Raw genomic sequence first — 52348 nt, forward strand, 5'->3', positions numbered from 1 at the left:
GCACCTGAGGCTGGCGCTGGAGGCGTCGCTGCGGCGGTTGCAGACCGACTGGATCGACCTGTACCAGGTGCACGCCCACGATCCGCTGACACCGATCGAGGAGACGCTGCGGTTCCTGGACGACGCGGTGCGGGCAGGCAAGATCAACTACATCGGGCTGTCGAACTTCACCGGCTGGCAGTTGCAGCACGCCGTGGACACCGCCGAACACCTGGGCCTCAGCGCACCGGTCACCCTGCAGCCGCAGTACAACCTGCTGGTACGCGAGATCGAGTGGGAGATCGTGCCGGCCAGCGAGGCGAACGGGCTCGGCCTGCTGCCCTGGTCGCCGTTGGGCGGCGGATGGCTGACCGGCAAGTACAGCAAGGAGGAGCGGCCCTCGGGCGCCACCCGGCTCGGTGAGAACCCGGACCGCGGGGTGGAGGGCTATGACCGCCGGTCCAGCCGGCAGCGCACCTGGGATGTCATCGACGTCGTCCGGGCGGTGGCCGACGAACTGGGGGTGACGATGGCCCAGGTCGCGCTGGCCTGGCTGTCGGACCGTCCGGCGGTGACCTCGGTGATCCTGGGCGCCCGGACGATCACCCAGCTCGAGGACAACCTGCAGGCCGCGGACCTGCACCTGAGCGCCGAGCAGACCGAGCGGCTGGACAAGGCCAGTGATCCGGAGCCCGCCGACTACCCGTACGGCGAGCCCGGTGTCCAGCAGCGGGCCCGGAAGATAGCCGGCGGCCGCTGACTGACAGTCCCCTGGTCGGACCTGCCCGATCTCGGACCGCCGGACCTCGCCCGGCCCGGCTCTGTCAGAATTGGGCCAGAGCGCCGGTCCCGGGGGCCGTCGCGTTCTGGAGGGTTCGCATAGTGGCCGAGTGCAAGCGCCTTGAAAGCGCTCGACAGGAGACTGTCCGTGGGTTCAAATCCCACACCCTCCGCAGCGATCCCGCGTACCTGCCGCTACGGCTGTGGGTTCGCGCCGCCCAGTAGCCGATTGAACAAGTCGATCGTCTCTGCCGTCAGCGGCTCGCCAGCAGCGATGCGCCGCGACAGATTCAGCCGTATCTCAAGATCTGGCGAGCCGGCACCGTCAGCCGAGTGCTGATCGAGTACCGCCCGGTGTGACGTCGGCCGGCACCGTCGAGCCAGCTCAGTCGAGTGCGGGGACCTCGCGCGGACCGTTAGGTACGCCCTCGTCCAAGACTCGGGTCAAGTGCTCGTGCAAGTCCTGGGGCTGAACGTCACGATGCCGGTGGCGACGTCGGACGGGGAGAACCAGCGAATGCCGTCGACGTTCTCGGCGAGGAGATCCACAGGCCCAGAACCCGTCGGGAAGGTCGAGCCCCTCCCACCGGAAGTGGACGAGCAGAACATGGTCATCCTCGTCCAGGAGGAGGTCCGGCCGGGGGACGCGGGCAGCGACTCAGCGGCCGGTCACGCCGTCGATCTGCTCCCGCAGGATGTCGGCATGGCCGGCATGCCGCGCGGTCTCGCTGGTGGCGTGTGCGAGCAGCCAGCGCAGGCTGAGCCGCTTGCCGTCCACCGGCCGGGCCATCAGCGCCGCCGGATCGCCTACAGACCGGATAGCGGCATCGCTTGCCTGGATCGCCTCGTGGTAGCCGGCCAGCACCTGCTCGGTGCTGCGCCCGGCCGGGACCGCCATCCCCAAGTCCGCTTCCGGGTCCGGCTCGGAGCCGAGCAGGTCATAGCCGAACCAGAGCCGCTCCGCCTCGCTCAGGTGCTGGACCAGCCCCAGGATGGTGGTGCCCGAAGCCACCAGTACCCGGCGCAACTGCTCGTCGCTCAGGCCATCGGCCTTCTTGAGCACGCAGCTGCGGGCGAAGCTGAGAAAGGCGGTGGCGGTGTCCAGCTCACCCCCGTCATTGCGGGGCACCGGTTGCCGCTGAGTCTCGGTCATGCCCTGAAGATAACCCCGGCCTGACCGCACTCGACTCGATCGGGCGTTCACCACGGCTACGTTCGGCTGCATAAACGATGCGAACGACCGTGGTTACCGGAGCGGATCAATCGGCGAGGAGACCGGCGCGGCAGCTTCTGCTACTACTGAATGGTGTATAGGCCATTGCTGCCTACACGTCTCTCGTCTGCACAAACAGGGGACTGGCTGCGGTCTATGTGCACGATGAACGTGCCGGACACGCGATTACACGTCGCCCCCACAGCTGGTTTCCGTCTACAGGAGAGCACCGCTCTCCACACGGTTGAGACGTGGGTTTGTTCTGGATGCTGAGCAGCCCGCGGAGTGGTCACGCGGCTTGGTAACCATGGGTCGTTCAGATCGAGGGCCGGGACTCCCGGGTGCGAAAGCCCCGTCCCCCAGTCGCCTTGGTTCAACCCGCGTGTTCAGGGCATCTACCAAAGCAAAGACTAGACGCGCATCAGACCCATTCGTAGTTCTGCATCATTGTCACCTCCCTGGGCGAAACATTCACAAGCGAAACCGACGGGTCTGTCCATAGCCAGATGCCAGCGCCGAGGTTAGCCGCCAATGCGACTCTTCGCGCGCTGACCTCGTGCCACAAACCGTCTATATAAGCTCCACGGACTGCGGAGTTTTATAGGCGGTTTGGATATGCACGTTAGGCGCTACGCCTGAGTGGTCGGTTTCTACTGCCGGAAGGCAGCGATACCCGCACCATCGGCCGGAGTATTTGCGGTTGGAGGGTTTATGCCGTTCACTTTCCTCACCGCAGCGTGCCTTGTGAGAACTAGCGAGCTGGTGGACACGAACCAAACTTCCGACGTGACAGCGAGAAGTTCGTTATGTACTGTCTGTCACCACGGCGCGTCAGGGATTGACCCATCTTCATGGTCCTCACCCCGGTGTTCGCACGTTAGCGGGGGTCGGGTTCGCAGTGGGAGAGGGTGATCGTGACAGCAATATCCGGATGGGCGCTGTGGCGGGCGTCGTTGTTCGCGATGATCGTGATCCTGGCTGTCGACCTGGCGGCGGCAGGCACGGCGCTAGCCTCGATCGGGGCCTTCCACCAGTCGGACCTCTGGACCGCAGCCCTCCTGGCGTCCCTCAGCATCGTGTACTCGCGCTTCACCGTCAGCTGGGAGCGGGCCCGGCGTGCGTTGCGGCAGGAGAAGTTGCCGGCGCTCTGCCCGAACCTGCTCGCCACCTGGGCATTCGCAGCCGCAGCCGTGCTGCCTCTGACACTGGCGGCAATTGTGATCGCGGCCGCCGCGATAGCCGAATGGCCGGCCCGCAACATCGCGGGGCAGGCGACGCCGTACCGATACGTCTACAGCACTGCCGGCGCGATCCTGGCCGCCACCGCTGCCAACAGCTGCATGGCGCTGGCCTTGCCCGATCCGCTTCCGCTCGCCCTGGCAGCCGCCGGTTACATGCTGGTGGGCATGGCCGCCGTCGCGCTGGCGATGGTGTCAGCCGGCCAGTACAAGGCGCTGAGCCTGCTGTTGAAAGCTGAGAGCCACAAGCTGGAAGTGCTGACCATCGGACTCGCCGCGGCGCAGGTACAGCTGATCAACCTCCACGTCCCGTTGGCCTGGCTCTCACTGCCGGCGGCGATCCTGATCCAGCGCTGGGCCGTGCAGTCGGACCTTCACCTCACCGATGACACCACCATTCGCCCGATGACCGAAGCCGCGTGGCTGACGGTGGCCCGCGAGGTGGTGGCCGCCTGCCCGGTGACGGCCATCATGCGGATCGACACCGCCGACCCGGCAGCGGTAAGCCTGGTGGCCCGGATGCAGGTGGGGTGCGACGCGATCGGCGCGATGGGCAAGTCAGGCCTGGCGATCCTGCTGGCGGACTGCCCCGGCACCAACGCCGAAGCCCTGGCGACGCGGATGCGCGCCGCACTGCACCAGCAGGCCATCCCGGCACTGGTGGCGGTCGCGGCCAAGCCCCGGGACGGCCAGTCCTCGGCCGATCTGCTCGCCGTCTGCGAGGCCGAGCTGATCACCCGGGCAGCGGCGCAGGGCCCGTCGAAGTCGCTGCGGCCCGAGGCTTAGCCGCCCTTGCCCCGTCCGGTCTGGGCCTGCAGCCGGTCGATGTGCTCGGAGGCCTGCGCCTTGGTCAGGTCAGCGGGCAACTGCTCACCGGCCTCGCGGGCCAGCGTGTCGAGATAGCTGCGCTGGGCGCCGGTCATCGGCTCGTCTCCGGTGACCCAGTCACTCGGGTCCTTCTCGGTCGTGCCGGCCGCTCCGGGACTGCTGGCGCCGATCGTGTCCCCACTCTGGTCATCGGAGTCGCTGGTGGTTCGGGGCTGCTCGCTCATGCTTTCCACCCTAGCGAAGGTGCGACCTTGAGGCTGGCTTGAGCCTTCTGCTATCAAACGCTGAGTTCCAACGTAACCTAACGCAGAACAAACATCGGCACAGTACTCCTAACAGTTTCATGCCCCGGTCAACCCCCGACCGGACCAACCAGGGAGTCCCCGATGTCAGTACAACTCAGCACGGTTCGCAGCAAGGTACTCGTCTCAGCCGCGCTGCTCGGCACCGCTGCGGCAGCGGCGGGCCTGGGCACCTTCGGCTCGTTCACCTCCGCTACCTCGGCTTCGGCCAGCGTCAGCTCTGGCACCGTCTCGATCGCGCTCGGCGCCGCCAACACCGCGGCCAACCGGTTCAGCGTTGCCGCGACCGGCCTGGTGCCCGGTGACACGGTGCAGCGGGGCGTGACCTTGACCAACGCCGCCGGCAACCAGGCGCTCTCCAGCATCGTGCTGACCACGAGCGCCACCACCAGCTCCAAGCTCGACACCGACGCGACCCTCGGGCTGCAACTCAAGATCGACTCCTGCTCCACCGCGTGGACCGAGACCGGCACCGCGCCGGCCTACGTCTACAGCTGCTCGGGCACCACCAAGTCGGTGCTGACCACCCGCGCGCTGATCGGCAGCAACGTGGCACTGAGCAACCTGAGCGCGCTGGCGGCCAACAACACCGACAACCTGGTCGTGACCATGAGTTTCCCCGCGGCGGCGGACAACACCTTCCAGAACCAGTCGTCGGTGGTCAGCTTCACCTTCACCGGCACCCAGCGCGCGGCCACCAACCAGTAGCCGCCCCCGAGCGGGCTGGTCCCGGTGTCGTCCGCCCGGGATCAGCCCTTCTCCACAGCCGCACCCCGTGCAGTCCGCAACCGCACAGCAGTATCTGGAAGGAAGTCCGCATGACCCGCATCGAGCGTCCGGCGCGCGTGCTGCTCGTCGAGGATGACGACGACATCCGGGCGCTGTTCACGGCGGCGCTGCACCGGGGCGGGTACCACCCCAGGGTTGCCAGCTCCGGGCAGCAGGCGCTGGACCAGGCCGGCGAACTGGTGCCGGACCTGGTCATCTCCGACGTCTCGATGCCGGGGCTGTCGGGCCTGGATGTCTGCCGGGCCCTGAAGGCAGAGCCGCGGACGGCCAGCACCGCAGTGCTGCTGGTCAGCGCGCTGGCCTCCCCGCAGGACCGCGAAGCCGGTCTGCAGGCCGGCGCCGACGACTATCTCACCAAGCCGATCCGGCCGTCCCTGCTGCTGGAACGGGTCCGGTCACTGCTCGGGGCGCTGGCATGACACTGCTCCGGCGGGCCGCTCGGTTGCTGAGCACGCTGCTGCTGGGGCTCGCCGTCCTCGTCCTGCTGGCGGTCACCATCGGCCCACGGCTGCTGCACTACCGCACCGCGACGATGCTCACCGCCAGCATGTCGCCGGCCATCGAGTCCGGTGACGTCATCATCGACACCCCGCTGGCACTCGGCGACGTGCGGGTCGGCCAGGTGCTGACCTACCACATTCCCGTCGATGACCACCGGGTCGTCAGCCACCGGGTGATCGAGGTCCAACGGCCCGGCCCGGGCATCGTCAACATCCGGACCCAGGGGGATGCCAACAGCGCCCCCGACCCGTGGATCGCGACCCTCAACGGCAAGATGGTCTGGCAGGTGCGGACCGTCGTGCCCAAGGCCGGCACCGCGATCCGGGCGCTACGAGTTCCGCTGGTGCACACCCTGCTCACCAGCGCGGTACCGGTCCTCCTGCTGTGTTGGTTGCTGCTGAGCATCTGGCGCCCGACCCGGGCCAAGCCTGCCGCGACAGTCCAGCAGGCCAACACCTCCGAGCCGGTCGGGCTGGCGGAACCGGCCCAGCTGCTGACACCGCCCGCACCTGCCGTGTGAGCTTGCGCCGCTAGTGATCGCCGGAATCGGCGTCCACCGTTCGGGGCAGCCGCACGCACACGGTGGTACCGCCACCAGCGGTGCCGATGATCGACAGCGTGCCACCGTGCGCGGCCACGATCCGCTCGCAGGCAGCCAGGCCCAGCCCCGTCCCGGCGGTCTCTGACTCCAGCCGTACCAACGGCCGCAGCACCGCCGGCCGCTGGTCGGCAGGAATTCCGGGACCGTTGTCGGCCACCCTGAGCTCACTGCCCCAGCTGGTCGCGGCGACCGTCACCGCCACCTCGCACGGGCTGCCCGGCTTGCGGTAGCGCAGCGAGTTGTCGAGCAGGTTGTACAGCAGCACCCGAAGCTGCACCGGATCGGCGATCACCGTGGCCTGATCGCAGCGCACCTCGGCACCGGCAGCCAGCGGTCCCAGATCGGCGAGGATCCTCTCGACGAGCTCGGGTACCCGCACCGGCGCGTGCTGGGGAGCGCCGCCCACGCTGGCATAGCTGAGCAGCTGGTCGATGGCTGACATCATCCGCTGGCTCGCCGAGAGCGACCGGTTGACGTACTCCAGGGCCGTCGGGTCCTGGCGCACCGCCGGATGATCCTGCAGCAACTCCCCGAAGCCCAGCGACGCGGTGAGCGGCGTCTTGAGGTTGTGGCTGAGCTGGGCGGCGAACGCCGCCAGCTGCCGGTGCGAGCGCGCCAGCTCCGCCACCGTCTGGCGCAGCTGATTCGAGCGGCGGCCCAGCTCCAGCACGTCCACGACGCCGGCGGCCAGCGCGGTCAGCGCGGCCCGCTGGTCCTCATCCAGGGTCCTGGGCTCACGGTCGAACACGCAGAGGGTGCCTACCAGGTGCCCACCGGGTGCCCGCAGCGGGCTGGCCGCGTAGAACCGGATCAGCCCGAGTTCGCCGGTCACCCACCGGTTCGAGGCGAACCGCTGGTCCTGCCGGGCATCGGACACGACCAGCTGCTCGCCGAGGCGCAGGGTGACCTCGCACATCGAATCGGCACGATCGGAGACCGTCGGCTCGCAGCCGACGGCCGCAAGCTGGAACTGGTGCCGATCATCGATCAGGTTCAGCACCGCACCGCGCACACCGCAGACCAGGGCAGCGAGCCGGGTGAAGCCGGCCAGCGTCGCCTCGTCCGCACCTCCGGGTGGTTGCACCGGCCGGCCGGCCAGGATGCCGTATTCGCGCAGCGCCGAGATCCGGTCCCGCTCACGGTCGGCCGCCGTGACCGGGCTCGGCGGGGTCATCCGACGCCGAGCCGGTACCCGACGCCGCGAACCGTCCGGATGTAGCGCCCGCTGCGCGGATCGTCACCGAGCTTGCGACGCAGGTTGGCCATGTGCACCTCGACCAGGTGACCGTCGCTGACCCAGTCGGTACCCCACACCGTCCGCAGCAGCGTCTCGCGCGGCCAGACCCGCCGGGGCCCTGACAGCAGGGTGGCGAGCAGGTCGAACTCGGTCCGGGTCAGGTCCAGCTCCACCCCGTTGAGCATCGCCATCCGACCCTCGATGTCGACCTCGAGCCCGCCGTGCCGTACCGACTCGGCCGGCGCTCCGGGCGCGGACAGCGAACCGGCACCCGAGCGCGGGCGGCGCAGCATCGCCGCTATCCGGGCCCGCAGCTCCCGCGGGCTGAACGGCTTGGTCAGATAGTCGTCGGCGCCGATCTCCAGCCCCATCAGCCGGTCGATCTCGTCCGGACGGGCCGTCAGCATCACCACGTAGGCATCGGTGATCTCCCGGATCCGGCGGCACACCTCGATGCCGTCGAGATCGGGCAGGTTCAGATCCAGGGTGACCACATCCGGCTCGACCTCGCGGACGGCGGCGATGCCGTCGATGCCGCTGGCCGCCTCGGTCACCTCGAAGCCGGACTGGCGCAACAGCTCGGCGATCAGGGCGCGGATGTCAGCGTCGTCATCGACGATGACTGCGGACCAGGCTCTCTCGACCACCACAGTGATTACCGTAGGTGACCGGCCGGGTCCAGGCATAGCGAATCGCGGGAACAGCCGCTGATACGCGGTCAGCCCGCGGTGGCTATGTCGCCGATCAGCAGCTGATCGCCACGGCCTGGCTCGTGCTGCTCGACCAGTTCAGGTAGTAAGTAACCATTGTCAACGTGTAGTTGGTGTTCTTGGTGATCGCAAACGCCTTGCTGGTGGCCGACTTGGGAGTGACCGTCTGCAGCAGCGTCGCGCCGTTGTACACGTGATAGCCGGTTGCCCTGGCATCGACCGTCGCCGTCCAGGTCAGCGTGATGTTGCAGGCGCTGCGGGAGACCGACAGGCCCGTCGGCGGGTGAAGCAGTGCGCTGGAAGCTGACTGGGCCGAGGCAGCCTGCTGGTTGAAGCTGGCCTCGGCCACCGTCGGCGCGGACCATAGGGTCACGGCGAGCAGCACTGCGGCAGTGATAGATGCCCGCATCGCGCCCTCGTCCCTTCCCGCCGGTACTGATCACGCTGGCGAACCGGAACAGCGTTCCGGCCATGTCTACCCTTCCTAGCTCACGTAAATTTCATATGCCCCAAACGCTCAAGATTGGCTCAAGACTCCTGCCTATGGTGGCCTCGCCATACTGGAGGGGTGATCTCGATAGAAACCGCGCGCTTGCTCAGAGACGCCGGCTTGCGCTGGACGCCTGCGTCCGGCGATCGCTTCGTGGTGGTCGATCGTGGAATGGACGACGAAGTGTTCGTGCTCAGCGACATGACCGTCGAGGTGCACCAGCTCGAGCACGGCCAGGTGATCGGGTTCAACGGCACCACCGAATGGGCACTGGACTCGGTGGAGGATCGCGATGCGGTCTGGCTGCCGCGGGAGGACCAGCTACGCGAGCTGCTGGCCGGAACGTTCCGCGGCCTGGACCGGATCGACGGCGACTGGCGGGTGCGGCTGGAGGTCAATTCGGTGCCGGTGCAGGTGCGCCATTCCGATGCCGAGCAGGCCTACGCGCTCGGGCTGCTCCAGCTGATCTCGCACTCGGCCTGAGCGGCTACGGCCGGCCCGCGCCTAGCGTGGCGCCGGTTCGCCGACCAGCGAACCCTGGATCTCCCGGCACCGGCCGCGCATCTCGGCGACCACCTCGCCGTCGGCACGCCGCACCGTCACGTCGTACAAGCCGCCGCGACCGCGCCGGTAGCGCTCCACGGCCACCGCCCGGAGCTCGTCCCCGGCCCGGACCTGGGCGAGGAAGTCGATGTCGCAGCCGGTTGCCACCGTGGTTCGGTTGTAGCTGTTGCAGGCCACCGCGAACGCGGTGTCAGCGAGGGTGAACACCATGCCGCCGTGGCCGATCAGGTGGCCGTTCAGCATTGCCGGCGTCACCGTCATCGCCATCTCGGCCCGGCCGGGGGCTGCCCAGAGCGCCCGGATGCCGAGCGAGGCCGAGGCCGCGTCGGCGCCGAGCATGGTCCGCATGCACAGCTCGGCCAGCTCACGGGCGGCGTCCTCGGCGGGCAGGCTGTCAGCAGGCAGGCTGTCGGTCATGGTTTGCACGCTAGCGGTGTCCTGGCCGGCTGACCGGACAGTGGCGGTGGTCGTAGGGTTGACCGGAGGCGAGCTTGGGGTCCGACCTCTGGAAGGGAGCCAGCGATGGCGCACGACAGTGAGCAACCAATCCTGCGGCAGATTCACGAGCTGGTCGCCGAGGAGCACCAGCTGCGTTCGACCCACACCGGCATCGGGCTGAACTCGGCCGAGCGCGGCAGGCTCGATGCCATCGAGCGGGAGCTGGACCGTTGCTGGGACCTGCTGCGGCACCGGCGAGCGGCCGAGGAGTACGGCAGTGAGACCGGCCGGGACGCCGAAGACGGCGATGCCGCCGGAACCGACGACAACCCGGACATCTAGCACCACCAGACATCTAGCACCACCAGCCGGTTATCGCCGTACGCTGGCGCCAGGCACCTCAGGGAGGTTTACATGCGACTGCGCTTCTGGCGAACCTCCGAGCCGGCCGACCGGCAGACCGCACTTCGCGCGCTCCGGTCGCTGAAGCGGAACCGGCTGCTGCGCCCTGCAGCCGACCCGACTCCCGGGTCGGCCAATGACCTGTACTACGCCATCCAGGCGGGCCTCGGCGGCGGCGCCTAGGTCACGACACCTAGGCCCAGACGAGGCCCGGACGTCGCCCGGCTGTCGGGCCAGCACCGGTGGGGTCAGGTCAGCACGGGTTAGGTCAGCACCAGCCAGGTCCGGCCGTCGATCAACTCCCGGACGGCGTCCAGGTGCCCGGCATGGCAGGCCGTCTCGGTGATCACGGCCAGGATGTTGTTGCGCAGGTTCCGGGGTGGCAGGCCGGGAAAGATCTCAGCGGGCCACCAGGCAGGAGCCGCGTCGAGCGGCGTGGTGCTGATGACGGCGTCCGCCAACGCCGTCTCCCGGCGGTAGAGCTCGAACACCGCCTGGGCAGGGACATCAGGGCCGACGCGCCAGGCGGCGTCACCGTCCCCCAGCTCGACCTGCTCGCCGGCCGCGACGGCGCGGAACCAGAACCGCTCGACGTCCAGGGCGAGATGGTTGACCAGGCCGAGGCAGGTCCACCCCGACGGCAGCACCGGACGGCGCAGGTCGTCCTCGGAAAGGCCTTCCAGGATTCCCAGCACGTGCTCGCGCTGGTAGCCGAGCCAGTCGCGCAGCGTGCCGAGTTCGGTGTTCGATGCCTGGGTGTTCGATGCCTCGGTGTTCGATGCCGGTTCCGCCACGGGTCAGCTCCACAGTCAGCTCGGACGCCGATCCTAACCAGGCCGCCGGCACATCGCGTGCGTCAGCCGGCCGGCAGCTGCCGTGGCGCTCCGAGCAGGTAGGTCAGCAGCACCACGGTGATCACTTCGGCGCACAGCAACCCGACCAGGACGACGATCTGGAACCTGGCGGCCTCGACCGCGCTGGCACCGCCGAGCAGCGCCCCGATGAACGCCCCGGGCAGCGTCACCAGCCCTACCGTCCGGGTCTGGTCCAGGGCCGGCACCAATGCCTCCGACGCCGCCCACCGGGCCACCTCGCGGACGGCCTGCCGCGGGGTGGCCCCGATGGAGAGCCAGGCCTCCACCTCGTCCCGGCGCCGGCGCAGGCCCTCGCCGAGGTGCCGACCGGCCAGGGTGGCCGCGGTCATGGTGCCACCCAGCACGATGCCGGACACCGCCACGAAGTTGCGCACGTTCCGGTCCAGGGTGGGCAGGGCGACGATGATCGCGATCACCACCGACGCGCCGGCCCCGCAGGAGAGCATCACCGCGGCCAGCGCCGCCTCGGTGGGCCGCAGCCGCCGAGCCGCGGTCCAGGTGGCCACCGTGAACATCACCGCCACGACCGCGATGGAGGTCACCGGTGCGGCGAACACCCCGCGCAGGGCCACAGCGACGAACGCCAGTTGCAGCACCGCCCGCAGCGACGCCACCAGCAGGTCACGGTGCCGGTTCAGCCGACCGGCGTAGGAGACGCCGATCGCGATCATCAGCAACGCAGCCAGGCCGACGGCCAGGTGGACCCATTCGGTCACGCCAGGACCGTACCGCCTTCACGGCCTTGAGGCTCTGGATCGTGCGTGCTGCATCGTCAGGCCCGCATCGTCAGGCCGCATCGTCCGGGCTGCTGCCCTTGCCCTGCGATCCGGCGCCCCTGAGCGGTTCGGTCGGCTACCGTCGGGGCACCAGCCCACACCTTCGGAGGGAACGCCGCCGTGGACTTCACCGAAACCGCCGAACAGCTGGCGCTGCGCTCGGCGGTCGCCGATCTGGGCCGGGAGTTCGGCATCGACTACTGGCTGGCCAAGGCCCGCAAGCACGAGGTGACCACCGAGCTGTGGGAGAAGGCTGCCAAGCTCGGCTTCATCGGGGTCAACACCCCTGAGCAGTACGGCGGTGGCGGAGCCGGCATCACCGAACTGGCGATCGTCTGCGAGGAGCTCGCGGCGGCCGGGGCGCCGCTGTTGCTGCTGGTCGTGTCACCGGCCATCTGCGCCACCATCATCGCCCAGAGCGGCACCGAGGAGCAGAAGCAGCGCTGGCTGCCGGGCATGGCGAACGGCTCGATCAAGATGGCGTTCGCGATCACCGAGCCCGACGCGGGGCTGAACTCGCACAAGATCTCCACGAGTGCGGTGCCGCGGCCGGACGGCGGTTACACCGTCAACGGCCGCAAGTACTACATCTCCGCCGTCGACCAGGCCGATTACATCCTGGTGGTCGGGCAATCCCCGGCCTCGCGCGACGGTGGCCAGATCCGTCCGGCGCTGTTCGTCGTGCCGACCGACGCACCGGGCTTGGAGTACCGGCCGATCGAGATGGAGCTGGTGTCGCCGGAGCGGCAGTTCTTCTGCTACTTCGACGACGTGCAGGTGCCCATCGAGAACGTGATCGGCGGCTCGCTCGACGCCGCGCTGCCGGCGCTGTTCGCGGGCCTGAACCCGGAGCGGATCACCGTCGCCGCGTTCTCGATCGGCACCGCCCGGTTCGCGCTGGGCAGGGCGACCCGCTACGCCAACGAGCGCACGGTCTGGAAGCAGCCGATCGGGGCGCACCAGGCGATCGCGCATCCGCTGGCCAAGGCGCACATCGAGACCGAACTCGCCAAGCTCATGGTGTACAAGGCGGCCGGTGCGCATGACGCCGGCGATGCGATGGCGGCCGGGGAAGCGTCGAACATGGCCAAGTACGCCGCCGGTGAGGCAGCGTGGAACGCCCTGGATGCGGCGATCCAGACGCACGGCGGAAACGGCTTGACCAGCGAGTACGGCCTCGGTGCGCTGCTCGGCGTGGTGCGGGCGATGCGGATTGCCCCGGTGAGCAAAGAGATGCTGCTCAACTTCGTGGCCCAGTTCTCACTCGGTCTGCCAAAGTCCTACTGAGGGGTGGCTTCTCGGCGGCCGTGCCTCTGAGTTCTGCTGACACTGATAGCAGATTAGTTTTATCCACATGGCACGACGGTCCCATCTGGATACGACTCTGCTTATCCACAAAGGTGAAACAGCGCCGCTTGTGGTCAGTAGGCCACGCTAGTCTTGCACCATGACCGCAGCCGACTTCGACCTTCGCGAGTGGGACTTCCTGCCACCGCTGGACGATGCCGCGCTGCCGGACATCCCTCCTCCTGACTTGGTGCTGGTCGAGTGGGTAGAGCCGCCCGTGCTCCCAGTGCCCACGCTGGTCTTCGCCGATCAAGCTGACGCGGCGACTGATCCTGCCCCGGCATTGCGCCATGGCACCGCGTGGCGGCGACCTGGCCTCGCCGAGATGGCTCGGTTGGCCGCCGTGACGTTCTCCGAGCTGGACGCCTCCGAGCGCATCAGTGCCTTGGCCGATCACCAGCGGCAGGCAGCTTGGTGGTCGGCACGCCAGCTCTCGCTGTTGAGCCTCATCTCCGTGCAGGATTCTTCAGACAAGCACTGGTGTGTCGAAGAGGTCGGTTGTGCGCTGGGGCTATCCGGTCCGGCCGCGCAGAACCTGCTCAAGAACGCCGAGCGGTTGTGCCGTCAGTTGCCGGTTACCTTCACAGCATTGGCCGAGGGCCGGATCGGTACTGCCCAGGCGACCGCCGTCACCGAGGCGTCCTACGAATTGCCGGACGAAGTCCTGCCCGACTACGAAGCCCGCGTGATGAGGTACGCGCACCGGCAATCCACCGTGCAGCTGAAGCGGGCCGCCAAGCGAGCCGCGCTGCAACTGGATCCGGCCTCTGCCGAGCACAAGCATCAGCGCTCGGTCGGTGACCGGCACATCCGGCTGGCACCGGCTGATTGCGGAACGTCCTGGCTGATGGCCCTGCTTCCAGCCGCCCAGGCCCAACTGCTCTACGACCGGATAGACGCTGTCGCCCGGCTGGCGCCGGCCGATGATGCCCGGACGATGGATCAGCTTCGGGCCGACGAGCTGGTGAACGCGGTCCTGCACGGCGCCCGGGGTGAACTGCCGAGACTGCAAGGACATCAGCCCGCCATCAACGTCACGGTCGCGTTGTCGACCCTGGTCGGCCAGGACGAGGAACCGGGCTGGCTCGACGGCTATGGCCCGATCACCGCCGGCTACGCCCGGCAGCTCGCCCACGATCCCAGCGGTACCTGGCGGCGGCTGGTCACCGACCCGGTAAGTGGCCAGTTGCTCGACTACGGCACCACCCGCTACCGGCCACCGAGGCATCTCAGCGATCACGTCATCGGCCGCGACGGCGAGTGCACCTTTCCGTTCTGCACTCATCGGGCACGCCGGTCCGACCTCGATCACATCGTGGCCTACCCACGGGGTAGCACGAGCGCCGGCAACCTGCACCCGTTGCACCGCAGGCACCATAACGCCAAAACTGAAGCCGGCTGGCGGGTCTGGCGAGATGGCAACACCGGCAGCACCCGATGGATCAGTCCGGCAGGCAGGCACTATCGCACCACACCACCCCAGCGTTGGCCGCTGCCCGAGCCGGCAAGCTCAGGTACCGGACCGGAGCCGCCGCCGTTCTAGCCGGGCGTGCAGGACGGGTTCGACGACGGCGCCGACGAGCTGCTGGCTGCTGTGCTGCTCTTGCTGGGGGAGACCGACGGCGTGCCAGAACCTGAACCGGACGGGCTCGAGGACGGGGTGTCCGAGGGTGAGGGCGACGGTGACGGTGACGGGCACACCGGCTTCACCGCAACCGTAAGGGTGATCGTGGTCGAGGGGTCGTAGAAGATGCCCGGCGTCGGGTCGACCGCCATCACCTGGCCGACCTGATAGCCCGGCTGCACCGGGGCCGTGCTCGACCGGGCGATGGTGGTGAACCCGAGCTGGTTCAACTTCGTCCGCGCCTGCTGCTCGGTCAGCTTGGTGACGTCAGGCAGTTTCACCTTGCCGTTGGCAACCTGCAGCTTGACGGTGGTACCCGGCTGCACCGAGGCGTTGGCCGGCGGATCCTGGCCGACCACCTGGCCGGCCGGCTTCGCACTGTCGATGTCGGACCGGCTCGCCGCCAGGCCTTCGGAGGCCAGCGCCTTCTGCGCCTCGCTGTAGGACAGCCCGACGACATGCTGCACCAGCACGTTGGCCGGCCCCGTGTAGACGGTGAAACTGACCGTGGTGCCGTCGGCCACCTCCTTGCCGGCCGCCGGGTTCTGGGTGCAGACCTGGCCCTTGGTCGGGTTCTTCAACGGCAGCGCGTCCGAGCCGGCACTGCACGGGCCGTTGCTGCCCTCCGGCTTGCCGGTCGCGGGAATCAGGTGGTTGGAGCGCAGCTGGTCGATCGCCGCCGCCGGTGACAACCCGACCAGCGCCGGAACCGGATACAGCGCCGGGGTGTCGGCGTTGTTGTCCCGCTTCAGCACGTAGAGCGCGGCACTACCGATGACCAGCAACAGCGCCAGCACGACCGCGGTCCAGATCAGCGCACCGCGGTGATTGGCCGTGTCGTCATCGTCGTCGTAGTTCGGAGTCAGCACCCCGGGCCGAGCGACGGGCCTGGCCTGGGCGATGAACTGGGTCCGCTGTGCGTCGGTCATCACCGCCTCGGCCTCGACCGCCTGGCCACTGAGGGCCCGCTGCAGGTCGGTGCGCATCTCGGCGGCGGTCTGGTACCGGTTCAGCGGGTTCTTGGCCAGCGCCTTCATCACGATCGAGTCCAGCGCCGGCGGCACCGCGTGGTTCACCGACGACGGCACCTGCGGGTTCTCCCGGACGTGCTGGTAGGCGATCGCGACCGGCGAGTCACCGGTGAACGGCGGATGTCCGGTGAGCAGCTCGTAGAGCAGGCACCCGGTGGAGTAGACGTCCGAGCGGGCGTCGACCGACTCACCCCGGGCCTGCTCCGGGGACAGGTACTGAGCCGTGCCGATCACCGCGGCGGTGGCGGTCACCGTCGCCGCATTGTCGGCAAGCGCCCGGGCGATGCCGAAGTCCATCACCTTGATCGCGCCGGCATTCGTGATCATCACGTTGCCCGGCTTGATGTCGCGGTGCACGATGCCCGAGCGGTGTGAGAAGTCCAGTGCCGAGCACACCTCGGCGGTGATCTCCATGGCCTGCTGGGGAGGCAGGTGCCCCTGGGTCTTGAGCACCTCGCGCAGCGTGTGCCCCTCGACGTACTCCATCACGATGTACGGGGTGTGACCCTCCGGACCGTCGTCCTCGCCGGTGTCATACACCGCCACGATCGAGGGGTGGTTCAGGCCCGCGGCGGCCTGCGCCTCGCGCCGGAACCGGTTCTGGAACGCCGGGTCGCGTGCCAGGTCGGCACGCAGCACCTTCACCGCGATGTCCCGGCCGAGCCGGACGTCCTTGCCCTTGTGCACCTCGGCCATGCCGCCGTAACCGAGCAGCTCCCCGATTTCGTAGCGGCCACCGATCAGCCGTGCTGCCGTCATCGGACGTCCTCACTGTGTCGCTGCCGTGCGAAGTTGCTCATCTGACCCCGATCGCGGCCAGATAAGCCTTCATCACAGCCTGTGCCACGGGTGCCGCGGCGAGACCTCCGGTGGTCTCGCTGCCGTGCACCCCACCGTTCTCCACGATCACGGCAACCGCGATCTTGGGATTGTCCGCCGGCGCGAAACCGGAGAACCACGCATGCGGCGGGTTCAGGTACGCGCCGTCGGAGTTCTGCGGGCCGTTGTCGGCGGTGCCGGTCTTGCCGGCGACCTGGATGCCCGGTATCTGGGCGGCCTTGCCGGTGCCCTTGTTCACGACGTCGACCATCATCGCGGTCAGCTGGTCGGCCTGGGTCGAGTTCATCACCTGGTTGAGCACCTGCGGGTCCGGGTGGCTCAGCACCGCGAGGTTGGGCGCCTGCTCCTCCGAGACCAGGAAGGGCGTCATCAGCCTGCCGTCGTTGGCGACCGCCGCCGAGATCATCGCGGCCTGCAGCGGTGTCACCCGGACGTCGCGCTGGCCGATGCTCGACTGGGCCAGCGACGCCTGGTCGACGATCGGCCCGACCGAGGACCCGGCCACCGGCACCGGCACGTCGAAACCGTTGTCGTCGATGCCGAACAGGGCCGCCTGCTGCTTGAGGGTGTCGGCGCCCAGGTCCATGCCGAGCTGGGCGAAGGCGGTGTTGCAGGAGATGGTCAGCGCATGGTTGAGGGTGTCGGTCCTGCCGTCCGCGCACTGCTCGCCGGCGAAGTTGCGCAACTGGGTCCGGGTCTGGGGCAGGGTGAGGGAGTTGACCGCCGGGATGCGGGTCTGCGGCGTCCGGCCGTTCTTCAGCGCGGCACTGGCCACCACCACCTTGAACACCGACCCCGGCGGGTAGGTCACGTTGAACGCCCGGTTGAGCAGCGGGTTGTCCGGGTCGGCGTTGTACCTCTTGTACGCGGCCTGGATCTTCTCCGCCGAGTGCGAGCTGAGGGTGTTCGGGTCATAGGAAGGCATGCTGACCGCGGCCAGGATCGCTCCGGTTGCCGGATCCAGCGCCACCACCGCGCCGCGCCGGTTGCCCATCGCCTGGTAGGCCGCCGCCTGGGCCTGCTTGTTGATGGTCAGCAGCACGTTGCCGCCGCGGGTGTCCCGGCCGGTCAGCAGGTTGGTCAGCCGCTGTACGAACAACCGGTCATCGGCGCCGGAGAGCACCCCGTCCTCAGCCGATTCCACCGAGACGTTGCCGTAGTACAGCGAGTTAAAGCCGGTGACCGGGGCGTACACCGGACCTCCTGCGTACTTGCGCAGGTACATCAGCGCGTCCTTGGTGGCGACCGACTCCGCCACCGGCGTCCCCGAGCCCTGCAGGACGATCGAGCCGCGCTGGCGCTTGTACTCGTTCAGCACGGTGCGCCGGTTGGCGGTGTTGTCCTGGTAGTGGTCGGCCTTGATCACCTGCACCCAGTTCAGGTTCAGCACCACGGCCAGCAGCAGCACCCCGACGAAGATGCCGACCCGCCTGATCGGCCGGTTCATGAGCTGTCCCCGGCAGTGATCGGCACCGGCCCGCTCTCGGTGGTGACCGCCGACGGCGGCGTGGTCGGTGGCCGGCGGGCCGCGTCCGAGACCCGCAGCAGCAGCGCCAGCAGCCCGAAGTTCGCCACCAGTGACGACCCGCCGTAGGACAGGAACGGGGTTGTCAGGCCGGTCTCGGGCAGCAGCCGCGAGATGCCCCCGGCCACCACGAACAGCTGCAGGCCGAGCGAGAACGACAGGCCGGTGACCAGCAGCTTGCCGAAGGAGTCCCGGACCGCCAGGGCGGTGGCGAAGCCGCGGGAGAGGAAGACCAGGTAGAGCGCCAGGATGGCGACCAGGCCGAACAGACCGGTCTCCTCGCCGAAGGAGGCCAGGATGAAGTCCGACTTGGCGACCGGCACCAGCTCGGGACGGCCGCCGCCCAGGCCCGCTCCGAACAGGCCACCGGTGCCCAGGCCGAACAGCGACTGGCTCATCTGGTAGCCCTGGTCCTGCAGGTAGTCGAAGACGTGCAACCAGACGTCGACCCGCTGCTTGACGGTTCCGAAGAGCTCGTAGGACAGGACGCAGCCGCCGGCGAACAGCAGGACACCGATGATCACCCAGCTGACCCGCTCGGTGGCGATGTAGAGCAGCACCACGAACAGCCCGAAGAACATCAGCGAGGTGCCCAGGTCGTGGTTGCGCACCAGCACCCCGATGCTGATCAGCCAGGCCACCAGCACCGGCCCGAGGTCGCGGCCGCGCGGCAGGTCGATGCCCACCAGCCGCCGGCCGGCCAGTGAGAGCACGTCACGCTTGTCGACCAGGTAGGACGCGGCGAAGATCGTCAGCGCGATCTTGGCGATCTCGCCGGGCTGGATCGAGAAGCCCGCGATCCGGATCCAGATCCGGGCACCGTTGACCTCGCTGTACTGGGCGGGCAGTACTGCCGGCAGCATCAGCAGGAAGAGCCCCACCAGGGCAAGGGTGTAGGCATAGCGGGCGAGCATCCGGTGATCCCGGATCACCAGCAGGACGGCCAGGAAGACCACCAGGCCGAGGAACGCCCAGACCACCTGGCTCGCGGCGGCGACGCCGCTGTAGGTGGTGCCGTTCTCGGCGGCCTGCTGGGCCAGGCCCAGGTCCAGCCGGTGGATCATCACCAGTCCGAGGCCGACCAGCAGGACGGCGCACGGCAGCAGCAGCGGGTCGGCGTACCGGGCGGTCCTGCGGATCGCCAGGTGGCAGGCCAGCCCGATCGCCAGCACCACCAGCGGGTAGGTCGCCACGTGGCTGGAGATCTCGCTGTTACGGGTGATCTCGACGAACGCCTCGGCACACGCCACGATCAGCGCCGCGGCGATCACGAACACCAGTTCGGTGCCGCGCCGGGTCGCGATCCGGTTGGGCCGGCTCATCGCTGGGCCTCGCTCTTCGGGCAAGCGCTCATCGCTGGATTGACTCCGCTCATCGGCAATCCACCCCCGGCACGGGGGTGTTCGACGGTGATGGGGTGGTCGCTGGCAGGGTGCCGCTCGACGTCGGGGTGGTCGGCGTCGGGGTGGTCACGGTCCGGCTCGGTGCCGGCGACTTGCCGGGCGCTCGGGTCGCGGTCCGGCTCGCGGTCGCGGTCCGGCTCGCGGTCGTGGTCCGGCTCACGGACGCGGTCGGGGTGGCCGGTGCCGAGGTGGCGACCGGGCACGGCGGCTTCAATTCGGCCGCCAGCCGCTTGAGGATCGCGTCGGCGTCGGCCCGGCTGCTGGCGGTGATGCCGTTGATCACCTGCCCGCTGGCGGACTGGGTCAGGTCCTCGACCCTCAGGTCGCTGTTCTGGATCACCGAGTACAGGCTGACCGGCCCGAAATGCGTGTTCACCCCCCGGAAGACGGCGACCTCGTTGCCGTCCCTGCCGACGAAGTACTGCTTCTGGGTCCAGAGGTACCCGCTCACCGCGGCCACCACGAGCAGCAGCGCGGCCAGGCCGCTGACCAGCCAGCGCCGCTTGCCCCGACGTGGTTGCGGGGCCGGTGGCGCGGCCCGGTCCGGGCCCGACATCCGGGCCGCCCGCGCTGCCGGGGAGGAGGAGCCGGAATCCATCGTGTCCACCCGGTCGGTCACCGCGCCGCCCACGATCGGCAGGTCGTCGCCCTCGGAGAGGTCCACCACGTCGGCGACGATGCAGGTGACGTTGTCCGGGCCGCCGCCGCGCAGGGCCAGCTCGATCAGCCGGTCGGCGCAGACCTGCGGCGTGCCGGAGGCCAGCGTCTCCAGCAGGGTGGTCGCCGTGACGACGTCGCTCAGGCCGTCACTGCAGAGCAGGTAGCGGTCGCCCTTGCGGGCCTCCCGGATGGAGATGTCCGGGTCGACCTCGGCGCCGTTGAGCGCCCGCAGGATCACCGACTTGCGCGGGTGGTGGGAGGCCTCGTCAGCCGTCAGCTTGCCCGAGTCCACCAGGGACTGGACGTAGGTGTCGTCGTGGGTGATCTGGCTGAGCTGGCCGCCGCGCATCAGGTAGGCACGGGAGTCCCCGACGTGCACCAGCGCGATCCGGCTGCCGGCGAACCGGATCGCGGTGAGGGTGGTGCCCATGCCCTCCAGCGAGGGGTTCTCGTCCACCGCGTGCGCCAGGGCCGCGGTCGCGTCGGCCACCGTGTCGCGCAGCGTGCCGATCAGGTCGGCGATCGGCCGGTCCTCGTCCAGGCTCTCCACCGTGCCGATGACGATCTTGGAGGCCACCTCGCCGGCCGCGTGGCCGCCCATCCCGTCGGCGATCGCCAGCAGCCGGGGGCCGGCATAGACCGAGTCCTCGTTGTTGCCGCGGACCAGGCCCCGGTCCGAGCGCACCGCGTACTTGAGGGTGAGCGCCATGCGCTTAGCGGAGTTCCATGGCGGTCTTGCCGATCCTGATCACCACGCCGGCCTCCAGCGGCACCGGGCCGGTGACCTTGGCGTGGCCGACGTAGGTGCCATTGGTCGAGCCCAGGTCCTCCAGGTACCAGACACCGTTGTTCTCGCTGATCCGGGCGTGCCGGGTGGAGGCGTAGTCGTCGGTCAGGACCAGGGTGGAGTCGTTGGCGCGGCCGATCAGGATGGGCTTGCCGGTCAGCGCCACCCGGGTACCGGCCAGGCTGCCCTCGGTGACGATCACCTGCGACAGCGCGCCGCGGCCCGGGCGGCTGTCGGAAGCCGCGGCGCGGGCCTTCTTGGACTTGGGCTTGGACGGCACCGGCACCCGGGGAGCGCCGGCGGTGCGCAGTTCCATCCGGATGACGCGGATCATCCCGTACAGGAAGAGCCAGAGCAGCGCCAGGAAGGCGAAGCGCATCAGCTGGATCGCCAGTGGTGAGGTCAAGAGTCGTCCTCGTGGAACACCAGCCGGGTGTGCCCGACCCGGATCACGTCGCCGTGCTGCAGCGGCTGGGTGCTGACGGCGTGGCCGTTGACCGAGGTGCCGTTGGTGGAGCCGAGGTCATAGACGGTGGCGTGGCCGTCGGCGACGTGAACGTCGGCGTGCCGGCGCGAGACGCCCTGATCCATCAGCTGCAGGTCCGAGCCGGTGCCGCGGCCGATGATGTTGCTGCCCTGCCTGAGCTGCATGATCCGCGGGGTGCCGTCCACCGAGAGCCGCGGCTGGTAGGCCGGGCGGCGGGGCGGCGCGATGTAGGTCGGCTGGGCCTGCTGGGAGAACTGGGTCGGCTCCGGGTCCTCCCGCCGGGACTGGCCGGGGGCTTGCCCGGCCGGGGCGTTCGGCGCTGCGGCTTGCGCGGCGGCGGCGTTCGGGGCTGGTGCGTTCGGGGCTGGTGCGTTCGGGGCTGGAACAGCCGCGACCTCGGCCTGCTGGGCGCCCTGCGGGTGGGATTGCGAGCCGTAGGGCTGCTGGTACTCGTCCGGACGGCCGGCGACGAACGGCATGGACATCGAGTCCACCGGCCGGCGGCGCGGCGGAGCCTGCGGTTCCATCCGGGAGGCGACCCCGAACACGCCGGTGTGCAGCGACTCGTCGCGGGCCAGGTAGACCTCGATGTCGCCGATGGTGGCCAGCCGGTTGTCGTCGAGGTACTCCTGGACCAGCTCGGCCAGCGACCGGGTCAGCTGGACCTCCCAGGGCGCCAGCCGCTCGTAGTCCGAGGCGCCCAGGGTGATCCGGTAGCGGTTGGGCACCAGCACCTGGCCGTTGCCCATCACGGCCTTCTTGTCCATCGCCTCGCGCTGCAGGGCGTTACCGATTTCGACCGGTTCGACCTGACCCTTGAAGACCCGTGCGAAGGCCGCGCCGACCATGCTCTCGAGCCGTCGTTCGAAACGCTGAGCGAGGCTCATCGTCGCGGTCCTCCTCTCCGGGCTGCTCGCTGGCATCGTGGTTTCCGGGGCCGCGGAGGCCCCCGTATGCCGTTGATGGTATCCGCGAGCGGGGTTCCGGGCCCCGCAGGGACGACGATGGCGCCGTGCTAATCTGGGCCGTCTTTTCAAGACGCCTCGGGCAAGTGGCGGAATGGCAGACGCGCACGGTTCAGGTCCGTGTGTCCGTAAGGACGTGGGGGTTCAACTCCCCCCTTGCCCACCAAATCCCGGGATTCTTCCCACTCGCGTGCCGGTGACGCCTCAGCACGATTGAGGCCGAGCTCGGTGCGGGAGGTGGACGCTGGCGGATGTCTGACAATGAGACTGTATCGCCGCCGGTCGGTAGCATCGGCGGATGAGCGTCCGGAGCCCGGCCGAGCCTGCCACCCGGCGGCGCGCGCACGGGCCACAGGGCCCGTCCCAGGTCATCATCCTGTCCTTCGCCGCAGCCGCGGCGGCCGGCACCGTGCTGCTTTCGCTTCCCGTGGCTACCACCGGACCGGGGCGCGCCAGCTTGTTCGAGGCGATGTTCACCGCCACCTCGGCGGTCTGCCTGACCGGACACCTGATCGTCAACACCGCAACGCACTGGAGCCCCTTCGGCCACGTGGTGATCCTTGTCCTGATCACCATCGGCGGCTTCGGGATCATGACGCTGGCCTCGCTGCTGGGCGTGCTGGTGTCACGGCGGATGGGCCTGCGCACCCGCATCACCGCGGCTGCCGAATCCCGCAGCATCGGCATCGGCGACGTCCGCAGGGTGCTCGTCAACGTCGTTCGCATCACCCTGGCGTTCGAGGCGGTGACCGCCCTCGCCCTGACCGCCCGGTTCTACTTCGGCTATGACGAGCGGGCCCCTCGGGCGCTCTGGCTCGGGGTGTTCCACGGGGTGTCGGCGTTCAACAACGCCGGCTTCTCCCTGTTCGACGACAACCTGATGGGATTCGTCGCCGACCCCTGGGTCTGCCTGCCGGTCGCCTTGGCCTCGATAGCCGGCGGTCTCGGCTTCCCGGTGCTGATACAGCTGCGCAGGGACCTCCCCCATCCGCGATTCTGGACGCTCAACACCCGGCTGGTGCTGGCCGCCACGGCCGTCCTGCTGGTCAGCGGGGCCGTCTTCGTCACCGCGATGGAGTGGAGCAACGACGACACGCTGGGCAAGCTGAGCCCCGGCGGCCGGCTGCTGGCCGGGTTCTTCCTGTCGGCCATGACCCGCACCGCCGGTTTCAACAGCGTCGACATCGGCGCGCTGGATCCCGCGACCTGGCTGGGCATGGACGTACTGATGTTCATCGGCGGCGGGCCGGCGGGCACCGCCGGCGGCCTGAAGGTCACCACCTTCGCGGTGCTGTTCTTCATCATCTACACCGAGCTGCGTGGCGACGGCGCGGTCAACGCCCTGGGCAAGCGGCTGCCGCGCTCGGTGCACCGCCAGGCGATCACCGTCGCCCTGGTCTCGGTCGCGGTGGTGGTGATGGCGACCCTGGCGCTGCTGATCATGACCGGGTTCACCCTCGACCAGGTCTTGTTCGAGGTCATGGCTGCGTTCACGACGGCAGGGATGAGCACCGGGATCACCCCCGACCTGCCCCTCGCCGGTCAGCTCATCCTGGTGGTGCTGATGTTCCTGGGTAGGGTCGGACCGGTCATCCTCGCATCCGGGCTGGCGCTGCGGCGCACCACCAGGATGTACGAACTCCCGAAGGAGCGACCCATCATTGGCTAGGACCTCCTGGCTCGGCAAGTCGGCCGCCGGCTCCCGGCTGGCGGCGGCAGACTCGGTCGCGGTCATCGGCCTCGGCCGGTTCGGCACCGCCCTGGCACTCGAGCTGATGGCCGCCGGCACCGAGGTGCTGGGAATCGACGGCGACGAGGACATCGTCCAGTCACTCAACGGCCGGCTGACCCAGGTGGTCCGCGCCGACTCCACCAAGGAGGAAGCGCTGCGCCAGCTCGGCGTGCACGAGTTCGACCGGGCGGTGGTGGGGATCGGCACCGATATCGAGGCCAGCATCCTGACCGGGTCGCTGCTGGTCAACTTCAAGGTGCCCAACGTATGGGCCAAGGCGATCAGCGAGCCGCACGGGCGGATTCTCGACCAGATCGGCGTCCACCACGTGGTCTACCCCGAGCACGACATGGGCCGGCGGGTGGCCCACCTGGTGCGGGGGGCGATGCTGGACTACATCCAGTTCGAGGACGACTTCGCGATGGTCAAGACGGTGACGCCGGTCGAGCTGGTCGGCAGGCGTCTCGGTGACACCGGCATGCGGGCCCGCCATGACGTCACCATCGTGGCAGTGCACCGCAAGGGCGAGGGCTTCACCTACGCCACCGCCGACACCGTGCTCGACGAGGGCGACACCGTCATCGTGGCCGGCCGGACAGCGTCCGCCGAGCGGTTCGCCCAGCTGCGGTAGCGGACCTGAGGCACCAGTCCAGCGAGCACGCCATCCCACGGCCTGCGATCACGAGCGGTCGAGCACCGCTCGCAGGTAAGGAGCGGTACGGCTCGTCTCGCTGCGAGCCACCTCGGCCGGGGTGCCGGTCGCCACGATCCGGCCGCCCTGATCCCCACCGCCCGGCCCGAGATCGATCACGTGGTCAGCGCCGGCCACGACGTCCATGTCGTGCTCGATGACCACCACCGTGTTGCGCGCGTCGACCAGTGAGTGCAGCAGCCCCATCAGCCGGTCGACGTCGGCAGGATGCAGCCCGGTGGTCGGTTCGTCCAGCAGGAAGAGGGTGTGACCGCGCCGCGCCCGCTGCAGCTCGGTGGCCAGCTTGATCCGCTGCGCCTCGCCGCCGGAAAGCTCAGTGGCCGGCTGGCCCAGGGTCAGGTAGCCCAGACCGACCTCGGCGAGGGTGCTGAGGCTGCGCGCGATTGCCGGCACGTCGGCGAAGAACTCGGTAGCGGCGTCCACGGTGAGCGCGAGGACGTCGGCGATCGACCTGTCGCGGTAGCGCACCTCGAGGGTTTCGGCGTTGTACCGCGCGCCATGGCAGACCGGGCACGGCGAGTACGTGCCCGGCAGGAACAGCAGCTCCACCGCGACGAAACCCTCACCCTGGCAGTGCGGGCACCGGCCGCCCTCGACGTTGAAGGAGAACCGGCCCACCGAGTAGCCGCGCCGCCGGGCCTCCCCGGTCGCCGCGAACAGCTTGCGCACTCCGTCGAACAGGCCGGTGTAAGTGGCCAGGTTCGACCTCGGCGTGCGCCCGATCGGCTTCTGGTCCACCTCGACCAGCCGGTCGATCGCGTCCAGCCCGCTGACCCGGCTGATGGTGCCCTCAGCGCGATCGTCGTCGCGCTCCTCATCCTCGGTGGCTGAGCCGGCGCCGAGGCCGCCGTCGCCACGCCCGCCGCCGCCAAGCCCGCCGTCGCCAAGCCCGCCGTCGCCGAGCCCGCCCAGGTGATCGGCCACGGCAGTGGCCAGCGCCGCGGTGACGAGCGTGGTCTTGCCCGAGCCGGACACCCCGGTGACGGCGGTGAACACCCCGAGCGGTATGTCGACATCGACGCCGTCGAGGTTGTGGTGCCGCACCCCGCGCAGCTGGAGAAACCCGCCAGGCGTCCGGCCGTGATTCACCGGCCGCACCGGCTCGGCCAGGTAGCGAGCCGTCGCCGAGTCCGCCGCCGCCGCCGCCAGTCCAGCGGGTGGCCCGCTGTAGAGCACCCGGCCGCCGTGCGTCCCCGCGCCCGGGCCGACGTCGATCAGCCAGTCGGCGTGCCGGATCACGTCCAGCTCGTGCTCGACGACGAGCAGCGAGTTGCCGGCCGCGCGCAGCCGGTCCAGCACGGCCAGCAGGGTGGCGGTGTCGTCGGGATGCAGCCCGGCCGACGGCTCGTCCAGGACATAGACCACGCCGAACAGGCTCGACCGCAGCGCCGTCGCCAGCCGCAGCCGTTGCAGCTCACCCGAGGACAGGGTCGGGGTCGCGCGATTCATCGCGAGGTAGCCGAGGCCGAGTTCGGTGAGCACCTCGATCCGGCCCAGCAGGTCGGCCACGATGCCGCGGGCGACCTCGCCGTGTCCGACCGTGCCCAGGCGAGCCGCGAGCATCGTCAGCGGCAGCGCGGTGAGCTCGGCGATGCTCGCGCCGGCAACCGTGACGGCCAACGCCTCGGGCCGCAACCCGGCGCCGCCGCAGACCGGGCAGGGACGCACCTCGACGTGCTGCAGGGCCTTCCTGCGCAGCGTTGCGCTCTGCGAGGTGGCCAGGGTGTGCAGGACGTAGCGCCGGGCACTCTGGTACGTGCCCTGGTACGGCCGTTGGATCCGGTGCGCCTCCCGCTCGGCGTGGACGGTGACGACGGGCTGCTCGTCGGTGAACAGGATCCAGTCGCGCTCGGCCTGCGGAAGCTCACACCACGGCCGGTCGATGTCGTAGCCGAGGGTGGCGAGGATGTCGCGGTAGTTCTTGCCCTGCCACGCGCCGGGCCAGGCCGCGATCGCCTTGTCCCGTATGGACAAACCCGGATCGGGCACCAGCGATGCCTCGGTGACCTCGTGCACCCGGCCCAGGCCGTGACAGTGCGGGCAGGCACCGGCCGGGGTGTTGGCCGAGAACGCGTCGGAGTCCAGCCGGCCGGCGCCGGCGGGATAGTTCCCGGCCCGGGAGAAGAGCATGCGCAGCGAATTCGACAGCGCGCTGATCGTGCCGAGCGTCGACCGCGACTGCGGTGCGCCGCGTGCCTGCTGCAGCGCGACGGCCGGCGGCAGCCCGGTGATCTCGCGAACCTCCGGAGCGACGAGCTGGTCGATCAGCCTGCGCGCGTACGGCGCGACCGATTCCAGGTAGCGGGATTGCGCCTCGGCGTACACCGTTCCGAACGCCAGCGACGACTTGCCCGATCCCGAGACGCCGGTCACCACGACCAGCGCGTCGCGCGGGATGTCGACGTCGACGTCGCGCAGGTTGTGCACCCGCGCCCCGCGCACCGAGATCATCGCAGCGTCAGGCCCGGGCATCCGTCGATCTTCGCAGCAGCTGATGGGTCACCGGTGTCTGGACCCGGCTGATCGGCCCCGCGACCGGCACCGTAGTCCACGATTTGACCAGGACTAGGTGTATGTCCATATTGGGCAGCAGAGTGCCCTTCCCCAAGGAGAACCCATGCCGCTGTCCCGCCCTGTCCACCGTGCCCCACGCCACCGGCGAGCCCGGCCCGTCACGGTTGCGCTGGCCAGCACCGGGCTGCTGGCCGGCATGATCGGTGCCGGGGTGGCGGCGACGGGACCGGCCGCGGCATCCGGAGCGGCACCCGCCGGCACCGCCGTGACGGCGGGTGCCGTGAATCCCAACAGCGCCAGCGCCGCCTTCAGATCCATGACCGAGGCCCAGCGGGTGGGTCAGCTGTTCATGGTGGGCACCCCGGCAACCAGCCTCAGCAGCCAGACCGTCACCGACATCCAGACCTACCACGTCGGCAACGTGATCCTCACCGGCCGCAGCACCGCCGGAGTCGCGGCGACGGCGTCGGTGAGCGCGTCGCTGCAGTCCAAGGCCACCGCCGCCGCGACGGCCGGGGTGCCGCTGTTCATCTCCACCGACCAGGAGGGCGGCCAGGTCCAGGTACTGCAGGGCACCGGGTTCTCCAGCATCCCGGCCGCACTCACCCAGGGCGGCTACGCCACCAGCACGCTGCGGGCCGACGCCAAGGTCTGGGGCTCGCAACTGAAGGCCGCCGGGGTCAACGTCAACCTCGCGCCGGTGCTGGACACCGTTCCCAGTGCCGCCTTCGCCCCCCAGAACAAGCCGATCGGCTACTACCAGCGTGAGTACGGCTATGACCCCACCACCGTCTCCACCAAGGGCAACGCGTTCGCGGCAGGCATGGCCGACGCCGGCATCGATGCCACCGTCAAGCACTTTCCGGGCCTCGGCCGGGTCACGGCGAACCCCGACGTCAGCACCGGTGTGACCGACTCCCAGACGACCCGCACGGATCCCTACCTCACCCCGTTCGCCAATGCGGTGAACGCCGGCGTGCCGTTCCTGATGATGTCCACCGCCTACTACTCCAAGATCGACGCGGCGAACCCGGCGGCGTTCTCCTCCACCATCGTGACCGGCATGGTGCGCGGGGACCTCGGCTTCACCGGCGTCATCATCAGCGACAGCCTCGGCGCGGCCCAGGTGTCGCCCTGGCCGGTGGCCGACCGGGCGATCAACTTCTTCAACGCCGGCGGTGACATGGCGCTGATGAACGACCCGGCCATCCTGCCCGCGATGTACAACGCCGTGCTGCAGAAGGCGAACACCGACGCGACGTTCAAGTCCAAGGTCGACGCCTCAGCGATGCGGGTCCTGACCGCCAAGCAGAACCGGGGGCTGCTCTCCCAAGGCATGGACGTCTTCAGCGCCCAGGGCAACGTCGACTGGCAGACCGCCTACAACAACGGCGCCCGGTTCGCCTACGCCAAGGCGACCGAAGGCACCACCTACACCAACCCCTACTTCGCCCAGCAGTACAACGGCTCCTACAACATCGGCATGATCCGCGGCGCCTACCACTACGCCCACCCCGACACCTCCAGCGGCACCACCCAGGCCGACTACCTGCTCGCCCACGGTGGCGGCTGGTCCGGCGACGGCCGGACGCTGCCGCCCGCGCTGGCGCTGCAGCCCGGCGCCAGCTCCACCTGCTACGGGCTGTCGGCGGCCTCGATGGTCAACTGGATCAAGGCCTTCTCCGACGACATCCACACCAGGACCAGCAAGTACCCGATGATCTACACCACCTTCAGCTGGTGGAACACCTGCACCGCCAACTCCAGCGCGTTCGCCGCCACCAACCCGTTCTGGATCGCCGGCTACACCAGCACCCCGCCGACCTCGATCCCGGCCGGCACCGCGACCTGGACGATCTGGCAGAGCGCCTCCTCCGGGCTGTTCCCCGGCGGCCAGGACCAGTTCAACGGCAGCTACAGCCAGCTGCAGGCGCTGGCCACGAACCCCGACTGACGACTGAGCCGGCCCGCGCGGCTGGGTAGCTGGAGAGCTGGATAGTCAGTCCTGCTCGGCGGGCAGTGCGGCGTCGAGCAGGACGAGCGCGGTCCGCAGGGTGAGTTCCCGCGCCGCGTCGGGGCTCAACCCACGGACGTCCAGCAACACGATGAACGCTTCCCAGCCGATGACAAGCGCCAGGCTGGACACCAGGTCGTCCCCTTGCTGGCTGGTCAGCCGGGATCGGGCCGGCTCGAGCACCCACTCCAGCCAGCCGATCCGCCGGTAACCGCGGCGCGGCAGGTCCGCGGCGGGCGGCGGCGCGTCCACCGTGAGCTTGATGAGCTTGCGCCCCAACGGCAGCGATCTCTCCATCGAGCGGTAGACCTCACCGACCAGCACCCTCACCCGCTCGCGCGGATCCTCCGAATCCACCCGCGCCAGCGCCGCGTCGACGTCCTCGGTCATCAGGCCTGCCGTGGCGTCGAGAACCAGTTGGTCCAGCGTCGGAAAGTGCAGGTAGATCGTGCGGCGCGACACGTCGGCGCGCGCGGCGATGTCGTTGACCGACGGCTCGGCACCCTCACCGAGCAGGGCCATCGTCGCCTCGACGATGGCACGGCGGGTACGCCGGCGCTGCGCGGCACGTCCCGGTGCGGCGGTGGTCATCTGCGAACTCCTTCGCCTCCGGGCTTCCGCGTCGCGGTCTTGACAACGCATCCTCGCGCGCTCACGCTACTACACGATGTATCAACTGCACACTAGTGCACTCATTGCAGAGCGAGATACATACTGGCCAGGCCGCCTCCAGCGGCATCGCAGAAAGGTCCCCGTCATGGTGAAACATGCACCCCGTTCCGATCACGACCTCGCGGGTATCCCCCGTTGGGTGCGTCTGCTGGGTGTCACCGCCACGGTCAGGCCCGCAGCCGAGGGTTCCGCGGAGCCCTCGCTGATGGTGCTCACCACCATGGCAGGCGCCGTCGTCTATCCACTTGACGATCACGCCGACGCGCACGCCACGCCGGCTGCGGCACTCCGTACCGGATCGCCTCGCCGCCGCCACCGGTCCAGCCGAGCAGTCCAGCTCGCCCACACCGTCCGTTAACCTACGTACCGGAGGAAGAAGACCGTCATGCCCACCGTCATCAGCTGCTACGAGATCCCGAACGACTCCGAGCCGCCGCTGGCCACAACCGCCGCGAGGACCCAGCAGCTCTTCCGGGCCGTCGCTCCCGGGACCCGCTTCGGTTACCTGGAAGTCGCCGAATTCGACGACGGTGCGGCCGCCCTCGACGCGGCGCGCACCATCGCCGGCGGCCCGGTCACCGCGCTGTCCGGCAGTTACCAGGCCTTCCACGTCAACGACCGGCCGGCACCACCCTTCACCGCCGCCGGGACCGACTCACCGATCATCTTCATCAACTGCCTGCAGTTCTCGCCGGACCGCCAGGACGCCGCCTTCGAGGCATGGAAGCGGGTCAACGACTACATGGTGACCAAGCCCGGCTACCGCTGGCACCGGCTGCACCGGCGGACCCACGACGACGCGCCCTTCGGCTTCGTGAATGTCGTGGAGTGGGACTCGGCGGCATCGTGGGAGGCCGCACACGACGCCGGCTTCCGCGCCCTGACGGCGCCGCGCAACCTGCCGTTCGTGACCTACCCGACGGTGTGCGCACCGGTTCCCGACGCCCACCGGCCGGTGACCGGCCAGCTGATCGACAGCGTCAGAGGCGCTTGAGGAGCAACTCGGAGGACTCGACCTCCTCGTGCCGGCTGCCCTGCTCGTCGAACCAGCTGTAGGAGCAGACGTCGAGAACGCCGGTCGGCCGGTAGCCCAGCCGCTGATACAGCCGAGCGGCGTCAGTGTTGGCGACCTCGACACTGACGGCGACCTGATCGCCGCCGCGGTCGCGCACCCGCTGCTCGGCCGCGGCGAGGATCGCCGTACCGGCACCGTGTCCTCGATGCTCCGCACGCACCTGCAGGTGGTTCACCTCGACACACTGGGCAAAGGCGGCCCGGGCGTTCTCGCCCAGGCACCCGCGCCACTGGACGAGCGCCCACCCCAGCGGCTCATCGCCTTCCCAGCACACCAGAAACGTCGCCGCCGCGCCGTGCTGCTCCCCGTAGTGCGAACCGGCGACATCATCGACGGTCGGCCATTGCCTGCGCAGCCGCTCGAGATCGTGCTCGGAGCAGGGCCTGACCTCCATCCGCTCATCCAAGCAGCACCGGCCGGCGCACCCGGCCGCGGCGAGCGATCAGACGGCGAGCGATCAGACGGCGAGCGATCAGACGGAGCCGCCGTACGGGTTCGCCGGCTGCCCGGGCTGCGCCGGCCAGGCCGGGTCCGCGCCGGGGGTCTTCGGCGACGGTCCGTACTTGTTCTCCCCGGGCTGGCTGTCCTTGACCTCGAACACCAGCAGCACGATCGCCCCGATCAGCGGGATGAGGCCGATCAGGATCCACCAGCCCGACCGGCCGGTGTCGTGCAGCCGGCGCACCGTCACCGCCAGCGACGGAAGCAGCAGCGCCAGCCCGACGATGGCCTCGACCACGGAACTGCCCATCGCCGAGTCGATGATCGCCGCCACGACGGAGACGATCACCGAGAACAGCGCGAACCACCAGAACTCCGAGCGGCGAGCTCGTCCGGAGAACGTGACGTACTTGCTGAAGACGCTTCGAATGGCAGCTGCGAAACTCATCTGTCCCCCCTGGTTAGGGCCATAGCCGGAGAGCTCCCCCAAGCCGACGTGATCATGGCAGCAAGCCCGACCCTCAGCAATCTGCCGCGCCCCGACACTGCCGCGCGGCTTCCACACGACAGCACCAGGCTCAGCCGCTGAAGGTGGCCACCAGTTGCTGGTGCAGGTCGGGGTCGGCCAGCACCAGCACCTCGTCGCCGGCCCGCAGGCTGCTGCTGCCGCGAACCGGCAGCAACCGGTTCTCGCGCACCACCAGGCTGATCCAGGCGTCCTCGGGCAGGGCGTGCAGCTCGTCGATCCGATGCCCGTCCGCGGGCGCGCCGGCGGTCACCGTGAACCGGTGCACCCCCTCCGGCTCGTTGCGCAGCCGCACTCCGATCGCCCACGGCTCGGGCTCGACCTCGCGCATCGGCAGCCGCAGCAACCGCGCCACGGTCGGGACCAGGCTGCCCTGCAGCAGCACCGACAGCACCACCACCACGACGACGATGCCGTAGAGCCGTTCGGCGTCCGGGACGTGGGCGGCCAGGATGAAGCTGCCGAGCAGGATCGGCACCGCGCCCTTCAGGCCGGCGAACAGCACGAAGTTGCGCTCGTTGCCGGCCAGCCCCGCAGGCGTCAGGCAGAGCCCGACGAGCACCGGCCGGATCACCAGGGCCAGCACGATCCCGGTGATCAGGCCCGGGACCAGCACGTCCGCGCGGGTGAGCACGGCCAGGTCCACCGCCAGCCCCAGCACGACGAAGGCGACGATCTCACCGAGGCTGGCCAGTGCCGAGTGGAACCGCTCGATCTCGCGCTTGTACGGCGCGCGCTCGTCGCCGATCAGGATGCCTGCGACGAAGACCGCGAGGAAGCCGGAGCCGTGCGCCAGGCCGGCGATCCCGAACAGGATCAGCGCGCTGGCCGCGGTCCGCAGCGGGTAGAGGCCCTCGCTGGGCAGCGGCACAGCCCGCATGAACCACAGCAGCGCCCGGCCGCCGAGGACGCCGACCACCGCACCGACACCCATCTGCAGCACGAACTCGCCGGCGATCTGCCCGAAGGCGCCGGCGCTGAGCCCGCCGGCCGTGATCAGGCTTGCCATCAGCGCGATGCCGACCGGGTCGTTGGCCCCGGACTCCCCTTCCAGGATGGTGCCACTGCGCCCGGTGACCTCCCGCCGGCCCAGCACCGAGAACACCACCGCCGGATCGGTGGGTGAGATCGCGGTCGCCACCAGCAACGCCAGGAACCAGCTCAGCCCGAACGCCCAGTGCAGGAACGCCGCGGCCGCCGCGGTGGTGAGGAAGGTACCCAGCACACCGACGGCAACGATCGGGCCTGCCGCGGCCCGGAACTTCGACCAGCCCAGGTGCAGGCCGCCGTCGAACAGGATGCAGATCAGGGCGAGGGTGACCAGCCGCTCCACCAGCCGCTCCGGCGGGTGGTGGAGATCGGGAATCGCCTTCACCGCGACCGCGGCGGCCACCAGCACCAGCAGCGGCGCCGGGATCCGGATCCGCTCGGTCAACCGGTTGGACAGCAGCGCCAGCAGGCCGGCGGCGGCCACCAGCAGCACCAGGCGCGCGAAGGGATAGGTGTCAGACATGACGCTCCGAGGCTGAGCAGGCCGCTGAACAGCCTGGCGGGGGACAGACGGGCAGGACAGATCCGTTGCCGACCAGACTTCCCGGCGCACCGCCCTTCACCTTAGTGGTCCGCGGCTGTGCCCGGCGGTCCGGCAGCCGGGGCCGGTTGGATTACCATGCCCTGACCCCCATCTATCGATGTGCCGCGGTGCAGACTTGCGTTGAGTGCCTAGGAGGCCACGGATGAAGTTTCGACTACAGCGGCAGGAGTTCGCCGAGGCCGTCGCCTGGACCGCGCGCAGCATCCCTACCCGACTGCCGGTACCGGTCCTGGCCGGCCTGCTGCTGCAGGCCCGGGACGGCCAGTTGCAGCTGTCGGGCTTCGACTACGAGGTCTCCACCCGCTGCGACCTGGACATCCAGCTCTTCGAGGAGGGCTCGGCGGTGGTCGCCGGCCGGCTGCTGGCCGAGATCACCAAGGCGCTGCCGGCCAAGCCGGTGGACGTCGAGCTCGTCGGCGACAGCGTCGAGCTGACCTGCGGCGGCGCCCAGTTCACGCTTCCCACCCTGCCGTTGGAGGACTACCCGCGGCTGCCGCCGATGCCGGAGCTGGCCGGCACCATCAAGGCCGCCGAGTTCGCCACCGCGGTCAGCCGGGTGACGATCGCCGCCGGCCGGGACGAGACCCTGCCGATGCTCACCGGCGTGCAGGTCGAGATGGCCGGCGACCGGATCACCATGTCGGCGACCGACCGGTACCGGTTGGCGATGACCGAACTCGCCTGGCAGCCCGAGCGCCCCGACGTCGAGATGAGCGCGCTGATCCCCGCCAAGGCACTGTCGGACACCGCCCGGGCGCTCGGCGCTGCCGGCGGTGACGTCCAGCTGCACCTGGATCCGGTCGCCACCGACCAGTCCCTGGTCGGACTGGGGTCGCAGTCGCGCCAGACCACCTCGCGGATCATGTCCGGGCCCTACCCCAACGTCCGGGCGATCTTCCCGACCAGCCACAACAGCCGGCTCTCGCTGGCGACCAAGGATCTGACCGATGTGGTGCACCGCATCGCGCTGGTCACCGACCGCGGCAATCCGCTGCGGCTGCAGGTCAACCCGGACGAGCTGGTGATCGAGGCAGGCGGGCTCGGGTCGGCCCGGGCACGGGAGGCCACCGAGGCCGCGCTCGAGGGCGAGCCGCTCAAGATCGCGATCAACCCGCAGTTCATGCTCGACGGCCTGGGCGCGGTCGGCTCGCCGAACGTGATCCTGTCCTTCGTCTCGACCCACAAGCCGGTGATGATGCTGCCGGCCGATGAGAACGGCGAGGTCATCCCCGGTTTCCGCTACGTCGTGATGTCGGTGCGGATGCCCGAAGGCTGAGCCCTCGGCGCGCGTTAGCCGGCTAGGCCCGGACCGACCGGATCGGGCATCGGTGCCGGGCCAGGCCCCGGCGGGCCCGGGTCGAGTGGCCCGGGAGCAGGCGGTCCGGGAGCAGGCGCCGGCGGGCCTGGCTCCGGACTCGGCACCGGGGACGGAATCGGCGGGGTAGGCGACGGGCTGGGCTCGGTCGGGGTCGGCTCCGGCGCGATCGGCGGCACCGTGGGGCCGGGCTCGATCGGGGGCACCGTCGGGCTGGGAGCGATCGGGTCTGTCATGCCGAGGCCGCTTCCTGCGAAGAGCCGGCTTCCTGCGAAGAGCCGGCTTCCTGCGCGGAGTCGGCCGGTGCCGTCTCGGCGGCCTGCAGCTCGGTCTGGGCTCCACTGGTGCTCAGCCGGCCGTCGGCGGACTCCAGGTGCGCCCGTACGAACCACTGGAACTGCTCCAGCTGCCTGGCCTGGCCGATGAGCATGTCCTGGCTGACCGGATCGAGCTCGTCGGTGGCCTCGATGGCCTTGCGGTGGCTCTCGATGACGCCGGAGTACACCAGGTCCAGGGCGGCCAGGTGCTCCAGCGCGGTCGCCCGTCCGAGTGAGTAGTCGTCCCAGCTGCGACCGGCGGCCAGCGCACCCGGGGTGCCGATCGGCGAGCCGCCCAGGGCGGCGATCCGCTCGGCGGTGTCGTCCACCATCTCCCGGACCGCGTCGACCTGCGGGTCGAGCATGGTGTGTACCGCGATGAAGTGGGTGCCGACCACGTTCCAGTGGATGTGCTTGAGGGTCAGCGCGAGGTCGTTCAGCGCGTGCAGCCGCTCCTGCAGCAGGGCCACCAGGTCGTCGGCGACTCCCTGGGAGATACCAGGGATCGTGTACGAAGTCCGCTGGCGTGCGGCTGGGGAAGAATCGATCGACATGGCTGCACATCCTTCGATGTTGGCTCACGGTGACGCACTCGAATCCAGGCCGCGGGAATGCTCGCAAACCCTGAGTCACCGGGTTCGGCGGTGCCGCGCGGTCGCTGCGTCGGCGCAGGTCGCTCGGCTACCGGTTTGAGCCGATGCCCCGACCGTACCGACCTGTTCCCGATTTAGAAAGTGAGGCAACCTCTGCAACGTCACGGCCGGCAGCTGGTACCAGTGCTGGTAACGGGGCACGAAAATCTCGGCACACCCGTTGGACAGGTGTGCGGCGCCGCCGCCGTGACCTACGTCAAATCCCCCCGCGACGCGCACCGGCCCGGCGCCGCACCTCTCTGGCCGGATCCCGCGTCAGCCCGGGTAAGCCCGTGTCAATCCTTGTCTGTGCGGCCGCCGCGCTCGACCTCCTCGACGAGGTCGGCACAAGCCTGGGCGACCACCTCCGGCTGACGCTGCATGATCCAGTGCCCGCCGGGCACCGAGTGGATCCGCAGGTTGCTGGTGTAGGGCACGGGCGCCTCGGTCTGCAGTGGCTGGCCGACGAACGGGTCGCCGGTCGGCGCGAGCACCTGGATCGGAATGTCGGTGCGGGCCACCGCCGACGATGACCGGCGCGGCCGGCGGTTGGCCCGGTACAGCTCCAGGCCGTTGATCTTGTCGGCCAGGGTGCGCTCGTCGGTCTTCGACCGCCCGCCCAGCAGCCGGTCGAAGATGCCGGTGCGCCAGCCCAGCTCGGGCAGTGCCGGAAGCTGGAAGATCAGCAGGTAGTAGGAGTGGCCCAGCTGCCGCAACAGCGTCGCCAGGTCGCGCCGGGACGGCCGCAGCTTGGAGCGCAGCCACCGGGCAGCGTGGTCCAGGCCTGGTCCCGAGATCGAGGTGTAGCTGGCGATCCGGCCCTGCAACCGGTCACTGGTGACGCAGTGCCAGCCCTGGATCGATCCCCAGTCGTGGGCCAGCAGATGCACCGGGCGGTCCGGGCTGACCGCCTCGATCACCGAATTGACGTCGGCTTCGAGCTGATCGAGGCGGTAACCGTCCCGACTGCCAGGTGCAGCTGACTGGCCGGCGCCCCTGACGTCGTAACTGACCACGTGGAACCGGTCGCGCAACAGCTCGATGACGCCGTTCCAGACCGAGGCGTTATCGGGATAGCCATGAATCGCGACGACCGTGGCAGCACCCGGATCACCGGCTTCATACACCGCGAGCTTCACACCGTCGGTTGCCGTCACCCAGCTGGTAGGTGTCATGAGCACCCTTCCGCGTCAGACCGGCACAGACGACACGGTCCGGCTACCGCGGCGCCTGGCGCTCATAGAGAGGGTGGTGGATGGTTACCGGTAGGTGAAGATTAGTTCCATTCGAAGTGCAGCACGGTAAGCCACCTCCCTTGTCAGCTGTTGGTTCAGCTGCTTGCGCACGCGAGCGAGGCGCACCCCGCGTGCGTTGCGATCTCAGGATCGTGGAGCGTCCTGAGGGTACCGCTGGTACATTCTCGTCCTTCTGAGATGGTTTTGCATATTCTGAGAAGTACCAAATCACACCGTGAATACTGTCGGTTGCTTACGGTGACGGCATCGTGACAAATACCGGGCAATTTTCATGCATACTTCGAGTACTGAGCCGCGTTTAGTCCTTCTTCGCCGCCCGAAACCGCTCGTCGCCGCGAACCCTCCATCCACTCCTCTGCAAACGGTCGGAGCTCCATCGACGCCATGGCTGCCTCAAGCCTCGACCCGGCCGACAGGCTGGCACACGGCCGGCTGCGGACGATTCGCGGCTGGCGGCTGTGGTCGATGCCGCCTGGCGCGCTGGGCCTGATCATCGGCGTCGAGTTCGTCGCGGTGGCCACCACCGTGCTCAGCCTGGTCACCAGCTGCGCCGACTGCCTGACGGTGTCCGCGACGACCCGGCTGGCGGTCCTGCTGCTGCTCAGCGTCGCCTACTCCGAGATAACCCATCAGATGCAGCGGATGCGCCGCTTCCTCGGTGGCGCGGTACTGGTCGGGCTGCATTCGGTGTGGGCGTTCGCCGGGGTGCTGATCCTGCCGATCGGCTACAGCGCGGTCCTGGTGTGGGCCGTCTTCGGAGTCGCGGCGATGCGCCGGCGGCAGCAGAAGGCAGTCGCCTACCGCCTCGCCTACACCGGCGCCACCGTGGTCGTCGCGACGCTGGCTGCCAAGGTGGTGGTCACCGCGATCCAGCCCCGGGTCACCGAGCTTCCGCCGGGTGCGCTGACCGCGGTGGCGGTCACGGCGTCGGCGCTGGTCCTGTTCCTGATCAACACCTCGCTGGTCATCGGGGTGATCTACCTCGCCTCGGGCGGGCCGCCGCTCACCGAGCTGCTGCCGGCCAAGGAAGAGGTGGGGCTGGAGGTGGCGACCCTGGTGCTCGGCATGATGACTGCCGAGGTCAGCCTGCGGCTGGCTTGGCTGACCCCGGCCGTGCTGATCCTGATGATCCTGCTGCAGCGCAGCTCGCTGGTCTCCCAGCTGGAGGTCGCGGCGACCACCGACTCCAAGACCGGCCTGCTGAACGCGGCAGCCTGGCAGGAGCTGTCGCAGCGAGAGTTGCTGCGCGCTCAGCGCGACGGCTCACCCTGTGCGGTCCTGCTGCTGGACCTCGACCACTTCAAGCGGGTCAACGACACGGTGGGCCACCTGGCCGGCGATGCCGTGCTCAAGGCGATCGGTGACGCCCTCAAGCGGGAGCTGCGCGGATATGACGCCGTGGCCCGGTTCGGTGGCGAGGAGTTCGTGGTGTTCCTCGACGACATCGGTCTCGACGAGGCCTGGCAGGTCGCCGAACGCACCTTGAGCCGGATCCGGGGCCTGGTCATCAACGGCGCGAGCACGGGCGAGCGGATCCGGCTCACCGCCTCGATCGGAATGGCCGCCTATCCCCAGCACGGCCAGGTCATCACCGAGCTGATCGAGCAGGCCGACAGCGCGCTCTACGTAGCCAAGCGGGGCGGCCGTGACCAGGTGGGACTGCCGCTGCCGGCACGGGCTCCGCACCCCGGCTGAGCCGAGCGCCGTCAAGCCCGTCATACCGCAGGCTGTAGCCTCTCACAGCCACCGCACAGCGACGGGAATCAGAGTTAAGGCATGACTTCGAACGAATACCCGCCACCACCTGCCACGGGCGAGCATGCCGAGCAGCGGGGCGGCTACCAGCAGGGTTGGTATCCGCCACCAGCCCAGCCGGGTACCAGCGGCTACCCGCCTGCGCCGGCCTTCCAGCCGCACGCGCCGTACGCCGGGGACTATGCCCGGCAGGGCTACCCGGACCAGCAGGGCTACCCGGACCAGCAGGGCTACCCGGGCCAGCAGGGCCAGCAGGGCTACCCGGGCCAGCAGGGCTACCAGCCGGTGCAGCACACCCAGCACCTGCCGATCCTGGAAGGCCCGTCCAGCGGTGACGCCGGTTCCGCGGCCGGACCAGCCGGCAAGCGCCCGCGCAGCCGGACGCTGCTGATCACCGCGTTGCTCGCCGCCCTGGTCGGCGGCGGCGTGGGCGGCGGGGTGGTCGCGGTGGCCGAGCACGACAACGGCAACTCGGTGAACACCGGGCTGCGGATCACCAATGCCACCGGGGCCCCGGCCGCGCAGCTGGACGGCACGATCGGCGCGGCGGCGGCCAAGATCCGCCCGAGCGTGGTGACCATCCAGGTCAGCGGAGCGCAACAGTCGGGCACCGGCTCCGGCGTGGTCATCCGGCAGGACGGTTACATCCTCACCAATGACCACGTCGTCTCGATCGGCAGCGGCACCGGCACCATCGAGGTGACCCTGGCCGACGGGCGGACGGCCGCCGGCAAGATCGTCGGCAGGGACACCTCCGACGACCTGGCCGTGATCAAGGTCGACGGCATCGACAACCTGCCCGCCGCCACCTTCGCCAAGTCCAGCTCGCTGAGCGTCGGCCAGACCGTGGTGGCGGTCGGCGCACCGCTGGGCCTGTCCGACACCGTCACCAGCGGCATCGTCAGCAACGTGGCACGGCCGGTTCGAGCCGGCGACAACGACCAGGCGGTGTTCGAGGCGGTCCAGACCGACGCGGCGATCAATCCCGGCAACTCCGGCGGGCCACTGGTCGACCTGAACGGCTCGGTGGTGGGAATCAACGCCGCCATCGCCAGTGACGGCTCCGGTGGCGGCCTGCAGATCCCGGGTCAGCCGGCGCAGCAGGCCGGCAACATCGGCATCGGCTTCGCGATCCCGGCCGACGAGGCCAGCCGGATCGCCAGTGAGCTGATCGCCACCGGCAAGGCCACCCACGCCGTGCTCGGCGTCCAGGTCGGTGGCAACCAGAGCACCACGCAGTCCCAGCCAGGCGTGCCGCTGCGCTCGGTGACCGCCGGCGGCGGCGCGTCCAAGGCCGGAATGAAGACCGGCGACATCATCACCTCGATCGACGGGCAGCGGGTGACCACCGCGGACTCGCTGATCGCGGCGGTCCGCAACCACGCGCCGGGCCAGCAGATCAAGATCACCTATGTCCGTGACGGCAAGAGCACCCAGGTCGAGGTCACGCTCGGATCCTCGGACAGCTGATCCACCGCATCAGAGCGCGGTGACGGCGCTGCTACTGACGGGTAACCTCGGCTCCGTGCCCACCCACGAAGTTGTCAACGTCCCGACCCCCTGGTCAGGTGTCAACCTGTTCGCCGACGACCGCTCGCTCACCGCGGCGCTGTCGGGGGCGGGTGCCGACACCGGCCAGCTGGCCCGGCTCAGCCGGCTGGGGCAGCTCGCGGGCAGTCCGGAGGCCCAGGACTGGGCCCGGCTGGCCAACCTCTATCCCCCGGTGCTGCGCAGTCACGACCGGTACGGCAACCGGGTCGACGAGGTCGAGTTCCACCCGTCCTGGCACCAGTTGATGGACGTCGCCGTCAGCAACGGGTTGCACGCCGCGCCCTGGGCGGATCCCAGCCCGAACGCCCACCTGGTCCGGGCCGCCGGCTTCTACGTCTGGGGGCAGGTCGAGCAGGGGCATGGCTGCCCGATCTCGATGACCTACGCCGTGCTGCCGGCGCTGCGGCACAGCCCGGCGCTGGCTGCCGGGTACGAGCCCGGCCTGACCAGCCTGAGCTACGACCCCGGATTGCGGGCACCCGGCGCCAAGTCCGGGCTGCTGGCCGGGATGGCGATGACGGAGAAGCAGGGCGGCTCCGACGTCCGGGCCAACACCACCCGGGCGGTGCCGAACCCCGACGGCAGCTACTCCATCACCGGCCACAAGTGGTTCTGCTCGGCCCCGATGTGTGACCTGTTCCTGGTGCTGGCGCAGGCAGAGGCGGGCTTGAGTTGCTTCGTGGTGCCGCGGGTCCTGCCCGACGGCAGCCGCAACACCTTCGCCCTGCAGCGGTTGAAGGACAAGCTCGGCAACCGTTCCAACGCCTCGTCGGAGGTGGAGTTCGACTCGACCACCGGCTGGCTGGTGGGCGCCGAGGGCCGCGGCGTGCGCACCATCATCGAGATGGTCAGCATGACCCGGCTGGACTGCGTGATCGGCTCGGCCGCGGTGCAGCGGGCCGCCCTGACCCAGGCCATGCACCACATCGACGGCCGGGACGCCTTCGGCGCGCGGCTGTCCGGCCAACCGCTGATGCAGGAGGTGGTGGCCGATCTCGCGGTCGAGGTGCAGGCCGCCGCGGCGCTGTTCCTGCGACTGGCCTCGGCGGTGGACCGTGCCGAGGCGCCACTGCTGCGGCTGGCGGTGGCGGCGGCCAAGTTCTGGGTGTGCAAGCGCACCCCGGCAGTGGTCGGTGAGGCCCTGGAGTGCCTCGGCGGCGCCGGCTACGTCGAGGAGTCGCCGCTGCCCAGGTACTTCCGCGAGTCGCCGCTGAACTCCATCTGGGAGGGGTCGGGCAACGTCATCGCCCTGGACGTGGTGCGCGCGGTCAGCCGCGAGCCGGAATCGGTGCAAGCCCTGCAGGACGAGCTGGCGCTGTCGGCCGGCGCCGACGCCCGCCTGGACGCCGCGGTGGACGAGCTCGGCAAGCGACTGGCTGGCCTGGGTGCCGACCCGGAGGCCGACGCCCGGTCGGCGCGCGGCGTGGCGGGGCTGCTGGCCCGCACGCTGCAGGCCGGGTTGCTGGTGCGGGCCGCCGGAACCGCCGGCGAGCCGGGCAGTTCCGCCGTCGCGGAGGCGTTCCTGGCCAGCCGGCTGGGACCGTCCGGGTCAGGGGGCCCTGGCGTGTTCGGCGCGGGCGACTCCGGAGCCGGCTTCGGCCGCTCGAGCGTGAACGCCGTGCTCGGTTACTGCGATCCGACCCGGACGGCCGCAGCTGCCGCCACACCGGGCTCCTCCCGGCACGTGGTGGGCGTCGCCAGGTAACGCCCGGCTCGGCTACTCCGCGGCGGCTGACCGGTCCGCTTCGGCGGCGGCCTCGTCGGCGGCGGTCTCCTCGGCGCCGTTCGCTTCAGGCGCGTTCTCGGTGTCGGCCGCTTCGGTGCCGGCGGTCTCGTCGGCGTCGGCTGCTTCGGCATCCTCGTCGGCCGCCGCGGGCCGATCCTTGGGACGGCGCGAGATCGTCACGGTGCCGGACTCCAGATCGATCCGGCGTCCACCGGAGGAATCGCCGACCTCTTCGCGGGTTGACTGCAGCCGGCGCTTCTCCTCATCCATGTGGCGCTTGCCTGGATTGAAAAGGGTGTCAATTCCCCACTCCGTCATATTTTCAGAGTACGCGTCGGTTGCCGGGCCGACGTAGCCTTAGAGACATGAGCTTCCTGCACCCGAAGACCCATCTGGTCACTGCGGAGAACGCGCTCCGCGGCCGCTCGGAGTACCCCTTCAGCGTCCCCGAGACCCACTACGTCACCGGCCGCCGGATACGCGAGCCGTTCGAGCATGACGGCCTGCACACCGCCGTCTTCGGGATGGGCTGCTTCTGGGGTGCAGAGAAGGACTTCTGGCAGCGCGAGACAGTCTGGTCCACCGCGGTCGGCTACGCAGGCGGTTACACCCCGCACCCCACCTATGAGGAGACCTGCACCGGCCGGACCGGACATGCCGAGGTGGTCCGGGTGATCTTCGACCCGGCGGCGATCAGCTACGCCGAGTTGCTGAGCATCTTCTTCGAGAACCACGACCCGACCCAGGGCATGCGCCAGGGCGGCGACATCGGCAGCCAGTACCGCTCGGCGGTCTACTACACCAGCGAGGAGCAGCGGGCCCAGGCAGAGGCCGCGGCCGAGGCGTTCGGCAAGCGGCTGGCCAATGCCGGGTACGGGGCGATCACCACCGAGATCGCGCCGCTGGGCGACTTCTACTACGCCGAGGACTACCACCAGCAGTACCTGGCCAAGAATCCGTACGGTTACTGCCCGGTGCTGGCCACCGGGGTCAGCTGCCCGGTGGGCCTGTTCGCGCCCTTCTAGCTGAGGCTCTCCGGCTTACTGGGGCTTATCGGCTCACTGGGACTCTCCGGCTCGCTGGGCCTTTCCGGCTTGCTCAGGCTTATCGGCGCGCTCGAACCGGTGGCGCTGTCCGCGGCCAGCCGTTCCGCTCCCCGCCCGGCTGCCGCAGGGGCGTCTCGCGTGTGGCGCTGCCAGAAAGCAAGGGCTCCCAGGAACATGATGAATGCGAAGCCAACGCCCACTATCGACCAGGCCAAGTTCGTCGGGTCGATCGATGAGTCGAAGAAGAACGTCGTGCACAATCCGATCGTGATCACGGTCACAACTAGATAGCGGCCCAGGTTGAGCGCAGACCGGTCTCCGTAGACAATGCGGGACCGCGGAGGCTGCTGGTCGGTCGCGGCGGCGCGGCGCTTGGTGAAGGCCTCGAGGATGCTGGCGCCCGCTGCCGACTCCGCCGTGCCAGACCGGCCGGCAGGAAAGCCGGGAAGCCTACCGCGGCGCCTCATCGCCGCCGCCCTGGCCCGGGCCGCCCTGGCCAGGTAACCCCACGGATCGGCCAGGATCGCTCGCCGCGCGCGCAGGCGGTGCCAGACGGCGAATGCCGCGCCTACGGCCCATCCGCCGGTCAGCGCATAGCGCACGGCGACGGCGCTGCCGCTGCTTCTCCGGAATGCGAGGTCAAACCGGATAGCGAGGTAAGCAGAAACCACCGCTGCGGCCAGCGACAGCGCGTCAATTGCCAGTGCACCACTGGCCGACTCGGGCAGGTGCTCGTCGCGCCGGTGCTTGCCCTCGCTGTGCGGCTGCTCGCCGAGCTCTCTACCGCTCCACTTGAAACGGCGGCCATGGCCGGTCATGTTCGCAGAGTATGCCGGGATCCGGTTGTTCTGTCTGCTAGTTGCTCTGCTGCTGCAGCCGCTGCTGGATGGACTGCTGCAGCCGCTGCAGGCCGGCCGGGCCTACCAGCGGCAGGTGGCTCTCCACCAGCTGCACGATGTCGCGGTCGGAGCGCACCGCCTCGCTCGACTGGATGAGCACCGTGCCGCTGCCGGTGAAGTCGAACTGGCGCTCCTCGCCGGACGAGGCGCCCAGCATGGCCATCGCCGTGCCGAGGAACCCAGCCATCCAGCCCGCGTCGTAGCGGTGGCTCGGGCTCGGGCAGTCCGCCCAGCCCAGCAGCGCGTCCGGGTCGACCCGCAGCGGCGGTTCGGCGAACATCACCGCGCCGGAGGACGAGGCCAGGAACTTGCCGGTGCCCACCAGGGTCAGGAAGCCCGGCACGATCGATTGCTGCAGTGCCAGGCTCCCCTCGAAGGCCAACAGGTTCGAGGCCCTGATGGTGAGGTTGCCGTCGTCCAGGTCGTAGGAGTTGATCTCATAACCCCGGTCTCCCAGCACCAGCTTGCCGTGCCCCTCGGCCACCACCCAGTCCTGCGCGTACAGCGGCGAGGAGAACTGGGAGGTGACCATCTGGAAGATCATCCCGCTCAGGCCCCGGCCGCGGACGGCCACGAACTGCAGCGAACCGTAGAAGGCGATCATGGCGCCCTTGCTCATGAACCAGGGCTTGGTGATCTCCAGCGAGTACGCGTACGGGTTGTCCGGCACGTTGTCGTTGTCGGGCAGCGAGTGCGGGTTGTGCACTGCGATCGTCATAGCTTCTGCTCCGATGCCTGGACGTAGACGACGCCGTCGCCGCTCACCTCGAGTTGCATGGCCTCTCCGCCGCCCCGGCCTACGGCGTCGCGCCAGCCCACCTTGGCCGCGAGCTTGACCTGGACGTTGCCCAGGTGCCCCACGTAGGCCTGCGGGTCGACGAAGACACCACCGCCGGGCCGGACCGGCAGCTCGATGGTGCCGCCGTGGCTGAGCAGCACCACGGCGCCGTGGCCGGAAAGCTGGGTGGTGAACATGCCCTGGCCGGTGACGGCGCCGCGGACCATCCCGCGCAGCCCGCCGCCGCCGGAACCGCCCGAAGCCAGCGGGACGACCGCGGATTGCAGGTTCGCCGTGTGGGCCAGCAGCCGGCTGGCCTCGACCACCAGCTGGTTGCCCTGCAGCGGCACCACCGTCACGTGCAGTCCGGCCCGGCCGTAGTGGACCTCGCCGTTGCCGGTGGCCGCCATCATCACCTGGTGCTCGCCTGCCATGGCGCGCCCGGCCATGCCGACCACCCCGCCCATGGCGCCCATCGCGCCGCCGCCGGCTCCGCCACCCGGGCTGTGCGGGATGAACCGGACGTCGCCGGTGTAGAAGAGCATCGCGCCCTTGCGGGCCAGCACGTCACCGCTGGACGCCAGGTTGATCTTGACGACCTTGGAGTTGACCTTCTCGAACGTCATGGCCGCTCCGCCGGCTGGATGTAGACCACGCCCTGGCCGTCCCAGCGCAGCGAGAACGGCTCGCCGCTGCCCTCACCGATCACCGAGGCCCACGAGACGTCGGTGACGAAGGACTGGTTCAGCTGGCCCCGGGCCGCGACGAACGCGTCGGGATCGACCACCAGGGGGTACTGGGGCGAGACCTCGAGGCCGATCAGCGGGCCACCGGCCGACAGGATCGCCACCTGGCCGGTGCCGGTCACCGTCGTGGTGAACAGCCCCTGCCCGGAGGAGACGCCCCGGACGCCGGCGAACTTCACGTCCATCCGCAGCTGGCCCACCAGGGCGAGCAGCTGGCGGGACTCGACCTGCAGCGTCTCGTTGTTCAGCTCCACCAGCGTGACGTCCTGGGCGTCGAGGGCGAAGTAGACCACCCCGGACCCGGTGCACTCCATCAGGGACAGCGACTCACCGGTGGCCTTGCGTTTCAGGCCGGCCATCATGCCCTCGCCGCCGCCGAAGCCGGCGCTCTTGAACTGCACCTGCCCGTCGTAGGCGACCATGGACCCGCTGATCGCGCGGATGCTGGTGTTCTGCAGGTGGGCTTCCAGCACCCGCCGCCCGTTGGTTCTCAGTTGGCTCATCGACACTCCCCGCGGCCCGCCGATGAGGCTGGTCCCCGTGGTGGCCCAGCCTCGACGACGGCGAGGCTAGCAGTCGAGCCGCTCAGAGGCGGCCCGGCCTGGCATGCTCGCCGGATGACCGGCTTCGACTTCGGGCGGCTGCGGCGCTTTCCTGATGTGGAGGCGGCCAACCTGTTCGCCGCCGACGCCACCGACCGGCTGCTGCTGGACACCGCAGCGTCGTCGGTGGCCGCGGCCGGACCGGGTGAGGTCGTGGTGGTCGGCGATCACTACGGCGCGCTGACTCTCGGCACCGCCGCCCGGTTCGGGTGTGCGGGGATCCGCAGCCACACCGACGCGCTGACCGGTGAGCTGGCGCGGGCCTTGAACGCCGACCGGCTGGGGTTGGCCGGCAGCTATGCCGATTGCTCCCTGTCGGCCGAGTTGTTCGCGGGCGCGCGGGTAGTGCTGGCGCAGGCTCCCAAGGGCTTGGACGAGCTGGCCGAGTGGGTCGGGCTGATCGGCCGGCATGCCGATCCCTCGGTGCGGGTCTTCCTCGGTGGGCGGGTCAAGTACCTGACACCGTCGATGAACGACGTGCTGTCCTCGGCCTTCGAGACGGTGACGGCCGGGCTGGCCCGGCAGAAGTCCCGGGTGATCGAGGCCTCGGGGTTGCGGCGAGATCTTCCGGTGTCTCTGATGCCGGAGTTTCCGCGGCGGGAATGGCATGCCGACTTCGGGATGTGGGTGTGCGCGCACGGCGGAGCGTTCTCCGGCACCGCGATCGACCTCGGTACCCGGCGGCTGCTCGGGGTGCTGTCCGAGCTACCCGATGCCGGATCGGCAATCGATCTGGGCTGCGGCACCGGCGTACTGGCCGTTGCCTTGGCCCGGCGAGGCGTTCGGGTGCTGGCCAGCGACTCCTCGGCGGCGGCGGTCCGGTCCTGCTCGGCGACGGCGGAGGCGAACGGGCTGGCCGAGCTGGTGACGGTGCGCCGCGACGACGCGCTCGGTTCGGTGGCTTCGGACAGCGCGTCGCTGATCGTGTGCAACCCGCCGTTCCATCTCGGCGGCGCGGTGCACGCGGGTGCGGCGGTCAAGCTGTTCGAGGCGGCGTCCCGGGTGCTGGCACCCGGCGGTGAGCTGTGGACGGTCTTCAATTCGCACCTGGGTTATCTGCCGACGCTGCGGCGGCTGGTCGGTGCGACCCGGGTCGTGCACCGCGATCCGAAGTTCACCGTGACGGTGTCGGTCCGCCGCTGAGCGGTCAAGGCACCGGGTGCGGCGGTCGGCGCGGGCACGCGGTGGGCCGCCGATCTTTCTGCGTCCGGACAGATCGACCTACCGTGGTATCACCGATAAGCTGCGCTACCCGCACCCAGCTGCTGGACGCTGGTCCCTACCACGAAAGGCATTTCATGAAGCTCAGAGGAAAATTCGCGGCGGTGGTCTGCGCTGTCGTCCTGGCGTGCACCGCCATGAGCACAGGCGTTGCTTCCGCCGCGGATTGTGGCGGTTACAGCGGCAGCAACAGTTACTGCTAATAAGTGCGCTAGGGACAACTCGGCGGGCCACCGTCTGAACTTAACTACTGGACACTGGTTCCTACCACGAAAGGCATTTCATGAAGCTCAGAGGAAAGTTCGCGGCGGTGGTCTGCGCTGTCGTCCTGGCGTGCACCGCCATGAGCACAGGCGTTGCTTCCGCCGCGGATTGTGACGGCGGTTGGAGCGGCAGCAACAGTTACTGCTAATAAGTGCGCTGGGGAAGGCCGGGCGAGTCACCGCCTGAACCTCAACTGCTGGACGCTGGTCCCTACCACGAAAGGCATCTCATGAAGCTCAAAGGAAAATTCGCGGCGGTGGTCTGCGCTGTCGTCCTGGCGTGCACCGCCGTGAGCACGGGCGTAGCTTCCGCCGCGGATTGTGGCGGTTGGAGTAGCAGCACCGGCTACCACTGCGAGTAGACCCGCTGCCGGAACTTGCGGCCGACGCCTCGCGGTCCACGCCTTCTTGCGGCCCATCCACTATCGAGAGCGTGAGCTCGACGGCACGGCGCATGGTTCAGTCGGTCATCTCCGAACGACCTGACCTAGGAAGCTTCGCTACCGTATAGCCATGCCGGAACTACCGGAAATCGAGGCGCTGGCCGCGTTCCTGCGCGAGAACGCCGTCGGACGGACCGTGATCCGCTCCGACGTGGCGGCCTTCAGCGTGATCAAGACCTTCGACCCGCCGCTGACCGCGCTCAACGGGCTGACCGTCACCGGCGCGAACCGGCACGGCAAGTTCCTCGACCTCGAGGTGGACGGCCTGCACCTGGTCACCCACCTGTCCCGCGCCGGCTGGCTGCAGTGGCGGGAGAAGCTGTCGCCGGTGCCGCCCAAGCCCGGCCGCGGGCCGCTGGCGTTCCGGCTGCACCTGGCGCCGGCCTTCGACCCCGATGACGACCCGGACGCCGACGACGACGCCCCGGACGAGCCGCCGGCCGGCTTCGACCTGACCGAGGCCGGCACCCAGAAGCGGCTGGCGGTCTACCTGGTCCGCGACCCGCTGGACGTTCCCGGCATCGCCCGGCTCGGCCCCGATGCGATGCGGATCGACCTCGATGCCTTCGCCGCCCTGCTGGCCGACCAGCGCGCCCAGATCAAGGGGGTGCTGACCACCCAGTCCATCCTGGCCGGCATCGGCAACGCCTACTCCGACGAGATCTTGCACGCGGCCCAGATCTCGCCGTTCGCGATCGCGGCCCGGCTGACCGAGTCCCAGGTGAGCACCCTCTACACCGCGATGCGGACCACCCTCGCCGACGCGGTGTCCCGGTCGGTGGGCCAGCGGGCCGCCACCCTGAAGTCCGAGAAGCGCAGCGGCCTGGCGGTGCACGCCCGTACGGGCCTGCCGTGCCCGGTCTGCGGTGACACGGTGCGCGAGGTGTCCTTCGCCGACAAGTCCCTGCAGTACTGCCCGACCTGCCAGACCGGCGGCAAGAACCTCGCCGACCGCCGGCTGTCCCGGCTGGTGAAGTAACCCGGCTGGTGAAGTAACCCACCTGGTGGAGTGACCGGCTGGTGAATTAGGCCGCACCCGCAGACATTTTCGGCGGGGCGGGTTCCGGATCGGGCCACCGCGAGCGCACACTAGACACTGTGAACGAATTCGGGCCACGCCTGGTCCCGGGTGTCGACCGCGACATCCATAAGCGGCCACAGCTGATCACCGACCCTGATACCGGCAACGACGGTGAGCCGCCCGGCTCGCCACCCCTCTCCGTCGGCGGCGGCCCGCGCTCCTGCTAGCGCCGCCCATGGCACGCCCGCTGTCGCGGTACCGGAGCCGTCCGGCCCTGGAACCGAACCAGAACCCGCTGGTGATCGCCCACCGGGGCGCCTCCGGCGATGTCGCCGAACACACCCTGCCCGCCTACCTTGCGGCGATCGACACCGGCGCCGACGGGCTGGAATGCGATGTCCGGCTGACCCGGGACGGTCATCTGGTCTGCGTGCACGACCGCACCGTCAACCGCACCTCCAACGGCACCGGCATCGTCAGCGAGTTGGACCTGTCGGGGTTGCAGGCGCTGGATTTCGGGTCCTGGCACGACGAGCTACCGAGTTCGGCCGACGAGTTGCTGACCGACTCGCCCTACCTGGCCGGCGTCGCCCCGGACCGGGAGCAGCCGGACAGCTCCACCGTGCTGACCCTGGAGACGCTGCTGGGGGTGGTGGCCGATGCCGGCCGCCCGCTCAAGCTGCTGATCGAGACCAAGCACCCCACCCGCTACGGCGGCCTGGTGGAGAAGGAACTGGTAGGGCTGCTTCGTCGCTTCGGGTGGGCCAGGGACGCGGTGCCGACCGCCGGTGCCGGGCCGGCATCGGCGGCCGAACACCCGGTCACCATCATGAGCTTCGCGCCGATCGCGCTGCGGCGGATCAGGCAACTCGCGCCGTCGGTGCCGCTGACCCTGCTGATGGAGGAGCGCTGGATCCCGCTGCGCCGTGACGGCTCGCTGCCGGCCGGCGTGCACATCAGCGGTCCCGGCATCCGGCTGCTGCGCTCGGAGCCCGACTATGTCGAGCGGGCCCACCAGGCCGGCAACCGGGTGTTCTGCTGGACGGTGGACCAGCCCCAGGACGTCGAGCTGGTCAGCGACCTGGGGGTGGACGCCATCATCACCAACCGGCCGGCGGCGGTGCTGGCCCAGCTCCGGCAAGCCGCCCGGTGAGGTGCTGGCACGGACAGTAACCGACATGTCGCCCAAAGTGGTCGTGGCTTAGACGTTTATCGGGCTGCCCTGCCGGGTACAAAACCTGACGTCAGCGGTGTCGCCAGTCGGGCGCGCCGAGCGACCTCGGAGGCGGGTCAGATGTCCACCCTGTGGGTCCGGCACGCGCCCAGCAGCGCCGCGGTGGCTCGCCGCGGCGTGCTGGCGGCCTTCGATGCCGCCGGACTGACCACCGAGCAGGCACTGGACGCGGCACTGATCGCCAGCGAGCTGGTCGGCAACGCGGTCCGGCATGCCGCGCCGCTGCCGTCCGGGCAGCTGGCCGTGAGCTGGTCGGTGGACTCCGACGGTTACCAGATCTCGGTCACCGACGGTGGCGTCCCGGGAACCACCCGACCGGCGATCGCGGCCCGGCACGCCGGTTGCCAGGACGCCGACGGCCGGGGCCTGCGGATCGTGGCCGAACTGTGCGACGACTGGGGTGTCGCCGCCCGGGCCGGCGCCACCACCGTCTGGGCCCGCACCAGCACGCCGGCTGAGCCGGCCAGCGCCTGAACCGATCGGGCCTCAGTACGTCGACTTCACCGCCGAGGACGGCAACCCGCGCATCACCCGCAGCACCACCGACAGCGTCGCCAGGTCCACCTGGTCGCGCGACAGCGCCTCGGCGAAGGTGGTACGAGACCGCTCGACCCGCTCCGGGTTCTGCGCGGCCCAGCTGTTCAGCCGTTCGGTGGCCAGCAGCGACGGGTCGGTGTCCTTGAGCACCGAGGCGGTGACGGCGGCCAGCGCGGCGTACACGTCGTGCCGGATCGCCGCCCGGGCCAGTGCCGACCACCGGTCGTCGCGGGGCAGGTTGGTGACCGCGGAGAGGATGTCATCGACGCTCAACCGCTCCGACAGCGCGAAGTGCAGGTCGGCGACCTCGACAGCCGGCCGGTCGTTGGCGACCGCGATCTCGACGACGTCCAGCAGCAGGAAGGAGCTCAGCAGGCAGGAGATCTCCAGCGCCAGCTCGCGCGGCAGCCCGTGCCCGACCAGCCGGTCGACCTCGGCGTAGAGGTTCTCCCGCTCCCGGCCGCGCAGCAGCTCGGGCACCTTCGGCTTGATCTCCTCCACCGTGGGGCCGAACCGCTCGATCTCGGCGGTCACGTCGCTGATCGGGAACCGGACGTCCACCAGCCAGCGCACCGCCCGGTCCATCGTCCGGCGCACCTCGCGGTAGCCGATCTGCTGGGCATCGGCGCTGACCTGGTTGTCCAGCGCCTCCAGGCTCGCCCAGATCTGCTCCAGGCCGAACACCTCGCGGATCACCGTGTAGGCCCGGGCGATCTGCGCGGGGTCCGCGGCCGTCTCCTCCTGCGCCCGGAACACGAACGTCGAGCCGCCCCGGTTGACCAGGTCGTTCACCACGCAGGTGGCGATGATCTCGCGGTGCAGCGGGTGCGCGGCGAGGTTGTCGGCGAACCGCTCGGCGATCGGGTGCGGGAAGTAGGAGCGCAGCACCCGTTGGAACCACGGCTCGTCCGGCAGCGTCGAGGCACCGAGCCGCTCGGCAAGGGAGATCTTGACGTAGGCGGTCAGCACCGCCAGCTCCGGCGAGGTGAGGCCGCCGTGCTCGGCCTCACGGGCGGCCAGCTCCTTGTCGGTGGGCAGGAACTCCAGCTCCCGGTGCAGCCGCCCGGCCTTCTCCAGGTCCTTGACCAGCCGCCGGTGCACCGACAGGAGGGACCGGGCGCCGTGCCGGGCGACGCCGAGCAGGACGTTCTGCTCGTAGTTGTCGCGCAGCACCAGGGCCGCGACCTCGTCGGTGACCGAGGCCAGCAGCTTGTTGCGGTGCGCCATGTCCAGCTGCTTGGCCTGCACCGCCTGATCGAGCAGGATCTTGATGTTCACCTCGTGATCGGAGGTGTCCACCCCGGCCGAGTTGTCGATGGCGTCGGTGTTGATCC

50 protein-coding genes and 2 tRNA genes are annotated in these 52348 nt (G+C 69.7%); 25 read left to right on the forward strand and 27 right to left on the reverse strand.

What is annotated here, in order from left to right:
* On the forward strand, window positions 1-739 hold a 739-nt coding region (locus VF542_RS19755; protein WP_408653409.1), incomplete at its 5' end, for an aldo/keto reductase.
* Between the two features lie 108 nt (window positions 740-847).
* Window positions 848-932: transfer RNA gene (locus VF542_RS19760), tRNA-Ser, on the forward strand.
* A gap of 485 nt (window positions 933-1417) precedes the next feature.
* On the opposite strand, the gene VF542_RS19765 is transcribed toward VF542_RS19760, so the two are convergent.
* Window positions 1418-1912, reverse strand: a complete 495-nt coding sequence (locus VF542_RS19765; protein ID WP_408653410.1) for a DinB family protein — start codon at window positions 1910-1912, stop codon at window positions 1418-1420.
* Between the two features lie 974 nt (window positions 1913-2886).
* Between VF542_RS19765 and VF542_RS19770 the strand changes: the two genes are divergently transcribed.
* The gene (locus VF542_RS19770) at window positions 2887-3996 is read left to right on the forward strand and encodes a hypothetical protein (protein WP_408653411.1); all 1110 of its coding nucleotides are present in this window, start codon (window positions 2887-2889) and stop codon (window positions 3994-3996) included.
* On the opposite strand, the gene VF542_RS19775 is transcribed toward VF542_RS19770, so the two are convergent.
* The gene (locus VF542_RS19775; protein ID WP_408653412.1) at window positions 3993-4262 is read right to left on the reverse strand and encodes a DUF3072 domain-containing protein; all 270 of its coding nucleotides are present in this window, start codon (window positions 4260-4262) and stop codon (window positions 3993-3995) included. The two genes, VF542_RS19770 and VF542_RS19775, sit on opposite strands and share 4 nt — an antisense overlap.
* 162 nt (window positions 4263-4424) lie before the next feature.
* Between VF542_RS19775 and VF542_RS19780 the strand changes: the two genes are divergently transcribed.
* The 3 genes from VF542_RS19780 to VF542_RS19790 all read left to right on the forward strand — a co-directional run bounded on the left by VF542_RS19780 (window position 4425) and on the right by VF542_RS19790 (window position 6150).
* Window positions 4425-5048, forward strand: coding sequence for a TasA family protein (locus tag VF542_RS19780; RefSeq protein WP_408653413.1), 624 nt, complete (start codon window positions 4425-4427; stop codon window positions 5046-5048).
* 110 nt (window positions 5049-5158) lie between these two features.
* Window positions 5159-5548 carry a response regulator transcription factor gene (locus VF542_RS19785; protein WP_408653414.1) on the forward strand — a complete coding sequence of 130 codons (390 nt, stop codon included), beginning with the start codon at window positions 5159-5161 and terminating at the stop codon, window positions 5546-5548.
* Complete coding sequence (locus VF542_RS19790; protein WP_408653415.1) at window positions 5545-6150, forward strand: signal peptidase I; 606 nt, start codon at window positions 5545-5547, stop codon at window positions 6148-6150. The genes VF542_RS19785 and VF542_RS19790 overlap by 4 nt, the downstream gene beginning before the upstream one ends.
* 10 nt (window positions 6151-6160) lie before the next feature.
* Here VF542_RS19790 and VF542_RS19795 read toward each other — a convergent pair whose 3' ends face one another.
* The 3 genes from VF542_RS19795 to VF542_RS19805 all read right to left on the reverse strand — a co-directional run bounded on the left by VF542_RS19795 (window position 6161) and on the right by VF542_RS19805 (window position 8563).
* On the reverse strand, window positions 6161-7405 hold the full coding sequence (locus VF542_RS19795) for a sensor histidine kinase (protein ID WP_408653416.1): 1245 nt from the start codon (window positions 7403-7405) through the stop codon (window positions 6161-6163).
* Complete coding sequence (locus VF542_RS19800) at window positions 7402-8118, reverse strand: response regulator (RefSeq protein ID WP_408653417.1); 717 nt, start codon at window positions 8116-8118, stop codon at window positions 7402-7404. The genes VF542_RS19795 and VF542_RS19800 overlap by 4 nt, the downstream gene beginning before the upstream one ends.
* A 94-nt stretch (window positions 8119-8212) precedes the next feature.
* Window positions 8213-8563, reverse strand: a complete 351-nt coding sequence (locus VF542_RS19805; RefSeq protein WP_408653418.1) for a hypothetical protein — start codon at window positions 8561-8563, stop codon at window positions 8213-8215.
* Window positions 8564-8746: 183 nt separating this feature from the next.
* Here VF542_RS19805 and VF542_RS19810 point away from each other — a divergent pair, with 183 nt between their 5' ends.
* Window positions 8747-9151, forward strand: a complete 405-nt coding sequence (locus VF542_RS19810) for a pilus assembly protein CpaE (protein ID WP_408653419.1) — start codon at window positions 8747-8749, stop codon at window positions 9149-9151.
* A 21-nt stretch (window positions 9152-9172) separates the two neighbouring features.
* On the opposite strand, the gene paaI is transcribed toward VF542_RS19810, so the two are convergent.
* Window positions 9173-9649: a hydroxyphenylacetyl-CoA thioesterase PaaI gene (gene paaI / locus VF542_RS19815; protein WP_408653420.1), complete on the reverse strand. Its 477-nt coding sequence runs from the start codon at window positions 9647-9649 to the stop codon at window positions 9173-9175.
* 105 nt (window positions 9650-9754) lie between these two features.
* On the opposite strand from paaI, the gene VF542_RS19820 reads away from it, so the two are divergent.
* Window positions 9755-10012 (forward strand): DUF2630 family protein, encoded by a 258-nt coding sequence (locus tag VF542_RS19820; RefSeq protein ID WP_408653421.1) that lies wholly within the window; start codon window positions 9755-9757, stop codon window positions 10010-10012.
* A 72-nt stretch (window positions 10013-10084) separates the two neighbouring features.
* Window positions 10085-10255 (forward strand): hypothetical protein, encoded by a 171-nt coding sequence (locus VF542_RS19825; RefSeq protein WP_408653422.1) that lies wholly within the window; start codon window positions 10085-10087, stop codon window positions 10253-10255.
* Window positions 10256-10335: 80 nt separating this feature from the next.
* On the opposite strand, the gene VF542_RS19830 is transcribed toward VF542_RS19825, so the two are convergent.
* Both VF542_RS19830 and VF542_RS19835 read right to left on the reverse strand, forming a co-directional pair.
* Entirely contained in the window at window positions 10336-10866 is a 531-nt protein-coding gene (locus tag VF542_RS19830) for a DinB family protein (protein WP_408653423.1), read from the reverse strand.
* A gap of 62 nt (window positions 10867-10928) precedes the next feature.
* Window positions 10929-11663 (reverse strand): ABC transporter permease, encoded by a 735-nt coding sequence (locus VF542_RS19835; protein WP_408653424.1) that lies wholly within the window; start codon window positions 11661-11663, stop codon window positions 10929-10931.
* Between the two features lie 180 nt (window positions 11664-11843).
* Between VF542_RS19835 and VF542_RS19840 the strand changes: the two genes are divergently transcribed.
* Window positions 11844-13010 carry an acyl-CoA dehydrogenase family protein gene (locus VF542_RS19840; RefSeq protein ID WP_408653425.1) on the forward strand — a complete coding sequence of 389 codons (1167 nt, stop codon included), beginning with the start codon at window positions 11844-11846 and terminating at the stop codon, window positions 13008-13010.
* Window positions 13011-13170: 160 nt separating this feature from the next.
* On the forward strand, window positions 13171-14613 hold the full coding sequence (locus VF542_RS19845; RefSeq protein ID WP_408653426.1) for an HNH endonuclease signature motif containing protein: 1443 nt from the start codon (window positions 13171-13173) through the stop codon (window positions 14611-14613).
* Here VF542_RS19845 and pknB read toward each other — a convergent pair.
* The 6 genes from pknB to VF542_RS19875 are packed head-to-tail and all read right to left on the reverse strand — an operon-like array spanning window position 14610 to window position 22314.
* Window positions 14610-16484: a Stk1 family PASTA domain-containing Ser/Thr kinase gene (gene pknB, locus VF542_RS19850; RefSeq protein WP_408653427.1), complete on the reverse strand. Its 1875-nt coding sequence runs from the start codon at window positions 16482-16484 to the stop codon at window positions 14610-14612. The two genes, VF542_RS19845 and pknB, sit on opposite strands and share 4 nt — an antisense overlap.
* A gap of 37 nt (window positions 16485-16521) precedes the next feature.
* On the reverse strand, window positions 16522-18012 hold the full coding sequence (locus VF542_RS19855) for a peptidoglycan D,D-transpeptidase FtsI family protein (RefSeq protein WP_408653428.1): 1491 nt from the start codon (window positions 18010-18012) through the stop codon (window positions 16522-16524).
* Window positions 18009-19412, reverse strand: coding sequence for an FtsW/RodA/SpoVE family cell cycle protein (locus tag VF542_RS19860; RefSeq protein WP_408653429.1), 1404 nt, complete (start codon window positions 19410-19412; stop codon window positions 18009-18011). Before VF542_RS19860 ends, VF542_RS19855 begins: the two co-directional genes overlap by 4 nt.
* Before the next feature lie 49 nt (window positions 19413-19461).
* Window positions 19462-20862, reverse strand: a complete 1401-nt coding sequence (locus VF542_RS19865) for a PP2C family protein-serine/threonine phosphatase (protein WP_408653430.1) — start codon at window positions 20860-20862, stop codon at window positions 19462-19464.
* A 4-nt stretch (window positions 20863-20866) separates the two neighbouring features.
* Window positions 20867-21346, reverse strand: coding sequence for an FHA domain-containing protein FhaB/FipA (locus VF542_RS19870; RefSeq protein WP_422653742.1), 480 nt, complete (start codon window positions 21344-21346; stop codon window positions 20867-20869).
* Complete coding sequence (locus VF542_RS19875; protein WP_408653431.1) at window positions 21343-22314, reverse strand: FhaA domain-containing protein; 972 nt, start codon at window positions 22312-22314, stop codon at window positions 21343-21345. Before VF542_RS19875 ends, VF542_RS19870 begins: the two co-directional genes overlap by 4 nt.
* Before the next feature lie 158 nt (window positions 22315-22472).
* Between VF542_RS19875 and VF542_RS19880 the strand changes: the two genes are divergently transcribed.
* The 3 genes from VF542_RS19880 (at window position 22473) to VF542_RS19890 (ending at window position 24755) form a co-directional block, all read left to right on the forward strand.
* Window positions 22473-22558 (forward strand) — tRNA-Leu (locus VF542_RS19880).
* A gap of 132 nt (window positions 22559-22690) precedes the next feature.
* Window positions 22691-24061, forward strand: coding sequence for a TrkH family potassium uptake protein (locus VF542_RS19885; RefSeq protein ID WP_408653432.1), 1371 nt, complete (start codon window positions 22691-22693; stop codon window positions 24059-24061).
* A 37-nt stretch (window positions 24062-24098) separates the two neighbouring features.
* Window positions 24099-24755, forward strand: a complete 657-nt coding sequence (locus tag VF542_RS19890) for a potassium channel family protein (RefSeq protein WP_408653458.1) — start codon at window positions 24099-24101, stop codon at window positions 24753-24755.
* 48 nt (window positions 24756-24803) lie between these two features.
* Here VF542_RS19890 and VF542_RS19895 read toward each other — a convergent pair whose 3' ends face one another.
* Window positions 24804-27308 carry an ABC transporter gene (locus VF542_RS19895; RefSeq protein ID WP_408653433.1) on the reverse strand — a complete coding sequence of 835 codons (2505 nt, stop codon included), beginning with the start codon at window positions 27306-27308 and terminating at the stop codon, window positions 24804-24806.
* A 145-nt stretch (window positions 27309-27453) separates the two neighbouring features.
* Here VF542_RS19895 and VF542_RS19900 point away from each other — a divergent pair, with 145 nt between their 5' ends.
* The gene (locus tag VF542_RS19900; RefSeq protein ID WP_408653434.1) at window positions 27454-29304 is read left to right on the forward strand and encodes a glycoside hydrolase family 3 N-terminal domain-containing protein; all 1851 of its coding nucleotides are present in this window, start codon (window positions 27454-27456) and stop codon (window positions 29302-29304) included.
* A 45-nt stretch (window positions 29305-29349) separates the two neighbouring features.
* Here VF542_RS19900 and VF542_RS19905 read toward each other — a convergent pair whose 3' ends face one another.
* On the reverse strand, window positions 29350-29955 hold the full coding sequence (locus VF542_RS19905) for a TetR/AcrR family transcriptional regulator (protein WP_408653435.1): 606 nt from the start codon (window positions 29953-29955) through the stop codon (window positions 29350-29352).
* A 466-nt stretch (window positions 29956-30421) separates the two neighbouring features.
* Here VF542_RS19905 and VF542_RS19910 point away from each other — a divergent pair, with 466 nt between their 5' ends.
* Window positions 30422-31030, forward strand: a complete 609-nt coding sequence (locus VF542_RS19910; protein WP_408653436.1) for an antibiotic biosynthesis monooxygenase family protein — start codon at window positions 30422-30424, stop codon at window positions 31028-31030.
* Here the strand turns inward: VF542_RS19910 and VF542_RS19915 are convergent.
* The 3 genes from VF542_RS19915 to VF542_RS19925 all read right to left on the reverse strand — a co-directional run bounded on the left by VF542_RS19915 (window position 31017) and on the right by VF542_RS19925 (window position 33591).
* On the reverse strand, window positions 31017-31505 hold the full coding sequence (locus tag VF542_RS19915) for a GNAT family N-acetyltransferase (protein ID WP_408653437.1): 489 nt from the start codon (window positions 31503-31505) through the stop codon (window positions 31017-31019). The genes VF542_RS19910 and VF542_RS19915 overlap by 14 nt on opposite strands.
* Before the next feature lie 78 nt (window positions 31506-31583).
* A complete protein-coding gene (locus VF542_RS19920) occupies window positions 31584-32000 on the reverse strand; it encodes a DUF805 domain-containing protein (RefSeq protein ID WP_408653438.1) in 417 nt (138 codons plus the stop codon).
* 130 nt (window positions 32001-32130) lie between these two features.
* Window positions 32131-33591, reverse strand: a complete 1461-nt coding sequence (locus tag VF542_RS19925; RefSeq protein WP_408653439.1) for a cation:proton antiporter — start codon at window positions 33589-33591, stop codon at window positions 32131-32133.
* Window positions 33592-33814: 223 nt separating this feature from the next.
* Here VF542_RS19925 and dnaN point away from each other — a divergent pair, with 223 nt between their 5' ends.
* Window positions 33815-34948 (forward strand): DNA polymerase III subunit beta, encoded by a 1134-nt coding sequence (gene dnaN / locus VF542_RS19930; RefSeq protein ID WP_408653440.1) that lies wholly within the window; start codon window positions 33815-33817, stop codon window positions 34946-34948.
* Window positions 34949-35219: 271 nt separating this feature from the next.
* Here dnaN and VF542_RS19935 read toward each other — a convergent pair whose 3' ends face one another.
* Together VF542_RS19935 and VF542_RS19940 are read right to left on the reverse strand one after the other, a co-directional pair.
* Window positions 35220-35858, reverse strand: a complete 639-nt coding sequence (locus VF542_RS19935) for a Dps family protein (protein ID WP_408653441.1) — start codon at window positions 35856-35858, stop codon at window positions 35220-35222.
* Between the two features lie 374 nt (window positions 35859-36232).
* Window positions 36233-37111, reverse strand: coding sequence for an alpha/beta fold hydrolase (locus VF542_RS19940; RefSeq protein ID WP_408653442.1), 879 nt, complete (start codon window positions 37109-37111; stop codon window positions 36233-36235).
* 465 nt (window positions 37112-37576) lie between these two features.
* Between VF542_RS19940 and VF542_RS19945 the strand changes: the two genes are divergently transcribed.
* The 3 genes from VF542_RS19945 to VF542_RS19955 all read left to right on the forward strand — a co-directional run bounded on the left by VF542_RS19945 (window position 37577) and on the right by VF542_RS19955 (window position 42203).
* Window positions 37577-38887, forward strand: coding sequence for a GGDEF domain-containing protein (locus VF542_RS19945; protein WP_408653443.1), 1311 nt, complete (start codon window positions 37577-37579; stop codon window positions 38885-38887).
* Window positions 38888-38968: 81 nt separating this feature from the next.
* Window positions 38969-40417: a trypsin-like peptidase domain-containing protein gene (locus VF542_RS19950; protein WP_408653444.1), complete on the forward strand. Its 1449-nt coding sequence runs from the start codon at window positions 38969-38971 to the stop codon at window positions 40415-40417.
* Window positions 40418-40472: 55 nt separating this feature from the next.
* On the forward strand, window positions 40473-42203 hold the full coding sequence (locus VF542_RS19955; RefSeq protein ID WP_408653445.1) for an acyl-CoA dehydrogenase family protein: 1731 nt from the start codon (window positions 40473-40475) through the stop codon (window positions 42201-42203).
* Window positions 42204-42215: 12 nt separating this feature from the next.
* On the opposite strand, the gene VF542_RS19960 is transcribed toward VF542_RS19955, so the two are convergent.
* On the reverse strand, window positions 42216-42542 hold the full coding sequence (locus tag VF542_RS19960; protein WP_408653446.1) for a DUF6191 domain-containing protein: 327 nt from the start codon (window positions 42540-42542) through the stop codon (window positions 42216-42218).
* Window positions 42543-42589: 47 nt separating this feature from the next.
* Between VF542_RS19960 and msrA the strand changes: the two genes are divergently transcribed.
* Window positions 42590-43249 carry a peptide-methionine (S)-S-oxide reductase MsrA gene (msrA, locus tag VF542_RS19965; RefSeq protein ID WP_408653447.1) on the forward strand — a complete coding sequence of 220 codons (660 nt, stop codon included), beginning with the start codon at window positions 42590-42592 and terminating at the stop codon, window positions 43247-43249.
* On the opposite strand, the gene VF542_RS19970 is transcribed toward msrA, so the two are convergent.
* Genes VF542_RS19970 through VF542_RS19985 form a run of 4 tightly spaced genes read right to left on the reverse strand, consistent with a single transcriptional unit; the run spans window position 43246 to window position 46196 of the window.
* Complete coding sequence (locus VF542_RS19970) at window positions 43246-44088, reverse strand: hypothetical protein (protein WP_408653448.1); 843 nt, start codon at window positions 44086-44088, stop codon at window positions 43246-43248. The genes msrA and VF542_RS19970 overlap by 4 nt on opposite strands.
* A gap of 37 nt (window positions 44089-44125) precedes the next feature.
* Window positions 44126-44887: an AIM24 family protein gene (locus tag VF542_RS19975; RefSeq protein WP_408653449.1), complete on the reverse strand. Its 762-nt coding sequence runs from the start codon at window positions 44885-44887 to the stop codon at window positions 44126-44128.
* A complete protein-coding gene (locus VF542_RS19980; RefSeq protein ID WP_408653450.1) occupies window positions 44884-45573 on the reverse strand; it encodes an AIM24 family protein in 690 nt (229 codons plus the stop codon). The genes VF542_RS19975 and VF542_RS19980 overlap by 4 nt, the downstream gene beginning before the upstream one ends.
* On the reverse strand, window positions 45570-46196 hold the full coding sequence (locus VF542_RS19985; protein WP_408653451.1) for an AIM24 family protein: 627 nt from the start codon (window positions 46194-46196) through the stop codon (window positions 45570-45572). Before VF542_RS19985 ends, VF542_RS19980 begins: the two co-directional genes overlap by 4 nt.
* A gap of 114 nt (window positions 46197-46310) precedes the next feature.
* Between VF542_RS19985 and VF542_RS19990 the strand changes: the two genes are divergently transcribed.
* From VF542_RS19990 to VF542_RS20005, 4 genes are all read left to right on the forward strand, one after another.
* Window positions 46311-47438, forward strand: a complete 1128-nt coding sequence (locus VF542_RS19990; RefSeq protein WP_408653452.1) for a class I SAM-dependent methyltransferase — start codon at window positions 46311-46313, stop codon at window positions 47436-47438.
* A gap of 854 nt (window positions 47439-48292) precedes the next feature.
* Entirely contained in the window at window positions 48293-49201 is a 909-nt protein-coding gene (locus tag VF542_RS19995) for a DNA-formamidopyrimidine glycosylase family protein (RefSeq protein ID WP_408653453.1), read from the forward strand.
* 277 nt (window positions 49202-49478) lie between these two features.
* Window positions 49479-50396 (forward strand): glycerophosphodiester phosphodiesterase family protein, encoded by a 918-nt coding sequence (locus tag VF542_RS20000; RefSeq protein WP_408653454.1) that lies wholly within the window; start codon window positions 49479-49481, stop codon window positions 50394-50396.
* A 141-nt stretch (window positions 50397-50537) separates the two neighbouring features.
* Complete coding sequence (locus tag VF542_RS20005) at window positions 50538-50951, forward strand: ATP-binding protein (RefSeq protein ID WP_408653455.1); 414 nt, start codon at window positions 50538-50540, stop codon at window positions 50949-50951.
* Window positions 50952-50963: 12 nt separating this feature from the next.
* On the opposite strand, the gene VF542_RS20010 is transcribed toward VF542_RS20005, so the two are convergent.
* Window positions 50964-52348, reverse strand: a 1385-nt coding sequence (locus VF542_RS20010; RefSeq protein WP_408653456.1) for an NAD-glutamate dehydrogenase domain-containing protein, incomplete at its 5' end; no start/stop codon positions are given.

It is taken from the genome of Jatrophihabitans sp. (genome assembly GCF_036389215.1).
GTDB lineage: Bacteria > Actinomycetota > Actinomycetes > Mycobacteriales > Jatrophihabitantaceae > Jatrophihabitans_A.

Excerpts from the sequence above, each read along its gene's own strand:
- VF542_RS19935 (WP_408653441.1), bottom strand. The coding sequence starts at position 35,858 with ATGTCGATCGATTCTTCCCCAGCCGCACGCCAGCGGACTTCGTACACG.
- VF542_RS19940 (WP_408653442.1), bottom strand. The coding sequence starts at position 37,111 with ATGACACCTACCAGCTGGGTGACGGCAACCGACGGTGTGAAGCTCGCG.
- VF542_RS19970 (WP_408653448.1), bottom strand. The coding sequence starts at position 44,088 with ATGACCGGCCATGGCCGCCGTTTCAAGTGGAGCGGTAGAGAGCTCGGC.
- VF542_RS20000 (WP_408653454.1), top strand. The coding sequence starts at position 49,479 with ATGGCACGCCCGCTGTCGCGGTACCGGAGCCGTCCGGCCCTGGAACCG.
- VF542_RS19875 (WP_408653431.1), bottom strand. The coding sequence starts at position 22,314 with ATGAGCCTCGCTCAGCGTTTCGAACGACGGCTCGAGAGCATGGTCGGC.
- VF542_RS19885 (WP_408653432.1), top strand. The coding sequence starts at position 22,691 with ATGAGCGTCCGGAGCCCGGCCGAGCCTGCCACCCGGCGGCGCGCGCAC.
- dnaN (WP_408653440.1), top strand. The coding sequence starts at position 33,815 with ATGAAGTTTCGACTACAGCGGCAGGAGTTCGCCGAGGCCGTCGCCTGG.
- paaI (WP_408653420.1), bottom strand. The coding sequence starts at position 9,649 with ATGACCGACAGCCTGCCTGCTGACAGCCTGCCCGCCGAGGACGCCGCC.
- msrA (WP_408653447.1), top strand. The coding sequence starts at position 42,590 with ATGAGCTTCCTGCACCCGAAGACCCATCTGGTCACTGCGGAGAACGCG.
- VF542_RS19950 (WP_408653444.1), top strand. The coding sequence starts at position 38,969 with ATGACTTCGAACGAATACCCGCCACCACCTGCCACGGGCGAGCATGCC.
- VF542_RS19865 (WP_408653430.1), bottom strand. The coding sequence starts at position 20,862 with ATGGCGCTCACCCTCAAGTACGCGGTGCGCTCGGACCGGGGCCTGGTC.
- VF542_RS19990 (WP_408653452.1), top strand. The coding sequence starts at position 46,311 with ATGACCGGCTTCGACTTCGGGCGGCTGCGGCGCTTTCCTGATGTGGAG.
- VF542_RS19895 (WP_408653433.1), bottom strand. The coding sequence starts at position 27,308 with ATGCCCGGGCCTGACGCTGCGATGATCTCGGTGCGCGGGGCGCGGGTG.
- VF542_RS19985 (WP_408653451.1), bottom strand. The coding sequence starts at position 46,196 with ATGAGCCAACTGAGAACCAACGGGCGGCGGGTGCTGGAAGCCCACCTG.
- pknB (WP_408653427.1), bottom strand. The coding sequence starts at position 16,484 with ATGACGGCAGCACGGCTGATCGGTGGCCGCTACGAAATCGGGGAGCTG.
- VF542_RS19765 (WP_408653410.1), bottom strand. The coding sequence starts at position 1,912 with ATGACCGAGACTCAGCGGCAACCGGTGCCCCGCAATGACGGGGGTGAG.
- VF542_RS19820 (WP_408653421.1), top strand. The coding sequence starts at position 9,755 with ATGGCGCACGACAGTGAGCAACCAATCCTGCGGCAGATTCACGAGCTG.
- VF542_RS19900 (WP_408653434.1), top strand. The coding sequence starts at position 27,454 with ATGCCGCTGTCCCGCCCTGTCCACCGTGCCCCACGCCACCGGCGAGCC.
- VF542_RS19860 (WP_408653429.1), bottom strand. The coding sequence starts at position 19,412 with ATGAGCCGGCCCAACCGGATCGCGACCCGGCGCGGCACCGAACTGGTG.
- VF542_RS19995 (WP_408653453.1), top strand. The coding sequence starts at position 48,293 with ATGCCGGAACTACCGGAAATCGAGGCGCTGGCCGCGTTCCTGCGCGAG.
- VF542_RS19785 (WP_408653414.1), top strand. The coding sequence starts at position 5,159 with ATGACCCGCATCGAGCGTCCGGCGCGCGTGCTGCTCGTCGAGGATGAC.
- VF542_RS19920 (WP_408653438.1), bottom strand. The coding sequence starts at position 32,000 with ATGAGTTTCGCAGCTGCCATTCGAAGCGTCTTCAGCAAGTACGTCACG.
- VF542_RS19980 (WP_408653450.1), bottom strand. The coding sequence starts at position 45,573 with ATGACGTTCGAGAAGGTCAACTCCAAGGTCGTCAAGATCAACCTGGCG.
- VF542_RS19855 (WP_408653428.1), bottom strand. The coding sequence starts at position 18,012 with ATGAACCGGCCGATCAGGCGGGTCGGCATCTTCGTCGGGGTGCTGCTG.
- VF542_RS19905 (WP_408653435.1), bottom strand. The coding sequence starts at position 29,955 with ATGACCACCGCCGCACCGGGACGTGCCGCGCAGCGCCGGCGTACCCGC.
- VF542_RS19975 (WP_408653449.1), bottom strand. The coding sequence starts at position 44,887 with ATGACGATCGCAGTGCACAACCCGCACTCGCTGCCCGACAACGACAAC.
- VF542_RS19960 (WP_408653446.1), bottom strand. The coding sequence starts at position 42,542 with ATGACGGAGTGGGGAATTGACACCCTTTTCAATCCAGGCAAGCGCCAC.
- VF542_RS19915 (WP_408653437.1), bottom strand. The coding sequence starts at position 31,505 with ATGGAGGTCAGGCCCTGCTCCGAGCACGATCTCGAGCGGCTGCGCAGG.
- VF542_RS19795 (WP_408653416.1), bottom strand. The coding sequence starts at position 7,405 with ATGACCCCGCCGAGCCCGGTCACGGCGGCCGACCGTGAGCGGGACCGG.
- VF542_RS19925 (WP_408653439.1), bottom strand. The coding sequence starts at position 33,591 with ATGTCTGACACCTATCCCTTCGCGCGCCTGGTGCTGCTGGTGGCCGCC.
- VF542_RS19825 (WP_408653422.1), top strand. The coding sequence starts at position 10,085 with ATGCGACTGCGCTTCTGGCGAACCTCCGAGCCGGCCGACCGGCAGACC.
- VF542_RS19910 (WP_408653436.1), top strand. The coding sequence starts at position 30,422 with ATGCCCACCGTCATCAGCTGCTACGAGATCCCGAACGACTCCGAGCCG.
- VF542_RS19775 (WP_408653412.1), bottom strand. The coding sequence starts at position 4,262 with ATGAGCGAGCAGCCCCGAACCACCAGCGACTCCGATGACCAGAGTGGG.
- VF542_RS19790 (WP_408653415.1), top strand. The coding sequence starts at position 5,545 with ATGACACTGCTCCGGCGGGCCGCTCGGTTGCTGAGCACGCTGCTGCTG.
- VF542_RS19945 (WP_408653443.1), top strand. The coding sequence starts at position 37,577 with ATGGCTGCCTCAAGCCTCGACCCGGCCGACAGGCTGGCACACGGCCGG.
- VF542_RS19780 (WP_408653413.1), top strand. The coding sequence starts at position 4,425 with ATGTCAGTACAACTCAGCACGGTTCGCAGCAAGGTACTCGTCTCAGCC.
- VF542_RS19845 (WP_408653426.1), top strand. The coding sequence starts at position 13,171 with ATGACCGCAGCCGACTTCGACCTTCGCGAGTGGGACTTCCTGCCACCG.
- VF542_RS20005 (WP_408653455.1), top strand. The coding sequence starts at position 50,538 with ATGTCCACCCTGTGGGTCCGGCACGCGCCCAGCAGCGCCGCGGTGGCT.